The sequence below is a fragment of the Kitasatospora sp. NPDC048407 genome, assembly GCF_043200475.1.
In the GTDB taxonomy this organism is placed as follows: Bacteria; Actinomycetota; Actinomycetes; order Streptomycetales; family Streptomycetaceae; genus Kitasatospora.
In genome coordinates this window covers 167,269-220,319 of the sequence record NZ_JBICXW010000013.1, presented here as the reverse complement: position 1 = coordinate 220,319, position 53,051 = coordinate 167,269, and the positions used below count along the sequence as shown (strand labels likewise).

At 72.4% G+C, this 53,051-nt stretch carries 51 protein-coding genes and 1 rRNA gene (1 of these 52 running past the window's edge); 29 read left to right on the top strand and 23 right to left on the bottom strand.

The features are described from left to right. Positions 1–982, bottom strand: a 16S ribosomal RNA gene (locus ACGFWJ_RS23955); the annotation flags it as partial. Between the two features lie 654 nt (positions 983–1,636). On the opposite strand from ACGFWJ_RS23955, the gene ACGFWJ_RS23950 reads away from it, so the two are divergent. Further along, complete coding sequence (locus ACGFWJ_RS23950; RefSeq protein WP_392952946.1) at positions 1,637–2,026, top strand: hypothetical protein; 390 nt, start codon at positions 1,637–1,639, stop codon at positions 2,024–2,026. Positions 2,027–2,065: 39 nt separating this feature from the next. Here ACGFWJ_RS23950 and ACGFWJ_RS23945 read toward each other — a convergent pair whose 3' ends face one another. Then, entirely contained in the window at positions 2,066–2,509 is a 444-nt protein-coding gene (locus ACGFWJ_RS23945) for a hypothetical protein (protein WP_392952944.1), read from the bottom strand. 783 nt (positions 2,510–3,292) lie between these two features. Between ACGFWJ_RS23945 and ACGFWJ_RS23940 the strand changes: the two genes are divergently transcribed. From ACGFWJ_RS23940 to ACGFWJ_RS23925, 4 genes are all read left to right on the top strand, one after another. Continuing rightward, positions 3,293–3,625 carry a hypothetical protein gene (locus ACGFWJ_RS23940; protein ID WP_392952941.1) on the top strand — a complete coding sequence of 111 codons (333 nt, stop codon included), beginning with the start codon at positions 3,293–3,295 and terminating at the stop codon, positions 3,623–3,625. Between the two features lie 334 nt (positions 3,626–3,959). Next, positions 3,960–5,141 carry a glycosyltransferase gene (locus ACGFWJ_RS23935; RefSeq protein ID WP_392952939.1) on the top strand — a complete coding sequence of 394 codons (1,182 nt, stop codon included), beginning with the start codon at positions 3,960–3,962 and terminating at the stop codon, positions 5,139–5,141. 358 nt (positions 5,142–5,499) lie between these two features. Continuing rightward, on the top strand, positions 5,500–6,183 hold the full coding sequence (locus tag ACGFWJ_RS23930; protein ID WP_392952936.1) for a DUF1707 domain-containing protein: 684 nt from the start codon (positions 5,500–5,502) through the stop codon (positions 6,181–6,183). Positions 6,184–6,252: 69 nt separating this feature from the next. Further along, entirely contained in the window at positions 6,253–6,621 is a 369-nt protein-coding gene (locus tag ACGFWJ_RS23925; protein ID WP_392952934.1) for a tetratricopeptide repeat protein, read from the top strand. A gap of 7 nt (positions 6,622–6,628) precedes the next feature. On the opposite strand, the gene ACGFWJ_RS23920 is transcribed toward ACGFWJ_RS23925, so the two are convergent. After that, positions 6,629–6,937: a MarR family transcriptional regulator gene (locus tag ACGFWJ_RS23920; RefSeq protein WP_392952931.1), complete on the bottom strand. Its 309-nt coding sequence runs from the start codon at positions 6,935–6,937 to the stop codon at positions 6,629–6,631. On the opposite strand from ACGFWJ_RS23920, the gene ACGFWJ_RS23915 reads away from it, so the two are divergent. After that, complete coding sequence (locus tag ACGFWJ_RS23915; protein ID WP_392952928.1) at positions 6,927–7,154, top strand: VOC family protein; 228 nt, start codon at positions 6,927–6,929, stop codon at positions 7,152–7,154. The genes ACGFWJ_RS23920 and ACGFWJ_RS23915 overlap by 11 nt on opposite strands. Before the next feature lie 29 nt (positions 7,155–7,183). Next, the gene (locus tag ACGFWJ_RS23910; protein ID WP_392952926.1) at positions 7,184–7,801 is read left to right on the top strand and encodes a DUF6629 family protein; all 618 of its coding nucleotides are present in this window, start codon (positions 7,184–7,186) and stop codon (positions 7,799–7,801) included. Positions 7,802–7,838: 37 nt separating this feature from the next. Here the strand turns inward: ACGFWJ_RS23910 and ACGFWJ_RS23905 are convergent, their stop codons facing one another. Further along, positions 7,839–8,705, bottom strand: a complete 867-nt coding sequence (locus ACGFWJ_RS23905; RefSeq protein WP_392952923.1) for a polysaccharide deacetylase family protein — start codon at positions 8,703–8,705, stop codon at positions 7,839–7,841. Positions 8,706–8,800: 95 nt separating this feature from the next. On the opposite strand from ACGFWJ_RS23905, the gene ACGFWJ_RS23900 reads away from it, so the two are divergent. Continuing rightward, positions 8,801–9,904 (top strand): calcium:proton antiporter, encoded by a 1,104-nt coding sequence (locus ACGFWJ_RS23900; RefSeq protein ID WP_392952920.1) that lies wholly within the window; start codon positions 8,801–8,803, stop codon positions 9,902–9,904. 109 nt (positions 9,905–10,013) lie between these two features. On the opposite strand, the gene glmS is transcribed toward ACGFWJ_RS23900, so the two are convergent. Next, entirely contained in the window at positions 10,014–11,855 is a 1,842-nt protein-coding gene (gene glmS / locus ACGFWJ_RS23895; protein ID WP_387863538.1) for a glutamine--fructose-6-phosphate transaminase (isomerizing), read from the bottom strand. A 48-nt stretch (positions 11,856–11,903) separates the two neighbouring features. Then, positions 11,904–12,209 (bottom strand): hypothetical protein, encoded by a 306-nt coding sequence (locus ACGFWJ_RS23890; protein WP_392952917.1) that lies wholly within the window; start codon positions 12,207–12,209, stop codon positions 11,904–11,906. Between the two features lie 68 nt (positions 12,210–12,277). On the opposite strand from ACGFWJ_RS23890, the gene ACGFWJ_RS23885 reads away from it, so the two are divergent. The 9 genes from ACGFWJ_RS23885 (at position 12,278) to ACGFWJ_RS23845 (ending at position 23,205) form a co-directional block, all read left to right on the top strand. Then, positions 12,278–13,360 carry a winged helix DNA-binding domain-containing protein gene (locus ACGFWJ_RS23885; protein WP_392952914.1) on the top strand — a complete coding sequence of 361 codons (1,083 nt, stop codon included), beginning with the start codon at positions 12,278–12,280 and terminating at the stop codon, positions 13,358–13,360. 85 nt (positions 13,361–13,445) lie between these two features. Then, complete coding sequence (locus ACGFWJ_RS23880; protein WP_392952911.1) at positions 13,446–14,063, top strand: hypothetical protein; 618 nt, start codon at positions 13,446–13,448, stop codon at positions 14,061–14,063. A gap of 199 nt (positions 14,064–14,262) precedes the next feature. After that, positions 14,263–15,369, top strand: a complete 1,107-nt coding sequence (locus tag ACGFWJ_RS23875) for a hypothetical protein (protein ID WP_392952908.1) — start codon at positions 14,263–14,265, stop codon at positions 15,367–15,369. An 85-nt stretch (positions 15,370–15,454) separates the two neighbouring features. Next, positions 15,455–16,894 (top strand): pyridoxal phosphate-dependent decarboxylase family protein, encoded by a 1,440-nt coding sequence (locus ACGFWJ_RS23870; protein WP_392952905.1) that lies wholly within the window; start codon positions 15,455–15,457, stop codon positions 16,892–16,894. A 106-nt stretch (positions 16,895–17,000) separates the two neighbouring features. Beyond that, positions 17,001–18,332: a GNAT family N-acetyltransferase gene (locus tag ACGFWJ_RS23865; protein ID WP_392952903.1), complete on the top strand. Its 1,332-nt coding sequence runs from the start codon at positions 17,001–17,003 to the stop codon at positions 18,330–18,332. A gap of 221 nt (positions 18,333–18,553) precedes the next feature. Beyond that, positions 18,554–19,810 carry a MurT ligase domain-containing protein gene (locus tag ACGFWJ_RS23860; RefSeq protein WP_392952900.1) on the top strand — a complete coding sequence of 419 codons (1,257 nt, stop codon included), beginning with the start codon at positions 18,554–18,556 and terminating at the stop codon, positions 19,808–19,810. Positions 19,811–20,103: 293 nt separating this feature from the next. Next, entirely contained in the window at positions 20,104–20,832 is a 729-nt protein-coding gene (locus ACGFWJ_RS23855) for a type 1 glutamine amidotransferase (RefSeq protein ID WP_392952951.1), read from the top strand. 278 nt (positions 20,833–21,110) lie between these two features. Then, positions 21,111–22,136: a 6-phosphofructokinase gene (locus tag ACGFWJ_RS23850; protein WP_387642254.1), complete on the top strand. Its 1,026-nt coding sequence runs from the start codon at positions 21,111–21,113 to the stop codon at positions 22,134–22,136. Positions 22,137–22,209: 73 nt separating this feature from the next. Next, positions 22,210–23,205, top strand: a complete 996-nt coding sequence (locus ACGFWJ_RS23845) for a 2-hydroxyacid dehydrogenase (RefSeq protein WP_392952897.1) — start codon at positions 22,210–22,212, stop codon at positions 23,203–23,205. Between the two features lie 34 nt (positions 23,206–23,239). On the opposite strand, the gene ACGFWJ_RS23840 is transcribed toward ACGFWJ_RS23845, so the two are convergent. Both ACGFWJ_RS23840 and ACGFWJ_RS23835 read right to left on the bottom strand, forming a co-directional pair. Continuing rightward, positions 23,240–23,845 carry an HAD-IA family hydrolase gene (locus ACGFWJ_RS23840; RefSeq protein WP_392952894.1) on the bottom strand — a complete coding sequence of 202 codons (606 nt, stop codon included), beginning with the start codon at positions 23,843–23,845 and terminating at the stop codon, positions 23,240–23,242. Beyond that, complete coding sequence (locus ACGFWJ_RS23835) at positions 23,842–24,273, bottom strand: hypothetical protein (protein ID WP_387863508.1); 432 nt, start codon at positions 24,271–24,273, stop codon at positions 23,842–23,844. The genes ACGFWJ_RS23840 and ACGFWJ_RS23835 overlap by 4 nt, the downstream gene beginning before the upstream one ends. Positions 24,274–24,593: 320 nt before the next feature. Here ACGFWJ_RS23835 and ACGFWJ_RS23830 point away from each other — a divergent pair, with 320 nt between their 5' ends. Both ACGFWJ_RS23830 and ACGFWJ_RS23825 read left to right on the top strand, forming a co-directional pair. Further along, positions 24,594–25,148 (top strand): TetR/AcrR family transcriptional regulator, encoded by a 555-nt coding sequence (locus ACGFWJ_RS23830; RefSeq protein ID WP_387863502.1) that lies wholly within the window; start codon positions 24,594–24,596, stop codon positions 25,146–25,148. Positions 25,149–25,286: 138 nt separating this feature from the next. Beyond that, positions 25,287–26,315 (top strand): agmatine/peptidylarginine deiminase, encoded by a 1,029-nt coding sequence (locus ACGFWJ_RS23825; RefSeq protein WP_392952891.1) that lies wholly within the window; start codon positions 25,287–25,289, stop codon positions 26,313–26,315. A gap of 45 nt (positions 26,316–26,360) precedes the next feature. Here the strand turns inward: ACGFWJ_RS23825 and ACGFWJ_RS23820 are convergent, their stop codons facing one another. Next, complete coding sequence (locus ACGFWJ_RS23820; protein ID WP_392952888.1) at positions 26,361–27,536, bottom strand: agmatine/peptidylarginine deiminase; 1,176 nt, start codon at positions 27,534–27,536, stop codon at positions 26,361–26,363. 142 nt (positions 27,537–27,678) lie between these two features. Between ACGFWJ_RS23820 and ACGFWJ_RS23815 the strand changes: the two genes are divergently transcribed. Then, entirely contained in the window at positions 27,679–28,314 is a 636-nt protein-coding gene (locus tag ACGFWJ_RS23815; RefSeq protein WP_392952886.1) for a TetR/AcrR family transcriptional regulator, read from the top strand. A gap of 51 nt (positions 28,315–28,365) precedes the next feature. Here the strand turns inward: ACGFWJ_RS23815 and ACGFWJ_RS23810 are convergent, their stop codons facing one another. The 6 genes from ACGFWJ_RS23810 to ACGFWJ_RS23785 form a co-directional block, all read right to left on the bottom strand. Next, positions 28,366–29,163: an ABC transporter ATP-binding protein gene (locus ACGFWJ_RS23810; protein WP_392952883.1), complete on the bottom strand. Its 798-nt coding sequence runs from the start codon at positions 29,161–29,163 to the stop codon at positions 28,366–28,368. Further along, positions 29,156–30,112, bottom strand: a complete 957-nt coding sequence (locus ACGFWJ_RS23805; RefSeq protein ID WP_387863491.1) for an ABC transporter ATP-binding protein — start codon at positions 30,110–30,112, stop codon at positions 29,156–29,158. Before ACGFWJ_RS23805 ends, ACGFWJ_RS23810 begins: the two co-directional genes overlap by 8 nt. 13 nt (positions 30,113–30,125) lie before the next feature. Continuing rightward, positions 30,126–30,983, bottom strand: coding sequence for an ABC transporter permease (locus tag ACGFWJ_RS23800; protein ID WP_392952880.1), 858 nt, complete (start codon positions 30,981–30,983; stop codon positions 30,126–30,128). Next, positions 30,980–31,942, bottom strand: a complete 963-nt coding sequence (locus ACGFWJ_RS23795; protein WP_392952878.1) for an ABC transporter permease — start codon at positions 31,940–31,942, stop codon at positions 30,980–30,982. Before ACGFWJ_RS23795 ends, ACGFWJ_RS23800 begins: the two co-directional genes overlap by 4 nt. Then, on the bottom strand, positions 31,939–33,591 hold the full coding sequence (locus ACGFWJ_RS23790; protein ID WP_392952875.1) for an ABC transporter substrate-binding protein: 1,653 nt from the start codon (positions 33,589–33,591) through the stop codon (positions 31,939–31,941). The genes ACGFWJ_RS23795 and ACGFWJ_RS23790 overlap by 4 nt, the downstream gene beginning before the upstream one ends. A 211-nt stretch (positions 33,592–33,802) precedes the next feature. Then, positions 33,803–34,813 carry an agmatine/peptidylarginine deiminase gene (locus tag ACGFWJ_RS23785; protein ID WP_387863480.1) on the bottom strand — a complete coding sequence of 337 codons (1,011 nt, stop codon included), beginning with the start codon at positions 34,811–34,813 and terminating at the stop codon, positions 33,803–33,805. Between the two features lie 282 nt (positions 34,814–35,095). On the opposite strand from ACGFWJ_RS23785, the gene ACGFWJ_RS23780 reads away from it, so the two are divergent. The 5 genes from ACGFWJ_RS23780 to ACGFWJ_RS23760 all read left to right on the top strand — a co-directional run bounded on the left by ACGFWJ_RS23780 (position 35,096) and on the right by ACGFWJ_RS23760 (position 40,638). Continuing rightward, the gene (locus ACGFWJ_RS23780) at positions 35,096–35,671 is read left to right on the top strand and encodes a TetR/AcrR family transcriptional regulator (RefSeq protein WP_392952872.1); all 576 of its coding nucleotides are present in this window, start codon (positions 35,096–35,098) and stop codon (positions 35,669–35,671) included. Between the two features lie 190 nt (positions 35,672–35,861). Beyond that, positions 35,862–37,025 carry an agmatine/peptidylarginine deiminase gene (locus ACGFWJ_RS23775; RefSeq protein ID WP_392952870.1) on the top strand — a complete coding sequence of 388 codons (1,164 nt, stop codon included), beginning with the start codon at positions 35,862–35,864 and terminating at the stop codon, positions 37,023–37,025. Positions 37,026–37,085: 60 nt separating this feature from the next. Further along, complete coding sequence (gene ureA / locus ACGFWJ_RS23770; RefSeq protein WP_392952868.1) at positions 37,086–37,799, top strand: urease subunit gamma; 714 nt, start codon at positions 37,086–37,088, stop codon at positions 37,797–37,799. Then, positions 37,796–39,505, top strand: coding sequence for an urease subunit alpha (locus tag ACGFWJ_RS23765; RefSeq protein ID WP_392952866.1), 1,710 nt, complete (start codon positions 37,796–37,798; stop codon positions 39,503–39,505). Before ureA ends, ACGFWJ_RS23765 begins: the two co-directional genes overlap by 4 nt. 179 nt (positions 39,506–39,684) lie before the next feature. Next, complete coding sequence (locus ACGFWJ_RS23760; protein WP_387643027.1) at positions 39,685–40,638, top strand: cytochrome c oxidase assembly protein; 954 nt, start codon at positions 39,685–39,687, stop codon at positions 40,636–40,638. 68 nt (positions 40,639–40,706) lie between these two features. Here the strand turns inward: ACGFWJ_RS23760 and ACGFWJ_RS23755 are convergent, their stop codons facing one another. The 5 genes from ACGFWJ_RS23755 to ACGFWJ_RS23735 all read right to left on the bottom strand — a co-directional run bounded on the left by ACGFWJ_RS23755 (position 40,707) and on the right by ACGFWJ_RS23735 (position 46,146). Beyond that, positions 40,707–42,023, bottom strand: coding sequence for a DUF2254 domain-containing protein (locus tag ACGFWJ_RS23755; RefSeq protein WP_392952864.1), 1,317 nt, complete (start codon positions 42,021–42,023; stop codon positions 40,707–40,709). Positions 42,024–42,092: 69 nt separating this feature from the next. After that, the gene (locus tag ACGFWJ_RS23750) at positions 42,093–43,121 is read right to left on the bottom strand and encodes a TIGR03617 family F420-dependent LLM class oxidoreductase (RefSeq protein WP_392952862.1); all 1,029 of its coding nucleotides are present in this window, start codon (positions 43,119–43,121) and stop codon (positions 42,093–42,095) included. Between the two features lie 82 nt (positions 43,122–43,203). Continuing rightward, entirely contained in the window at positions 43,204–43,818 is a 615-nt protein-coding gene (locus tag ACGFWJ_RS23745; RefSeq protein WP_392952859.1) for a hypothetical protein, read from the bottom strand. A gap of 161 nt (positions 43,819–43,979) precedes the next feature. After that, on the bottom strand, positions 43,980–44,570 hold the full coding sequence (locus tag ACGFWJ_RS23740; protein ID WP_392952856.1) for a hypothetical protein: 591 nt from the start codon (positions 44,568–44,570) through the stop codon (positions 43,980–43,982). A gap of 361 nt (positions 44,571–44,931) precedes the next feature. Then, positions 44,932–46,146, bottom strand: coding sequence for a serine hydrolase domain-containing protein (locus tag ACGFWJ_RS23735; protein WP_392952854.1), 1,215 nt, complete (start codon positions 46,144–46,146; stop codon positions 44,932–44,934). A 131-nt stretch (positions 46,147–46,277) separates the two neighbouring features. Between ACGFWJ_RS23735 and ACGFWJ_RS23730 the strand changes: the two genes are divergently transcribed. Continuing rightward, a complete protein-coding gene (locus ACGFWJ_RS23730; RefSeq protein ID WP_392952851.1) occupies positions 46,278–47,432 on the top strand; it encodes a histidine kinase in 1,155 nt (384 codons plus the stop codon). After that, positions 47,420–48,064, top strand: coding sequence for a LuxR C-terminal-related transcriptional regulator (locus ACGFWJ_RS23725; protein WP_387642281.1), 645 nt, complete (start codon positions 47,420–47,422; stop codon positions 48,062–48,064). The genes ACGFWJ_RS23730 and ACGFWJ_RS23725 overlap by 13 nt, the downstream gene beginning before the upstream one ends. A gap of 193 nt (positions 48,065–48,257) precedes the next feature. On the opposite strand, the gene ACGFWJ_RS23720 is transcribed toward ACGFWJ_RS23725, so the two are convergent. Next, complete coding sequence (locus ACGFWJ_RS23720) at positions 48,258–48,749, bottom strand: YbaK/EbsC family protein (protein WP_392952848.1); 492 nt, start codon at positions 48,747–48,749, stop codon at positions 48,258–48,260. Positions 48,750–48,979: 230 nt separating this feature from the next. On the opposite strand from ACGFWJ_RS23720, the gene ACGFWJ_RS23715 reads away from it, so the two are divergent. After that, complete coding sequence (locus ACGFWJ_RS23715) at positions 48,980–49,801, top strand: alpha/beta fold hydrolase (RefSeq protein WP_392952845.1); 822 nt, start codon at positions 48,980–48,982, stop codon at positions 49,799–49,801. Positions 49,802–49,815: 14 nt separating this feature from the next. On the opposite strand, the gene ACGFWJ_RS23710 is transcribed toward ACGFWJ_RS23715, so the two are convergent. Next, a complete protein-coding gene (locus ACGFWJ_RS23710) occupies positions 49,816–50,589 on the bottom strand; it encodes a DeoR/GlpR family DNA-binding transcription regulator (RefSeq protein WP_392952843.1) in 774 nt (257 codons plus the stop codon). Positions 50,590–50,678: 89 nt separating this feature from the next. Between ACGFWJ_RS23710 and ACGFWJ_RS23705 the strand changes: the two genes are divergently transcribed. After that, entirely contained in the window at positions 50,679–51,914 is a 1,236-nt protein-coding gene (locus ACGFWJ_RS23705) for an MFS transporter (protein WP_392952840.1), read from the top strand. A gap of 71 nt (positions 51,915–51,985) precedes the next feature. Here the strand turns inward: ACGFWJ_RS23705 and ACGFWJ_RS23700 are convergent, their stop codons facing one another. Continuing rightward, positions 51,986–53,051: the end of a S8 family serine peptidase gene (locus ACGFWJ_RS23700; protein ID WP_392952838.1), read on the bottom strand. The gene runs 2,711 nt beyond the window's last position; only the last 1,066 of its 3,777 coding nucleotides appear in the window; its start codon lies beyond the right edge, outside the window — the gene reads right to left on this strand; it ends in the stop codon at positions 51,986–51,988.

Here is a 53,051-nt window from a genome sequence, read left to right as displayed (position 1 = left end):
GTTTCCGGTGTATGTCAAGCCTTGGTAAGGTTCTTCGCGTTGCGTCGAATTAAGCCACATGCTCCGCTGCTTGTGCGGGCCCCCGTCAATTCCTTTGAGTTTTAGCCTTGCGGCCGTACTCCCCAGGCGGGGAACTTAATGCGTTAGCTGCGGCACCGACGACGTGGAATGTCGCCAACACCTAGTTCCCAACGTTTACGGCGTGGACTACCAGGGTATCTAATCCTGTTCGCTCCCCACGCTTTCGCTCCTCAGCGTCAGTAATGGCCCAGAGATCCGCCTTCGCCACCGGTGTTCCTCCTGATATCTGCGCATTTCACCGCTACACCAGGAATTCCGATCTCCCCTACCACACTCTAGCCTGCCCGTATCGAATGCAGACCCGGGGTTAAGCCCCGGGCTTTCACATCCGACGCGACAGGCCGCCTACGAGCTCTTTACGCCCAATAATTCCGGACAACGCTCGCACCCTACGTATTACCGCGGCTGCTGGCACGTAGTTAGCCGGTGCTTCTTCTGCAGGTACCGTCACTTGCGCTTCTTCCCTGCTGAAAGAGGTTTACAACCCGAAGGCCGTCATCCCTCACGCGGCGTCGCTGCATCAGGCTTTCGCCCATTGTGCAATATTCCCCACTGCTGCCTCCCGTAGGAGTCTGGGCCGTGTCTCAGTCCCAGTGTGGCCGGTCGCCCTCTCAGGCCGGCTACCCGTCGTCGCCTTGGTAGGCCATTACCCCACCAACAAGCTGATAGGCCGCGGGATCATCCTGCACCGCCGGAGCTTTCCACCCACTCCCATGCAGGAGCAGGTCATATCCGGTATTAGACCTCGTTTCCAAGGCTTGTCCCAGAGTGCAGGGCAGATTTCCCACGTGTTACTCACCCGTTCGCCACTGATCCACCCCGAAGGGCTTCACCGTTCGACTTGCATGTGTTAAGCACGCCGCCAGCGTTCGTCCTGAGCCAGGATCAAACTCTCCGTGAATGCTTTCACGAAAGAGCGGCACAGCAACCACCGGAATAGGGCGGTCCTGCGCACTGCGTCCTCGCTAGTGTTACTTCATAAAGGAATCTCCAACCGATCCAGTAGGACCGGCCGGGGATGTCAACATATCTGGCGTTGACTTTTGGCACGCTGTTGAGTTCTCAAGGAACGGACACTTCCTTCGAGCCGCATTCCTGCGGGCCCTCCGGGCATTCGTTTCAGTGTTACTGCGTTCTTTCGTGTTTCCAGCTTATCAGACGTTTTCCGCTCCGTCTTCCGGAGTTTCATTCGATCTGACTCGCTTTCGTCTTCCCGACCTGACGGCCCGTCCGACGTTTCAAACTCTAGCCGATCCCCGCTCCGAAAAGCGAATCCGCCGCAATCTCCGAAAACGCGCACAGCAAATACGAACGGAGACGCGAAAAGGACGCGACCCGTCACGGATCAACTGGGTGGTTCTCAGGGATTGGCCGCCCCGGGACCGTCCACACAAGCTGCGTGTCCGGTGCTCCCTGTCAAGCGGCTGGTGAACAGTACTCCAACTCCGCGCCCAAGACAAACGCCCACGACAGACGCCCCGGCCAGGATGGCAGCTGGACCTCAGCGGGCACCGCCACGCTGACGGCGGAACTCAACGAGGAATGCGAGCTGCTCGTGACGAACGGCGTCCTGCCCACCGACCTGGTCACCCGCAACCGCCAGGTCGCCGAGGCCGCACTCCGCCCATGGGCCCCGGCGTTCACCCACGGCGACGTACAGCTCGCGCACGTCTCCCTCGACGGCGACGGCGACGGGGCCACGGGCACCGTCGACCGATCGGAGGCGGGCCAGGGCCACCCACCTGTACGACCCCGCCACCTTCACCCTCGGACATCGGGACGACCTCGCCAACGTCCGGCCGGCTACGGCACCGACGTCGACTTCAACCTGATCCACACCTGGTGGTCACTGCGAAGCCTGCTCGCAGTCCGCGGGCTGGTCGACCCAACTTCGACCCTCTACGCGCCGGGCTGCGAGGTCGACGTACCGCGATCCCGAATGTGAGACCGGGATGTGAGACCGCGCGGAGCGACCCCCGGCCGCTCACCAGGACGCAGGGAGCCTCCGACGCCGACACATCGCTTTCTGCCACCGCCGGGCACACCGCAGCGCCAGCCCGGCCCCCACTCCGACGACCACCGGAGCTTCGACCAACACCACAATCGTCGCCCCCGTACGAGCCCCGTCCGGAAACACCGGAACGAAACCCCCGGCCGCGGCGGCAAACATCGCCTCCCCCATCAGGAAGACCGCCGCCGCACTCCCCGCACTCACCAGCGGCAGCCACGCCTTGAGATACCCGAGCTGAACACCGAGCAGGAACCCACTGCCCACAACCACCACGAGCAGAGCCGGCGGCGCCCCCATGACACCGGCGATCGCCGGAACCAGGTAGGCCAACGCCGTGAACACAGCCCAGGCCGTCGACCAGCAGTGCAGGTGATCGCGACTGCGAGGCCGCCCGCTCCCGCCCTCCGACTCCACCATCGGTCCCCCTGCCGCTCCCGGGCGCGCCGGCTGCCCACCCTTCGCCCGCGCCAATCGTCGCACACTATTTGAACGCGTTCATTCCTGCGCCAAACCCCTACAGGCTGCCACCGAACTCGCCACCCGACACCAGGAGTTGCACCGAGCCGTCGGGGCAGCCAAACAGACCCGGCGGCCAGGCCTCGGCCGAAACACCGGCCATCCGAGCAAGACACTCGAGCAACCCGCAGCTCGGCATGGACCCCCACCATCAGGCTCCGACGAAGGCCAGGCCCAGCCTCCGCCGATCCAGTACCTGCATCAACCTCACCGAATCCGGACGCAGCAACTTGTGGGTAGCGGCCAGGAGTTCGGCGACCCGATCAGGCGATCCCTACGCGATCGGACTGCCGGTCGGCAGTCGCGCCGTCGGACTGGAACTGGTCACCGCCTGACACAACGCCACTCTCAACCTCGCCAGGTCCACGCCGGCGGACGTGAGGGCCATCCTGGTCCGGTCGGAGAGGGGCCGCGCCCCCACAGCCGCGCAGTCTCCGTTCACCGGCGGGCCGGCAAGCCCGGCGACCGGGCTCGGCCGGCGGGTACCGTACGCGGCCGCCGAGAGGATCCCGAGACAGCCACGGCACCTCAAGCCCCCTGGCCGACCTCCCTCGCCCCGCTGCACCCCTTTGCCCTTCGCGTACGACGCTATCGAGTGACAACAGCAGAGCGCCGTCAAATCTAGGCCCGGGCCGGACTGACCCTGGTGGCTCACATCCCTACTCGACGATGGTGAGACACCCCATGACCGCCCTGAAGAACCCAGTCCGACTTGTTCTTGCCGCCTGCACAGCACTCACGCTGGTGACCGGAATCGCCACGGATGCCCACGCCGCCACCGGCGACTTCACCTACACCGACATCGACGGAGAGGACCACACACTCGTCGACCCGCCGAGCGGCGAGTGCATCAGCTTCGGCCTCCCCGTGACCGGCGCGGACAACGAAACAAACGTCACGGCGACCGTCTACGAGAACACCGACTGCAGGGGCGTGCCCCTGGACATGCTTCCGCCCAAGACCGGAATGTCCTGGGGAGGCACCCTCCCCAATGCCGTCCGGTTCAACTTCTTCTGAAACCCCCACCATTGAGCAAGCCTCGCACCCGCCGCCTTCAGCGGTGACGGTCGGGCGGCCGCACGCCCCGCAGCCGCCCGACCGTCCCCACCCCCGAACTCGGCCGGGCCGCAGGCAACCTGCCACCGAACGCGACAACGTCGAACGGGCGACGGGACTCCGCCCCGGCGTCCCGCACCGACCTGCACCCGGGTGACTCGGTCGCAGTGATCGACCCGGTCGGAAAGCACGCAGCCACCCGCCCGACCAAGCCACGGGCTCCACGGACGCAGGGTCGGGGCGCAGGTCGAAAAACCGGTCCCGCCCGACGCCCCGGCTTCCCTACGCTCGGGCCATGCGCGTACTTTTCACCTCACCTGCGGGAACGGGCCACTTCACCCCACTGACACCCTTCGTCGACGCCTGCACGGCCCGCGGCGACGAGGTCCTCGCCGTGGTCCCGCCGCCACTGGCGCAGCTGCTCACGGAGCGGGGCATACCGTTCCGAACGGGCGCAGCGCCGGATCCGACCGCGACGGCGGCGATCCGTGACCGCCTGCCGCGCGCGTCCCGCGAAGAGGCGGCGGTGCTGGTCAACTGCGAGCTGTTCGGCCGGCTGAACACCGAGGCGATGCTCCCCGCCCTCGAGGAGGCATGCCGCGACTGGCAGCCGGACCTGGTGCTGCACGACCCGTGCGAGTACGCCTCTGCGGTGGTCGCCGAACGGCTCGGCATCCCGCACGCCCAGGTGGCGACCTCACCGGCCCGGATCGAGGCGTACTCACTCGACCTCGCGGCGCCAGTACTGGCGTGCTACGAACCGCAGTTGGTGGACCGGCTGAAGGCGACGCCCTACCTGACACGCTTCCCGGCCTCGCTGGACCCGTCCCCATACGCCGCCACCCGCCGCTTCCGCGATACGCCCCGACCGGCCACCGCACCGGCGGCCCTGCCCAATGAATGGCGCACGGACGACCGCCCTCTTGTCTACGTCACCTTCGGCACCGTGTCGGGAGGCATGCCGGCCGGCGCCGCCGCCTGCCGAACCGCGGTGGAGGCCCTGTCGGGACTCCCGGTGCACGTCCTGCTCTCCGGCGGCCGGGCCACCGATCTGTCCGACCTCGGCCCGCTGCCGGACAACGTCCACGTGGAGGAGTGGGTCCCCGGCCCGGACGTGCTGGCCGCCGCATCGGTGGTGGTTTGCCACGGGGGCTCCGGCACCACCTACGGCGCACTGGCGGCAGGCACGCCGCTGGTCGTCATGCCACTCTTCGCCGACCAGCCCACCAACGCCCGACTCGTCGAGGACTCCGGCGCCGGCCTGGCCGTCTTCCCCACCGGCGGCCCGGCAGACACCATGGGCCTGCCCGGCCCCGCCGACGTCCCCCGCCTGCGCGCGGCCGTCGAGACCCTCCTCGCCGAACCGTCCTACCGGGAGGCGGCGGGCCGGATCGCCACCGAAATGCGGACCGCGCCCACGGTCCACGAGACGCTCGCCGCGCTCACGGCCGATGCCGGCGCCAACCTCTGGGGCTGACGGGCGAGATCATCTCCCATCGATGACCCCACCGATCAACATCGATCACAGTCGATCACCGCCACGAGATCATCTATGCAGAGACAATCCCCGCATAGATGATCGCGCCCGGCAACCCGGAGAACACCCCCACCCTCCCACCCACCCCCGACACGACATAACGCGACACCCAGCACCCGCCCCACCCGGCGCTCGCCCCACACCCACAACACCCGCACCCCCAAATCCACTTGGCCACCACACCCGCCCCCCCACCCCCGACCACCCTGGCGGAAACACCTATCGCGATATATCGTGTCTCTACCCGCGCCCCCGGCCCCACCGCGGGAAGACCTTCGCCAAACCCAGGACGGGAAGCATGCCCGGAGAGATCTCGCCCGCCGGAAAGCCCACCGGCTCCACCACCACACAGCCCGAGTTGCGGGCCTCGCACGCGGACCGGGACCGGGTGGCCGACATCCTGCGGGTCTCGGCGGGCGATGGTCGGCTGACCGCCGAGGAGCTGGACGAGCGCCTGGAGGTCGCCCTGTCGGCCCGAACGGTCGGCGAACTGGCTGCACTCACGGCCGACTTGCCGCCCATCTCGCTCTCTGCCCACGGGGTGGCGGCGGAGGTCAAGGATGTCCTGCGGATCGAGCAGAAGTGGAGTCGGGTCGAGCGGGTGGGGCGCTGGGTGGTGCCGCGCCGACTGGAACTCGACCTGGAGTGGTGCGACGTGACGCTCGACTTCACGCAGGCGGTGATCACGCAGGACACCCTGCGGATCGACCTCGACATGCGCGGCAAGACCCTGACGCTGATCGTCGCACCGGGCATGGTGGTCGACACCGACGCCCTGATGCTGGAGCACAGCAGAGTCAGGAACCGCCAGACCCCGGACCCGACCGCACTCACCGCACCGACCACGCTGCGCGTGGAGCTGGTCGGCCGGAAGAACTTCGGCCGCGTCGTGGTGCGCCGCCCCCGCCGGACGACCGGCCGCTGGTCGCTGCGGAGGCACTCGGCCCTGCCCACCTCCGACTCGACAAGGTCCTTGAATTAAGCGGACCTTGACCTTCCATCAGCCGGAATCCCAAGCCCGCCGCACCACGTGCCACTACGCTCGGACGCGGTGCACGCCGGCCCCGAACTCCGGCCCCAGGCCTCCGGCCCCGGCCAGCGGATCGGTTCCGCCGGGCGTGCAGGGCATGGGTGCCGTGACGGCGCGTACGTATGGTCCTGTTCGGTCGCACGACAGCCGCGGGGTTTCGGTGAGGACACGTATCTGCGCACCCGGCACCCCGACCACACCGACGTCTACCAGGCACGCAGCCGCCTGGCCCACGCCCACGGACGGGCCGGACAGCACGCTGAGGCCGCCGCGCTCCTCGAACGTCTCCTCGCCGACGTGCTGCGCCTCAACGGCCCCGACCACCCGGCAGTCCCCCACCTGCGCGCCGAAGCCGAACGGGCCCGGGCGGAGGCCGACAACACGCGATGACGACGGCTCAGGGCACACGCAACCGCAGCAACAGCCCGTGCAGGGTGGCGCGTTCGGCAGCGCTCAGCGGCGCGAGGACGGCGTCCTGAACCTCCCTGGCCAGCGCGTCGAATTCGGCGCGGCGGGCGGCCCCGGCAGGCGCGAGGGTCAGAACCAGGCGGCGACGGTCGGCGGCGTCGCGGGTGCGGTCGAGCCAGCCTGCGGCCGCGAGTTGGTAGGCGGCCTTGGCGAGATCGCTCGGGTCGAGGCGCAGCCAGGTGGCGAGGTCGCGCTGGGTGTGCGGGCCGAAGTCGGCGAGGGCGGCGATGGCCGCCACTCTCGGCACCGCCCCGGCGCCCGCCGGCGCTCCCCATGCCGACACCGGCATGTTCGTCTGCCGGGTGGCGGACGTGGACGCGGCGTACGCGTTCTGCCTGGCCAACGGCGCGGCGTCCGTGCTGCCGCCGATCGACCGGCCGGAGTGGGGGCCGACGCTGCGCAGCGCCCATCTGCGCGACCCGCAGGGCACGCTGATCGCGCTTCAGTCGTACTGATCGCGGCGGCCGCTCAGTAGGCTGGCGGGGTGTGCTGGAGCGCCGGAGCCGATCTGCTCGTCGGCAGCGCCGTCTCGGCGGTCGGAGTCGCCACGGTGCTGCACGCAAGGACGAGGAGTCAACTACCTCTGGCCGCACTGCCGTTGTTACTCGGGGTGCACCAGCTGGTGGAGGCGGGCGTCTGGTCGGGCTGGGCGTGGGCACGCACGGTGTGGGCGGTGATCGCGCTGCCGCTGCTGCCGGTGTACGTGCCGGCGGCGGTGTGGTGCGCGACCGGCCGCCGCTCGGCGGCCTGGTTCACCGCCCTGGGCGCGGCCGTCGCCGTCCCGCTGGCCGTTGCCCTGGCCCGCCACCCGGTGTCGGCGCACCCGCACGGCCACACCCTCGACTACGCGATCGGCGTCCCGGCCGCCGCCCTGCTGCTGGCGGGCTACCTGGCCGCCACCGTGGGCTCGCTGCTCTGCTCGGGCGACCACCGGCTGCGCCGCCTCGGCGCGGTCCTCGGCGCGGGCGCGCTCGTCTGCGGCCTGCTGTGGCGGCTGGCGTTCGTCTCGACCTGGTGCGCGCTGGCCGCCGTCGCCTCCGTCCTGCTCTACGACTGGGCCCGCCGCACCCGCGCCAACTCCGCTCCCCCGCAGCGTCGATGAGCGCCGGCCGGACGAGCTCGACGCACGTGACACCCGGTCAGTCCGACAGCCGGACGAACCGTCGGCCCGCGTCCACCAGCCGGGGCAGCGCCTGCGCGTAGCCGGGGCCGGTGCCCGCGTCGGGGTGGTTGAAGTGGCTGATCACCACCGCCCCGGCGGGAGCCGCGGCCACCGTCTGCGCCACCTGCGAGGCGTTGAACGTCGCCCCGCCGTCGCCGTTGACCGCGAACCCGGCCACCCGCTCGCCCAGTTCGCCGACGATCCGCACCGCGATGTCGTCGTAGTGCGCCGTCCCGGAACGGAACCAGCGCGGCGGCTTCCCCAGCAGCCCGGCCAGTTTCGCCTCGTTGTCCGCGACCTCCCGGTAGGCGGCCTCGGCGTCGGCGGTGCCGGTGATGCCGTACGCCGAGCGGCCGGTGACGGACAGCGGGCGGTGCGCGGTGCCGTGGTTGCCGAGTTCGAACAGCGGGTCGGCGGCCAGTTCGCCGAACGGGCCGGGGTTGGCGTCGATCCAGCGGGCGTTCAGGAACAGCGTGGCCGGCACCCGGTGCCGGCGCAGGGTGTCGATCAGCGCCGCGTCGTAGCCGTCCCCGCCGGGGCCGCCGCAGGCGTCGAAGGTCAGCGCCAGCGCTCCGTCCGGCACCTGGGCCACCACCCCGGGCAGGTCGGTCCCCCACTGGGTGGGCCGCTGCCCGGCGTACCGGGCGACCACCTCCTCCCGACTCGGCGGCGCCACCCCACCGGACGGGCTCGGCGGCGCCACCGCAGCCGACCCGGCAACGGACGGGGACGCCGGCGCGACCGCCGGCGCGACCGCCGCCGGGACCGCCGGCTCCGAGCGGGCATGGGCGCACCCCGTCGCGAGTCCGAGGGCCGCTGCCAGTACCGTCCGCCGTCCGACCATCGCGCCGCTCCTCACTGTTCGTCACCATCCGTCGTGGCCACCGCCACGAGTGTCACTTCCGGGCCGGGCAGGTGCCATCTGCGAAGCTCGGCCGTATGGCTGCTCCCACTCGACCGCTCTATCTCCAGTGGACGACTATCGCCCCGGTGATGGCGTTCCTGCTGCTCCTGGCGACCTGGCACCGAGAACTTCCGTGGCCGGTGGTGGCGCTGGTGGCGATCTTCCTCGCGGTGTCGGTGGTGGCGGCCGTGCACCACGCGGAGCTGATCGCCCATCGGGTCGGCGAGCCGTACGGGTCACTGGTGCTGGCGGTCGCGGTCACGATCATCGAGGTGGCGCTGATCGTGACGTTGATGGCGGACGGTGGCGACAAGAGCGCCGGCCTGGCGCGGGACACCGTGTTCGCCGCCGTGATGATCACCTGCAACGGGATCCTCGGACTGTCGATCCTGGTCGGCGCGTTGAAGTACCGGAAGGCAGTGTTCAACGCCGAGGGCACCGGCGCGGCGCTCGGCGCGATCGCGACGCTGGCGACGCTGAGCCTGGTGCTGCCGACGTTCACCACCTCCACGCCGGGCCCGCAGTTCAACCCCACGCAGCTGGCGTTCGCGGCGACCGCGTCGATCGTCATCTACGGCCTGTTCGTGTCGACCCTGACGATCCGTCACCGGGACTTCTTCCTGCCGGTCAACCCGGCGGGCGAGGTGATCGACCCGTCGGACGAGCACGCGGAGCCGCCGTCCAGGAAGCAGACGCTGATCAGTGTCGCGCTGCTCTCGCTGGCGCTGGTGTCGGTGGTGGGCCTGGCCAAGGGCGTGTCGCCGACCATCGAGCGCGGGGTGGAGTCCGCGGGGCTGCCGAACGCGGTGGTCGGTGTGGTGATCGCGCTGCTGGTGCTGCTGCCGGAGTCGATCGCGGCGGTCCGGGCGGCGGTCCGCAACCGGGTGCAGATCAGCCTCAATCTGGCGCTCGGCTCGGCCCTGGCATCGATCGGGCTGACCATTCCGGCGGTCGCGGTGGCCTCCACCTGGCTGAGCGGCCCGCTCGAACTCGGCCTCAACGCGTCCCACATGATCCTGCTGGCGCTGACCATCGCGGTCGGCACCCTCACCGTCATCCCCAAGCGCGCCACCCCGCTCCAGGGCGGCGTCCACCTGGCGATCCTCGGCGCCTACCTGGTCCTCGCCGTCAGCCCGTGAGGCGGAGAAGAGACGGCGGCGGGTGCACCACGCACCCGCCGCCGTTGCCGTTGCCGTTTCCGTTTCCGTTTCCCGACTGCTTACCGACGGCTTCCCGACTGCCGAAACGTCACTCCACAGTGACGCTCTTGGCCAGGTTTCGGGGCTTGTCCACGTCCCGGCCGAGGGCCACCGCGGCGTGGTAGGCCAGCAGCTGGAGCGGGATGTTGAGCAGCAGCGGGTCGAGTTCCGGCTCGCTCTTCGGGACCACCACGCAGTGGTCGGCGAGCTTCGCCTCGATGGGCCGGTGCGCGACGGCCAGCACCCGCCCGGAGCGGGCCTTGATCTCGCCGAGCGTGGTCAGGTTCTTGTCGAGCAGCTCGTCGTCCGGCACCAGCGCGACGGTCGGCAGTTCGGGGCTGATCAGCGCCAGCGGTCCGTGCTTCAACTCGGAGGCGGGGTACGCCTCGGCGTGCACGTAGGAGATCTCCTTGAGCTTCTGCGCGCCCTCCCGCGCCACGGGGTAGCCGCGCACCCGGCCGATGAACATCATGCCCTGGCTCTCGGCGTACTCGGCGGCGAGCTTCTCGATCTCCGCCTGCTGTTCGAGCACCTCCCGGATCTGCTCGGGCAGCGCCTTCAGCCCGGCGACGATCCGCCGACCGTCGGCGGGCGACAGGTCGTGGATCCGGCCGAAGTGCAGCGCCAGCAGCGCGAACGCCACCACGGTGGAGGTGAACGCCTTGGTGGAGGCGACGGAGATCTCGGGTCCGGCGTGCAGGTAGATGCCGCCGTCGCACTCGCGGGCGATCGCCGAGCCGACGGTGTTCACCACGCCGAGCACCCGGCCGCCCTTGCGCTTGATCTCCTGCACCGCGGCCAGCGTGTCGTAGGTCTCGCCGGACTGGCTGACCGCCACGTACAGGGTGTCCGCCTCGATCACCGGGTTGCGGTAGCGGAACTCGGAGGCCGGCTCGGAGTGCGCGGGGATCCGGGCCAGCTCCTCGATCAGCTGCGCGCCCATCTCGCCCGCGTAGTACGCCGAACCGCAGCCGAGGATCTTCACCCGGCGGATCTCCCGCAGCTCCCGGGCGTCCAGGTTCAGCCCGCCCAGGTGCGCGGTGGAGAACCGCTCGTCGAGCCGGCCGGACAGCGTGCGCTCGACGGCGCCGGGCTGCTCGTGGATCTCCTTCAGCAGGTAGTGCGCGTAGCCGCCGGTGTCGTACGAGCCGATCTCCCAGTCAACGGTGGACGGCTGCCGGGTGACGGTCCGGGCATCCTCGGTGAAGGTCCGGAAGCCGTCGGCGCGCACCGTCGCCAGCTCGCCGTCCTCCAGGTGCACCACCTGCCGGGTGTAGCGGACCAGCGCGGAGACGTCGGACGCGGCGAACATCTCCTTCTCGCCGATGCCGAGCACGATCGGACTGCCGTTGCGCGCGACCACGATCCGGTCGGCCTGCTCGGCGTCCAGCACCGCGATGCCGTACGTGCCGACCACCAGCTTCAGCGCGGCCCGGACCGCGTCCTCCAGCTCGCCGCCGTCCGCGCGGTGCGCGGCGATCAGGTGGGCCAGCACCTCGGTGTCGGTCTCCGAGCGGAACACGGCGCCGTCCGCCGCCAGCTTGGCGCGCAGCTCGTCGGCGTTCTCGATGATGCCGTTGTGCACCACCGCGATCCGGCCCTCGTTGTCGGTGTGCGGGTGAGCGTTCTCGTCCGAGGGCACGCCGTGGGTCGCCCAACGGGTGTGGCCGATGCCGACGCCGCCCTTGAACCGGGCCGGCACCGCCGCCGCCAGGTCGGCGACCCGGCCCTTGACCTTGCACACCTTCAACTTCGCCGGGACGGACTTGGTGGCGGGGGCGACGACCGCCACGCCCGCCGAGTCGTACCCGCGGTACTCCAGTCGCTGCAGGCCCTCCAGCAGGAACGGGGACGCGTCCTTGGGGCCGATGTAGGCCACGATTCCGCACATGACGTGGACTCCTGGTGGTTCGAGGGTTGTCTGTGGAGTGGGGCCCGGTCAGCCGTAGACCATCCGCCGGAGCTGGCGCACCGACAGCTGCGGCGCGGCCACCCGGCGGGCGGTCAGCTCCGCGCCGACGCGGGCGAAGATCCGATCGTTGGTCAGGCCCCTGGCCTGCAACTCACCGTGGCGGCGGCGGACGTACTCCTCCGTGGTCTCGGAGAAGTACGCCAGCACCTCCGCGACGACCCGCGACGCCTCTCCGGGGCCCAGCGCAGTGGTCCGGGCGAGGTGGGCGAGCAGGTCCTCATGAGGGTGTGGTGAGGCAGGCACGTTCGGTGAGCCTAGGCGTGAAGTGTCCATTTGCCAAAGATCTTGCCCGATTTCGGGCAGGACAGCGAGCTGACGCACCCCGCGTATACGGTGACGGCATGCGCGCACTGGACGACGAACAGGTACGGGCCCTGCGCACCAGGGGGCAGGGCATCGGCGGCGGCGTCACGTTCCGCACCGCCGTCGAGGCCGTCGAACGGGTCGTCGGCGTCCAGGCCCAGGACGCCCGGGCCGGCACGATCGGCATCGGCGTCAGGACCCGCGACCTCACCGCCGCCGACGTCCGGCTCGCCCTGGAGCAGGACCGCACGCTGCTGCGGAGCTGGTTCCTGCGCGGCACCCTGCACACTGTCACCACCGCCGACCTGCGCTGGCTGCTCGCCCTGCTCGGCCCGCACTTCCTGCGCCTGAGTGCCCGCCGCCACCGCGAACTGGGCCTCGACGAGGGCCGCTGCGAGCGCGCCGAGGCGGTGATCATGGACACCCTGGCCACCCACGGCCCGTCCACCCGCGCCGAACTGACGGACCGCCTCGCCGCGGCCGGCCTCCCGTCCGACGGCCAGGCGCCGTTCCACCTGATCCGCCGGACGGCGCTGCGCGGCCTGATCTGCTACGGCCCGGTCCGGAACGGCACCGACACCTTCGTCCCGCTCGCCGACTGGGTCCCCGACGCCCCCGAGGGCCCCACCGGCGACGCCGCCGTCACCGAGCTGACCCGCCGCTACCTGCGCGCCCACGGGCCGGCCACGCCCGAGGACTTCGCGGGCTGGTCCGGCCTCCCCGTCACCGCCGCCCGACGCGCCTGGCGGACCCTCGACACGTCCGGCGAACTCCTGCGCGTCCGGGTAGGCGACCAGGACTGCGCGCTCCCCGCCGACCGCGCCGCCGAACTCGGCCTCGCCCCGCTGCCCGCCCCCGACGTCCGGCTGCTGCCCGCCTACGACAACTACCTGGTCGGCTACCGCTCCACCGCCCTCTCCGTACCCGCCGCCCACGAGAAGCGGATCCGCCCCGGCGGCGGCCTGATCCGCGCCGCCGTCCTCGCCGACGGACTCGCCCACGGCACCTGGACCTTGAGCCGTGGCCAGGCCGACATCGCCCTCTTCGCCCCCTCCCCCCACCTCGCCGAGGGCATCGCGACCGCGTCCGCCGCCCTCGCCCGCTTCCTGCACCGGAAATGACCGAACGGACGCCCCCACCACCGTTGCCGTACAGTGCGCGTCCAATCCGTCCGATGTTCCGACTCCGCGTCAGAGGACCTTCCCCATGCGCACGTTGGACACCTCCTCCCGCCTCCCCGTCCGGGTCACGCTCGCGGTGATCACCCCGATCGCCCTGCTGGGCCTGGGGGCGCTGTCCGCCGACCCCGACTACGCGCGGCTCGGCGATCCCGCCCGCCTGGCGGTGCTGGCGGGCTCGGTACTCGCGCTGGTCCTGCTCCGGGCCGGCTGGCGGCGGACCGTCGGCGGCGCGCTGCTCGGCCTCGTCCTGCTCGCCCTCTCCGGCAGCATCTTCTCGGACGAGCTCCTGCAACTGCGCGGTGAGCGCACCGAGCTCGTGGTGACGGCGGCGCAGCGCGGCGACGACCTGGTCTGCGTGCTGCGCCGGGCGGACGGGACGCCGCTGCCGCACGACGTGCTCCACGACTGCGTGCCCCCGGCGCAGCCCGGCCCGGCCACGCCGTACCTGGTGGACCCGGCCGGTTGGGTGCCGCCCGCGTACGCGGACGACAGCCGCCTCGCGGGGCCGTGGTTCGGCCCGGCCGTGCTGACGGCGTTCGCCGGGCTCTGGGTCCGGGTGGCGCTCGGCGCCGGTCGTCGGCGCCCGGACGAGGACGGCGTGCGGCGGTACGCGGGCGCAACCGATCGGCTCCGCGGCGCGTAGTCGGATGCGACGGCCGAACGGGTGAGTGGGGACGCACCCGGGGTGGGGGGCCGTCGTTGAGGGACGGTGCGCAGCGCGCGTCCGGGTGATGGTGGCCGGGCGCTTGCATCCATTGGCGGTGTCCGGTCGGGGTTTCCGGTGGTCACCGCGCAGGATGGGCCGCGTACTGTCCGTGTCGATTCCAGGGGGACCGTCCGTCATGCAACCGCGTGTGTTCGCCGTCGTCACCGCCGTCCTGCTGGCCGCGCTCGGCCTCGGGTCGGTCCTGGTCATTGATTGGGCGCCCAAGCCCGCCAACGCGGCCGCCTCGCCCTCCGGACCGGGCGGCGGCACCGCCGCCGGGCCCGGCACCGCGTCGTCCTCCCCCACCGGCGACCCGGCGGTGTGGACCCGGTCCACGCTGCGCAACAAGCTGATGGCCGAGATGGACGCGGGCGACCCCGGCGTCGCCCTCGCCGACCTGGACAGGATCACCAAGGACAAGCCGTACACCGTGCGGTTCTGCCACCCCGTGGCGCACGAGCTCGGGCACGCCGCCGTGAAGCGCTACCACCAGGACTTCCAGAAGGTCATCTCGTTCCCGCACGAGACCTGCGCGGCCGGCTACCTGCACGGCGCGGTCGAGGAGATGCTCGCCAACTCCCAGGACCCGCAGAGCGACATCCTCACCCTGTGCGCCCCCGCCAACAAAGGCCCCTGCATCCACGGCGTCGGCCACGGCATCATGTTCGTCACCAAGCAGGACATCCCCGCCGCCCGCGCCCTGTGCGACAAGTTCCCCTCCCAGAACCGCCGCATCACCTGCTCGGAGGGCGTCTTCATGCAGCTCTTCGCCCCGGACGAGGAGGACGAGAAGGCCAAGGCCAACCTCCCCGCGGACAAGCTCGCCGCCGACCCGCTCTACCCCTGCCCCGAGCAGCCCTCCCTCTACCAGTCCGCGTGCTTCTTCTACGCCCCCACCTACTTCCTCTCCTCGCACGACTACGCCAATCACCCCGAAACCTTCGCCCAGGCCCTCCAGTGGTGCCTGAACGCGAAGGCCAGTGGCGGCGAGAACGACTGCTCCCGCGGCGTGGGCTCGCGCACCATGAAGTACAACCTGGACCGCGAGGACTGGGCCGCCCAGCAGTGCGCCACTGCGAAGGACGCCTGGCAGCGCAAGGCCTGCGCGCAGGGGCTGGTCAGCTACTACACCGTCAACTACACGGACGACGGCGCAGCCGGGCGCCTCTGCGCGAAGATCACCGACAAGGAGATCCAGGGCTACTGCCGCTCGGCAGGTGGGCTCTCCAGCACGCTTGACTGAAACGGTGCGACGCGCAGGTGGGCGCGAAACCAGGTGCCCCCACGCGCCCCTGGCGGTGCTTCCCTTCCCCTTACCATTCCGCCTCATGAACGACGACTTCAGAAGTGCCGCTCAGGCCGCCGCGCAGCTGGTGGCCGACTACCTCGACGAACTGCCCTCGCGCCCGGTGTGGCAGCCGATGGACCCGGCGGAGCGGTCCGCGTTGCTGGAGTTGGAGCTGCCGGAGGACGGGGCGGGGTTCGCGGAGCTGCTGGAGACCGTTGAGCGGAAGATCATGCCGCACCCGATGGGCAACGGGAACCCGCGGTTCTTCGGGTGGGTGAACTCCTCGCCGCAGCCCGCAGGGATTCTCGCCACGCTGGCCGCGTCCGCGATGAACCCGAGTTCCGCGGGCGGCGACCACGCCGATGTGCACCTGGAGCGGGCCGTGGTGCGGTGGATAGCCGAGCTGGTGGGGTTTCCGCACCCGGCCGGTGGCGGTCTGCTGACCTCGGGGACCTCGATGGCGACCATCGTCTGTCTGGCGGCGGCCCGTAACCGTGCGGCGCGGAACGCCGGCTGGGACGTCCGGGAGGACGGTCTCGCGGGGATGCCGCCGCTGGTGGGGTACGTCACGGGCGAGGCGCACAGCTGTGTGCGCAAGGCGGCCGAGCTGCTCGGTCTCGGGTCGAAGCACCTGCGGGTGGTGGAGTCGGACGCCGACGGCCACCTGCGCCTGGACAGCCTCGAGGAGGCCGTCGCCGAGGACCGTGCGGCGGGCCGGCTGCCGTTCCTGGTGGTGGCGTCCGCGGGGACGGTCGGCACCGGCGCCGTCGATCCGTTCGAGCCGATCGCGGACCTGGCCGCCCGCGAGGGCCTGTGGTTCCACATCGACGGCGCGTACGGCGCGTTCGGGGTGCTGGACCCGCAGATCTCGCACCGCTACGCGGGACTCGAGCGGGCCGATTCGCTCGCGCTGGACCCGCACAAGTGGCTGGGGGTGCCGGTGGACTGCGGGTGCGCGCTGGTGCGGGACGCGCAGGAGTTGCGGGGCACGTTCAGCCTGGTGCCGTCGTACTTGCGGGACGAGGAGGCGGGCGGTCTCGGCTGGTTCTCGGAGTACGGCACGGAGCAGACCCGGCCGTTCCGTTCGCTGAAGGTGTGGGCGTCGATCGCGCTTCGCGGCCGCTCGGGGGTGGCCCGGGACATCGCGCACTGCACGGGGCAGGCCCGGCGGCTGGGCGAGTGGGTGGAGCAGGACCCGGAGTTGGAGCTGCTGGCGCCCGTCGAGACGTCGATCGTGGCGTTCCGCCTCCGTCCGGCCGGTCTCGGCGAGAAGGAGGTCCAGCAGCTCAACTCCGTTCTGCCGGTGGCGATCCAGCAGCGCGGCCGGGTGTTCGTGACCGGCGCGGTGTACCGGGGGCAGGAGATGCTGCGGGCGTGCCTGCTGAACTCCGCGACCACGGACGCGGATCTGCGGCTGCTGCTGGACGAGGTGAAATCGGCCGGCGCGGAACTCCTGGACCGGGGCCGCACGTCCAAGTGATCGCGGGAGCGGATCAGCGCCGATCCGACGGGGGCCCGCGCAGACATTAACCGTCGGGTCACGGGGGGTTCGTGATCGTGAAACAGCGGAGCGCCACCATTCAGGCATGGATGACAAGGCGTACACCCACAGAACCGGTAAATCGCACCGTTGGCGCCGGGAGACGGTCGAGCTCGCGGCGGTCTTCGCCGCGGTCGCGGCCGCCGACCTGGTCGCCAATGTGGTGGTGCACGGGCACGACGGGCCGGTGCTGCTGCTCGCCTCCGCGGCGGCGATGCTCGGCACCGCGCTGTTCCGGGGCTGGCTCGCGCACCGGCATCCGCCCGGTCCAGCGGCCCTCGCACCACCGGGCGGACCCGAAGTGAGTTCAACGGATGAGCCGACCGCGCTGTGGCGGCTGCGGACCAGCGTCGCCGACGAGCCGGGCAGTCTGGCCCGGGTGTGCGCGGCGCTGGCGGAGCGGCGGGTGAACATCCTCTCGATGCAGGCGCACCCGCTGCCGGACTGCACGGTGGACGAGTTCATCGTCCGCGCGCCGGCCTCGCTGGCCCGGGCGGAGCTGGTGGCGGCGGTCGCGGCGGGCGGCGGCCGGGAGATCTGGACCGACCGGGCGGACGCCCACGAGCTGGTGGACGTGCCCCGGCAGGTGCTGGCGCTGGCCACCCGGACCGCGCTGGACGCGGCGGAACTGCCGCTCGCGCTGCGGCAGTTGTTCGGGCGGGCGGCGATCCGCCAGTACCCGGGCCGGGGCCGGGCGGTGCAGCCCGGCGTGGACGGGCACCTGATGCGGCTGCCGCTGCCGAACGGGGACCTGTTGGAGCTGTCCCGGCCGAATCTACCGTTCACGCCGACCGAGTTCGCCCGGGCCCGGGCCCTGGTGGAGCTGGACGCCGTACTGGGCCCGCGGGTCCCGCAGGTCGAGGCGCGGATCAGCCGCCCGGCGGGGGACGACCTGACGGTGCGCCGGGCCACGCCGTCCGACAAGGACGCGGCGGTGGCGATGCATGCCCGGTGCTCGCCGGAGTCGCTGCGCCGGCGCTACCACGGGCCGGTGAAGGACGCCGACCGCTACCTGGACCACCTGCTGGACCCGCGGCACGGGCAGACCCTCGCGGTGGAGACCGCGCAGGGCCGGCTGGTGGCGCTGGCGCACCTGATGTGGGACGACGAGGGCGCGGAGATCGCGCTGCTGGTGGAGGACGCCTGGCAGCGCCGGGGCCTGGGCGTGGATCTGGTGCGGCGGATGGCGGCGCTGGCGCTGGAGGCGGGCGTGGGCACGGTGTACGCGGTGACCACGGCGGCGAACACCGGGCTGATCTCGACCATGCGCCGGCTGTCGGCGCCGCTGGACTTCCAGGTGGAGGACGGCACGGTGGTGATCACCGCGCACCTGCTGGAGGCGGCGGAGAAACTGCCCGCGCCGTGGGCGGCCCGCTGACGGTTCGTCGGGCCCGGTGGTGGAGCGTCGCCTTCCGCCGCCGGGCCGCTCGCGGCCGTCCCCGGGCCGGTTGTGGCACGGTCCTGTCCGGGCGCGGCGCGGGCCGGTAAGTTGCCCCTGCTCAAGTGTGCGGGCGGGAGTCGGTAGGCTGAGTGCGTCCCTGCCGCCCGTGGGTCGTCGAACGGCCCGGGCGGTGCCGCTGCAAGGAGGAACCCCTGAGCATGCCAGGCACCGATTCGGAAGCCGCGCGCGACGCCTCGCTGCCCGCCCGCGCAAAGATCGCCGTGACGGCCGGCAAGATGGCGGCCGCGCTGTCCCAGAAGGCCGGACGCGGCAGCGGGTCGGTGATCGGCGGCAAGGTGGCACTCAAGCTCGACCCGGATCTGTTGAAGACCCTGGCCGAGCACCTGGACGTGGTCCTGGTCAGCGCCACCAACGGCAAGACCACCACGACCCGGCTGATCGCCGAGGCCCTCAAGGCGGCCGGCCCGGTGGTCTCCAACGCCCTGGGCGCGAACATGCCGGCCGGTATCACCGCGGCGCTCGCGGGCGGTACCGACGCCAAGTTCGGCGTCATCGAGGTGGACGAGAAGTACCTGCCGATGGTCGCCCGGGACACCCGGCCGAAGGCCATAGCGCTGCTGAACCTCTCCCGCGACCAGCTCGACCGGGCCGCCGAGACCCGCATGATGGCCGAGAAGTGGCGCGAGGGCCTGAAGGACACCGAGGCCGTGATCATCGCCAACGCGGACGACCCGCTGGTGACCTGGGCCGCCTCGTCCTGCAAGAAGGTGGTCTGGGTGGCCGCCGGGCAGGCGTGGAAGGAGGACGCCTGGTCGTGCCCGTCGTGCGGCGGTGTGATGCAGCGTCCGGGCGACGACTGGTTCTGCGGCGAGTGCGGTTTCCGCCGCCCGAACCCGCACTGGGCGCTGCAGGGCACCCACGTGATCGACCCGCACCGCGGTGCCTGGCCGATCCAGCTCCAGCTGCCGGGCCGCGCCAACCTGGCCAACGCCACCAGCTCGGCGGCGGTCGCCGCGGTGTTCGGCGTGGCCCCGCAGGTCGCGCTGCAGCGCATGGAGTCGGTGGCCGCGGTGGCCGGCCGCTACGACGTGGTGCAGTACCGCGGCCGGGACATCCGGCTGCTGCTGGCGAAGAACCCGGCCGGCTGGCTGGAGACCTTCTCGCTGATCGACGGTCCGCCCGCGCCGGTGATCCTGTCGGTGAACGCGATGGACGCCGACGGCACCGACACCTCCTGGCTGTGGGACGTCGACTACGAGCGCCTGGCCGGTCACCCGATCTTCGTGATGGGCCAGCGCAAGCTCGACCTGGCGGTCCGCCTCGAGGTCGCCGGCCTGCAGTTCCAGGTCGTCGACTCGCTCGCCCAGGCGGTGGACGCCGCCCCCGAGGGCCGTATCGAGGCGATCGCCAACTACACGGCGTTCCAGCAGCTCCGCAAGGCCGTGGTGGCCTGATGAGCGACCAGTCCTACCAGCAGTACGGCCAGCAGCCGTACGGCGAGCAGCAGTTCGGCGAGCAGCAGTTCGCCGAGCACCAGCAGCAGTACGGGCAGCAGCACTACGGCGAGCAGCAGCAGTACGGCGGGCAGTCGTACGGCGAGCCGCAGTACGACCAGCAGCAGCAGTACGACCAGCAGCCGTACGGCGAGCAGCAGTTCACCGGCCGGCAGCAGGGGTTCGACGAGCCGCAGCAGCAGTACGGGGGCGATGCGCCGGAGGCGGCGCCGAGGTACGGGAGGTCTTCGAGGATGAGTGAGAGCAGCCTGCGGGTGGTCTGGGTGTACCCGGACCTGCTGTCCACGTACGGCGACCGCGGCAACGCGCTGGTGGTGGAGCGGCGGGCGCAGCAGCGCGGTCTCGGGGTGCAGCGGATCGACGTGCGCTCCGACCAGTCGGTGCCGACCAGTGGTGACATCTACCTGATCGGTGGCGGTGAGGACCGTCCGCAGCGCCTCGCGGCGGAGCGGCTGCGCAACGACGGCGGGCTGGTCCGGGCGGCCGAGAACGGTGCGATCATCTTCTCGGTCTGTGCGGGTTTCCAGATCCTCGGCCACGAGTTCGTGAACGACCTCGGCGAGCGCGAGGCGGGCCTGGGCCTGCTGGACGTGTGGACCACCCGCGGCGAGGGCGCGCGCTGCGTCGGCGACGTGCTGGCGGAGGTGGACCCGGCGCTGGGTCTGCCGCAGCTGACCGGGTTCGAGAACCACCAGGGCGTCACGCACCTCGGTGAGGGCGTCAAGCCGTTCGCCAACGTGCAGGTCGGCCGGGGCAACGGCACCGGCGACGGCACCGAGGGTGCCTGGCGCGACACGGTGTTCGGCACCTACCTGCACGGTCCGGTGATGGCCCGCAACCCCGGCGTCGCCGACATGCTGATCAAGCTGGCGCTGGACGTCAACGCGCTGCCGGCGGCCGACACCACCTGGTACGACGCGCTGCGCACCGAACGGATCGCCGCGGCGGCCCGCCCGGCGTAGCCGCCGGCTGTTGACTCGGTGGACGGCTGACCGCCATGTGGTCAGCCGTCCCCGGCGGAACAACTTCATAGGAGAATAAGGAGAGCCCGGGCGCAACACCCTCCTCGGCGGTCGGGTCGCAGTTACGTGTGGTGCGTCGAGGAAGCCGCCCCCGCGTCGGTTTCGGCCCGGCCGGACGCAGGAACCGTATGCTGTGCAGCAGGTCCGATTCGGGCGCTATGCCCGATTCTCAACCACCAGTCCGGCCGTCCGAATCCTGCTCGGGAGTTGGCAAAGCAATGCGTATTGGTGTCCTGACCAGTGGCGGTGACTGCCCCGGCCTGAACGCCGTCATTCGTTCCGTGGTCCACCGGGGGGTGGTCGATCACGGCGACGAGATCATCGGGTTCGAGGACGGCTGGCGCGGTCTTCTGGAGGGCGTGCACCGCCCGCTGACGCTGGACTCGGTGAGCGGAATCCTCGCCCAGGGCGGCACGATCCTCGGCTCCTCCCGGGTCCAGCCGAGCCACCTGCGCGACGGCGTGGAGCGCGCCAAGCGGTACTGCGCGGACCTCGGCATCGACGCGGTGATCCCGATCGGCGGCGAGGGAACCCTGAAGGCCGCGAAGCTGATGAGCGACGCGGGCCTGCCGGTGGTCGGCGTGCCGAAGACCATCGACAACGACATCGCCTGCACCGACGTCACCTTCGGCTTCGACACCGCCGTGTCGGTGGCCACCGAGGCGCTCGACCGGCTGAAGACCACCGCCGAGTCGCACCAGCGCGTCATGGTGGTCGAGGTGATGGGCCGCCACACCGGCTGGATCGCCCTGAACGCGGGCATGGCGGCCGGCGCGCACGCCATCGTCGTCCCCGAACGCCCCTTCCACATCGACAAGTTGACCGATGTGGTGCGCGAACGCTTCGACCGCCAGAAGAAGTTCGCGATCGTGGTGTGCGCCGAGGGCGCCAAGCCCGAACCCGGCACCATGGCCTGGGAGGAGGGCACCAAGGACATGTACGGCCACGAGCGGTTCACCGGCATCGCCACCCAGCTCTCCCGCGAACTGGAGTACCGCCTCGGCAAGGAGGCCCGCCCGGTGATCCTCGGCCACACCCAGCGCGGCGGCACCCCGACCGCCTACGACCGCGTCCTCGCCACCCGCTTCGGCTGGCACGCCGTCGAGGCCGCCCACAAGGGCGCGTTCGGCCACATCACCGCACTCCAGGGCACCGACATCCGCCTGGTGCCGCTCGGCGAGGCCGTCGCCGAGCTGAAGACGGTGCCGTCCGACCGCTACCTGGAGGCCGAGACCGTCATCTGACGGTCCGTCAACTGCCGTTCCGGGGGCGCGTCGTGGTTCACCACGGCGCGCCCCCGGCGATAGCCTTCGCCGCATGGAGATCCTCGCCTACGGCGTCCAAGCAGACGAACAGCCGCTCCTGGAACAGGCCTTCGCGGGCCGGCACTCCCTGCGCACCCTCGCCGTGTTCCTCAACCGCGACACCGCCCCGCTCGCCGCCGGCTACCCGGCCGTCAGCAGCAGCGTCAACGACGTCCTCGACGCCGAGACCCTCTCCGTCCTCGCCGCCGGCGGCACCCGACTGGTCGCCCAGCGCTCCACCGGCTTCAACAACATCGACCTCGACGCCGCCGCCGAACTCGGCCTCACCGTCGCCCGGGTCTCCCACTACAGCCCCTACGCCGTCGCCGAACACGCCTGGGCACTCGCCCTCGCCGTCAACCGCCGCCTCGCCCGCGCCGCCAACCGCTCCCGCGAGTTCGACTTCCGCCTCGACGGCCTGATGGGCCGCGACATCCACGGCATGACCGTCGGCGTCATCGGCACCGGCAAGATCGGCGAATGCTTCGCCCGCATCGCGGCCGGCTTCGGCACCCACCTCCTCGGCTGGGACATCGCCCCCAACCCCGCCTGCCTCGACCTCGGCATGCACTACACCGAACTCCCCGAACTCCTCACCCAGGCCGACCTGATCAGCCTCCACGTCCCCCTCCTCCCCGCCACCCACCACCTCATCGACGCCGCCGCCCTCGCCCGCATGAAGCACGACGCCATCCTCGTCAACTCCAGCCGCGGCGGCCTGGTCGACGCCGTCGCCCTCGTCGAAACCCTCCGCGCCGGACGCCTCGCCGGCGTCGGCCTCGACGTCTACGAGGAAGAGACCGGCGTCTTCTTCACCGACCGCTCCATCCACGGCATCACCGACGACACCCTCGCCCGCCTCATCACCTTCCCCCAGGTCCTCGTCACCAGCCACCAGGCCTACTTCACCCACACCGCCGTCGGCCAGATCATCGACGCCACCGCCCGCAACATCGACGACTTCGCCGCCGGCCGCACCAACGAGAACACCCTCGTGCCCAGGGCCTGACCCGCGAGAGCCCGGGTCTGCGGGCGCGGCAGACTCAATCACCGAAGAGGCGCCGCAGTTCGGCGACGGTCCGCCCCGGTTCCGTGGCATGCACCGTGGTGAGGCCCAGCGCGGCGGCAGGCGCCAGATGCCGCTCGGTGTCGTCGACGAACACGCACTGGTCGCCGGGCAGATCGAGCAGGTCGAGGACGACCCGGAAGATCTCGGGCTCCGGTTTGCGCAGACCGTGGTCCTCGGAGATCACCACGGCGTCGTACTCCAGGTCGTACCCGGCGTAGAGGTCCCAGGGCGCCCTGCCGACCGAATTCGACAGGATGCCGATCTTCACCCCGGCGCGGCGCACTTCGGCGACCACGGCGATCAGGGACGCCTCCGGGCGCAGGTCGGCGAAGATGCGGCCCATCAGGTTCTCGGCCGGGACGCCGAGTCGCGCCGCGGCCTCGGTGTTCCACTCCGCCTGGGTCAGCGCGCCTCTCTCCAGCTCCTCGGTGTGACGGACCATCTCCTGGTCCAGGTAGAGGGAGTTGATCAGGGCGCCCTCCGGTAGCCCCGCACGCTTCTCGAAGGCAAGTGCGGCGGCGGCCGGCGGAGTCGTCAGCACCCCGCCGAAGTCGAGGACGAGGCCCTTGAAGGAGGTCATGAACGGGCCTTCAGTGGGCCGGCGAACGACTTGCGCAGCGAGGACGGCGCCGCGACGGGGAGCAGGGAAGCCAGCAGCTTTCCCTTCAAGGTGGCGGGCTCCCTGGTCAGTTGAACGTCGACACGCGTTCCGTCGCCCTCGGGAGTCATGCGGAAGATCCACCCGCCTCCCGGCCCGAAGAGCTTGGAGTCGAGAGTGCGGATGGTGACCGTGTCCCCTCCGGGCTCCCACTCGTAGCGGGCGCGTTCCCAGGCGGCGGCGGTGCCCTCGGTCACCTCGGCCCAGCCCTCTCCCGTGCCGTGGACCTCGAAGTGTTCCGCGTCGATGGTGGGCCACGCAGCGGAGCGGGCGGGGCTGAAGTCGGTGAGGACGGTCAGCACCTCGGAAGGCGTCAGTGAGGAGACGAGATGGAAGTTCACAACGGTCATGGATCATCCTCCACGTACGTGGACAGGGCGGGTCGTGCCGCAGTCAGGGGTCGGTGGCGGGCTGTGCGGGCAGCGCTACCTGGTCGGGCTCCACTCTGGCGGCCCTGGAAGGTCGGTGTCGTCCGTCAGTTGACGGCCTGATGTGGCGTAGGTCGTGGTACCCAACGGCCTGCCGCCTGCTCGGGCGGACTCCCCCGCCGGGCTGCCCGCTCGGGCGGACTCCCCTGTCGGGCTGACCAATGTTTCGGACAGCCCGGCCGGATTTCCTTCGGGGCGCCCCGGTAGGGTGGTGGGTCGTGGCCAGTCGTAAAACGTCGATCATGGAAGCAGCGGCGCGGGTGATCGCGCGGCGCGGGGTGCGTGGGCTGCGGGTGGAGGAGCTCGCGGCCGAGGCGGGTGTGTCCACCGCGCTGATCTACTACCACTTCAAGGACCGGACGGGGATTCTCCGGCAGACGCTGGAGTTCATCAACGACCGGGCGGAGCGGTACACGACCGAACGCGCCGCGGACGCCCCGCCGTTGACGGCCCGCGAGGAGCTGGAGCAGACGCTGCTGCTGGAGCTCCAGGACACCGCGGTGGTGCGGGAGAACAGCACCGCCTGGGGCGAGCTGCGGGCGAGCGCGGTGTTCGACGAGACGCTGCGGGAGGACCTGGCCCGGGCCACCCGGATCTGGGTGCAGGAGATCGCCGAACTGCTCGGCGCCGTCCGGCCGATGGCCTCGGCGGTGGCGCTGGCCGGTGCGGCCGAGCGGTTGACGGCGCTGCTGGAGGGGCTGAGCACGCGCTGGCTCAGCGGCAGCCTCCCGCTGACGCACGCCCGGACGCTGATGGCCGAGGCCGTCGACGTCGAGGTGGCCCGGCTCGGTTCCTGATCCACCGGGTTCGGCGCGCGCCGGATGTCGAGGGCACGCCGGGGCACGCTCATGTTTGACTGATTTTTCAGTCAGTGCGAACCTGGACCCGCAGGAGAGGTGCACCGTCGGCACCGTCACACGATCCGGAGACCCTCGATGGCCCACCACCACCACCCCGACGCCCGCCCCCGGGTGCCCGCGGACGACGTTCCGCACGCGCGGACCTGGATGTCCTGGCCCTCCCGCCGGGGCGTGTGGGGACTGCGGCTGGGGGGCGTCCAGGACGACATCGCGCTGATCGCCCGCACGGTCGCCGAGTTCGAACCGGTGGTCTTGTGCGCCCCCGACGAGTGGACGGCGGGCAAGGCCCGGGCCCGGTGCGGTTCCGGGGTGGAGGTGATCAGCTCGGTTCCCACCGACGACCTGTGGATGCGCGACACCGCGCCGGTGTTCCGCCGGAACGGCCACGGCGGCCTGGATGCCGTGCTCCTCAACTTCAACGGCTGGGGCAACAAGCAGGTCCACCACGACGACGCCCGGGTCGCCGGACTGATCGCCGCCCGCCGGGGCCTGCGGCACGTCCACGCGGACTTCGTCGGCGAGGGCGGCGCGATCGAGACGGACGGCGACGGCACCGTGATGGCCACCGAGAGCAGCCTGGTCAACAAGAACCGCAACCGCGGCATGAGCCGGGACGAGGTCGAGGCGGCCGTCCTGGCGGCCTACGGCGCGGACACCATGATCTGGCTGCCCGGGATCAAGGGCCGGGACATCACCGACGACCACGTGGACGTCACCTCCCGGTTCGTCCGGCCCGGCGTGGTGATGGTCCAGCTGCCGCCCCCGGACCGCGACGACGAATGGGCCCGGGACGCCCGCGAGCAGTTCGCGATCCTCTCCACCGCCACCGATGCCCGGGGCCGCCGCCTCCAGGTCGTTCCCGTGCACGGGCCGGACACCGTCCGCTCGCGCAGCTCGAAGTTCGTCGACTCCTATCTCAACTTCCACCTCGTCAACGGCGGCGTCATCACCACCCAGTTCGGCGACCCGTACAAGGACGCCGCCGCGAAGGAGGCGCTCGCCGCCGCCTTTCCCGGCCGTACGGTGGTGCAGCTCGACGTCGACCGGCTGATGGCCGGGGGCGGCGGGATCCACTGCTCGACGATGCACGAGCCGCTGCCGTAGCCGTCGGCCCCGACGTTGATTTCGGCGCCGGGGCCGACGGCCGGTTCAGGCGGCGGGCTGCTGCTGGGTGACGCAGTGGATGCCGCCGCCGCCCGCCCCGAGGTAGTCGATGTTGAGCTGCTCGACCGTACGGCCGGGGAACAGCCGGGCGAGGGTGGCTCTGGCGGCGCTGTCGGCCCGGCTGTCGCCGAACTGTGCGGAGATCACCGCGTTGTTGCACAGGTAGTAATTGGCGTAGGACCCGACGAAGTTGGGGTCGGTGGAGCGGATCAGGTTGTAGTCGGGGCCCTGGATCCGGCTGACCGTGAACGGGGTTCCCTGGGCGCTGGTGGCGGAGGTCAGGATCGCGTACTGGCGGCGCTGGTCCTCGGACCAGACGTCGGTGTCGGTCGCCAGTGGCTGCTGGACCACGGCCTCGGCGGCGCCGAGGAAGCGCGAGGTGGCGTCCACGTGGTCGTCGGTGATGTCCTGGCCCGCGATGCCGGGGACCCAGATCACCGCGGTGGCGCCGTAGGCGGCGCACATCGCCTTCTCGACCGCGGCCTGGGACATGCCGGGGTTGCGGTTGGCGTTGAGGATGCTGCTGCGGGTGGCCATCAGTGTCCCGGCGCCGTCGGTCTCGATGGCGCCGCCCTCGGCGACCAGTCCGGCGGCGGTGAACGGCAGGCCGAGATAGGCGGCGAGGCGGCCGGCGACCAGGGCGTCGTTGCCGTGCGGGTTCTGGTGGTTGCCCCAGCCGTTGAAGTTGAGGCCGACGGTGTCGCGGCCGCCCGCGCCGTCGGTGCGGAAGACCGGGCCGGTGTCGCGCATCCAGCAGTCGTCGACGGGGATGTCCCCGATGACGGTGACGGTCGGCCCGCAGAGCGAGCGCGCCTTGGCGACACTGGCCGGGTTGGCGCACATGGTGACCGGCTCGTACTTCGCGATGGTCCGCGCGATCAGGGCGATGTTCGACTGGACGCCGCTGAGCTTGCTGCGCCAGATGGTGCTGCTGTCCGGCCAGGCCATCCAGGTCCGGGCGTGCGGGACGGTGTCCACCGGCACCCGGAAGCCGGCCGCGAGGCCCGCTCCGGCGGTGGCGGCGCGTTGCGACGCCCGGGCCGGTCCGCCGGCCGCGGTGGTCAGCGCGGTGCCGGCGACGGCGAGCCCGGCGGCCGTCAGGAACCTGCGCCGGCCGAGTCGAAGGCCGGTCGGGGGGTGGGGCTCGGAACCTTTCGCCATCACTTCCTCCATGTCAAAGTCCGCTACTCACAGGCGAGTTGACCGAAAAGATAAAACTGACCAAGCGCTCGGTCAATACTTTGCGCGGGCATCGGTACCGATCCGCCCCTGGCGCGCCCGCGGAGTCGTTACAGTGGCCGCCATGGCGACACGGGTGACGGGCGAGGCCCCGCGAACGGAATCGGGGCCGGGCCGCGCCGGCGGGGCGCGCGCCGCCAAGGGCGAGCAGACCCGGACCCGGCTGATCGCGGCGGCCCGCACCCTGCTCGCCGGCGACGGCGCCGGACGGTTCACCACCCGCAACGTGGCCACGCTGTGCGGGGTCTCGCACGGGATGTGCCACTACCACTTCGCGGACCGCACCGATCTGATCGTCGCGGTGGTGCAGGACATCCGCCCCGAGTGGATCACCCCGCTGGAGGAGGCCGTCGCCACCCCGGGCGGCTACGCCGCGCGCGCCGACCGGGTCCTCGCCCTGCTCACCAGCCCCGAGAGCCCCGACCTGGCGCGGCTGCACGCGGCCCTGCACTGGCTCGCCCTCTCCGACGAACGCGTCCGTACCAGCCTGGAGGCCGAGTACGCGCGCTGGCGGTCCTCCTTCGTGCTGCTGTTCCGGTGTCTGGCCGAGGAGCGCGGCAGCACCGCCGACCCGGTTCCGCTCGGCGAGGCCTTCGCCGCCGCCGTGGACGGGCTCGCCGCCATCGGGTCGCTCGACGGGACGGTGGACGCCGAACGGGTGCTCCGGACGCTGCTGGAGGCGCTGTCCGCCGCGGTCTGACCTGCCGCCGGGCGACACTCCCGGCCGGATCCGGCAGGTCCCGGAACGGCTCTACAGTGCGCGGCGCGCGGCGGCGATCCGCTCGGGGTCCCAGCCCGGCCGGGGGACGGACTCCAGCAGCAGCCTGGTGTAGGCGTGCTGCGGGGTGTCGAGGACCTGGGCGGTGGGGCCGGACTCGACGATCCGCCCGTGGCGCATCACGACCACCTCGTCGGTGACGCAGCGGACGACGCCGAGGTCGTGGGTGATGAACAGGTAGCCGATGCCGGTCTGTTCGCGGATGTCGGCGAGCAGGTTGAGCACCTGGGCCTGCACCGAGACGTCCAGCGCGGCGACCGCCTCGTCCAGCACCAGCACGGCCGGTCGGACGGCCAGCGCCCGGGCGATGGCGACGCGCTGGCGCTGCCCGCCGGAGAGCTGCCGGGGCAGTGCCTCGGCGGCCCGGGTGCCGAGGCCGACCTGGTCGAGGAGTTCCGCGATCCGGGCGGGGTGGTCGGTGCCGGGGTAGTGCAGCCGCAGCGTCTCGGCCAGCACGGCCCGGACGCTGGTGCGCGGGTCGAGCGAGAGGTAGGGGTCCTGGAAGACCATCTGGACCTCCCGGGCCCGGGCCAGCCGCTCGGCCCTCCCCCGCGCCCGGCCGGTCCGGGACCGGCCGTGGACCAGCACCTCGCCCGCGTCGGCCTCCTCCAGGCCGGTCACGATGCGGGCGGTGGTGGTCTTGCCGGAGCCGGACTCGCCCACGATGCCGAGCGATCCGCCGGCCGCGAGGGTGAAGGAGACCTCGTCCACGGCCCGGACCGCGCCGAAGGAGCGGCACAGCCCGCCGACGCGCAGTACTGCCTCAGCCATCGGTGCGGCTCCCTTCGATCGGATGGTGGCAGGCCGCCGGGTGCTCCCCCTGCGGAGCGGGCACCTGCTCGTGGCACAGCCCGGTCGCGAGGCCGCACCGTGCGGCGAACGCGCAGCCGGTCAACTCCTGCCGCAGGTCGGGCGGTTGGCCGTCGATGGCGGCGAGCCGGCCGGCCGGGCCGACCGGGCCCGGGGTGGCGGCGAGGAGGGCGGCGGTGTACGGGTGGCGGGGCCGCTCGAACAGTGCGGCGGCGGGACCGTGTTCGGCGATCCGCCCGGCGTACATCACGTAGACCCGGTCGCTGATCGCGGCGGCGAGCCCGAGGTCGTGGGTGACGAACAGCAGGCCGGTGCCGAAGCGTGCGCGCAGCTGCCCGAGCAGGGCCACCACCTCCGCCTGGCTGGTGACGTCCAGGGCCGTGGTCGGCTCGTCGGCGAGCAGCAGGGCCGGGTCGCCCATCAGGGCGGCGGCGATCATGACGCGCTGCAGCATGCCGCCGGACAGCTGCCCGGGGTGGCGGCGCAGGAGTTCCGGCCGGAGGCCGACGGCGTCGAGGAGTTCGGCGGCGCGGCGGTCGGCGTCGGCGGTGGTCATGACGCCGTTCAGGCGGACGCTCTCGGTGAGGAAGTCGCCGATGCGGCGCAGCGGGTTGATGGCGGCCCTGGGGTCCTGGAAGATCATCGCGGCCCGGCCGGTGCGCAGGGCGCGGAGCCGTCCGGGGTCCATGGTCAGGACGTCCTGGCCGTCGACCAGGACCTGGCCTTCCGCCGTCGCGCCGGGTGGCAGCAGGCCGAGGGCGCTGCGGGAGGTGAGTGTCTTGCCGGAGCCGGACTCGCCGACCAGGGCGACGGTCTCGCCAGGGGCGACGGTGAGGTCCACGCCGTCGAGGACGGGGCGGGCGGTGCCCGGCAGTCGGAGTGTCAGGCCCCGGATGTCGAGGGCGTTCATGCGGTGCTCCGAGTCATGAGGTTCTCCCGGCGACCCGGTCGGCCCAGCGTTCGCCGACGACGTTGAAGGTGACCACCGTGAGCACGATGAGCGCGCAGGGCAGGATCGCGGAGAGCGGGTAGCCGTGCTGGATCGCGGTCTGGCCGTCGAAGACCATCCGGCCCCAGCCGGGGGTGAGGGCGGGGACGGCGAGGCCGAGGAAGGACAGGCCGGCGAGGTCCATCAGGGCGTAGCCGAAGTTGACGGCGGACTGCGCGAGGACGACCGGCGCGATGTTGGGCAGGACGTGCCGCAGGCAGATCTGCGCAGCCGAGTGGCCCTGGACCCGGTAGGCGCTGACGTAGGGGCGGGTCCGTTCGGCCAGGACCAGTGACCGGGTGAGGCGGGACACGTAGGGCAGGTAGGCGATCGCGAGGGCGAGGACCGGGGCGAGCAGGCCCTCGCCGTACACCGACACGATCAGGATGGCGAGCAGCATGCCGGGGAAGGCGAAGACCAGTTCGGTGCTGCGGGACAGGACGGAGTCGAGCCAGCCGCCCCGCCAGCCGGCGGCGAGGCCGATGGCGATGCCGGCGGCCGTGGAGAAGGCGACCACGCCGAGCGGGCCGAGCAGGGAGGTGCGGGCGCCGAGCAGGAGCCGGGAGAGGGTGTCGCGGCCGGCGGCGTCGACGCCGAGCAGGTGGTCGGGCGAGGGCCCGGCGAGGGCGTTGCCGAGGTCGACGCCGTTCGGGTCGTACGGTGCCAGCCAGGGGGCGAGCAGGGCGGCGAGCACCACCAGGGCGGCGAAGCCGAGGCAGAGCAGTTGGAGCGGGCCGCCGGCGGCGGGCCGGAGCCGGGCGAGGCCGGGCCGGCGGGTGAGGGCGACGGTCATGCGCCGGACCTCCTGGGTCCCAGGGTGACCCGGGGGTCGACCAGTGGGTGGAGCAGGTCGACGATCAGGTTCACGGTCATGAACAGGGCGACGATGATCAGGGAGATGGCCTGGACGGTCGGGAAGTCCTTGGTGGTGGTGGACAGTTCGAGCAGCTGGCCGAGTCCGCCGACGCTGAACGCGGACTCCACCAGGATCGTGCAGACCAGCAGGGTGGAGACGATCAGGCCGCCGGTGGTCAGCACGGTGCCCAGCGAGTTGCGCAGGACGTGCCGGCGGATCACCTCGCGTTCCGGGACGCCGCGGCTGCGGGCGACGGTGACGTGTTCGCCGTCCAGGGCCTCCAGCATCGCCGAGCGGGTGACCCGGGCGAGCATGCCGATCAGGTACAGCGCGAGGGCGATCGCCGGGAGGGTGAGGTGCCACAGCATGTCGCCGAAGCCGTCGCCGGCGCCGCTGGTCGGGAACCAGCCGAGCTTCACCGAGAACACTCCCTGGAGCAGGACGGCCGCGACGAACGAGGGCGTGCCGAGGGCGAGCGCGGTGGTGACCAGGATCGTGGAGTCGGTCGCGCCGCCGCGCACCGCGCCGAGCCGGCCGAGCAGCAGGCCGGTCACAACGACCAGGAGCAGTGCCATGGCGACCAGGAGCAGAGTGGCGGGCAGCCGGTCGGCGAGCAGCCGGGACACGTCGGTGCGGTAGGTGAGGGAGCGTCCGAAGTCGCCCCGGAGCACGTCGCCGAGCCAGCGGAGGTACCGGACCAGGAAGGGGTCGTCCAGGTGGTACTGCTCGTTGATCGCGCGGAGGGCCTCGGGGGAGGCGGACCGGCCGGACAGCAGGAAGCTCGCCGGGTTGCCCGGTGCCAGGTACATCGCGCCGAAGACCACGAAGGAGGCGCCGAGCAGGGTGACCGCCATCTCCAGCAGGCGCCGGGCGGCGAAGCGCAGGAAGCCGCTCACTGGGCGGCTCCCACGTCCGCGGCCCACGGGTAGTACATGTACGCGATGGTGGTCGGGGCGCCGGTGATCCGGTGGTTGAGGAACAGGGCGGTGGGCCACTCGGCGACCGGGATCCACAGCAGCTGTTCGGAGGCGGTCCGCTGGAGTTCGGCCTCGATCGCGCCGCGCTCGGCCGGGTCGTACTCGGCGGTGGCCCGGTCGACGAGGGAGTCGTAGGCCTGGTCGCTGTATCCGCCGAAGTTCTGGTAGGCGCCGGTTTTGAAGTTGGCGAGCAGGTCGAGCGGGTCGGTGACGGAGTCGTAGTACGTCTCGGGGAACAGGTCCAGGCCCTCGCGGGCCTCCGGGTCGGTGAACAGCGCGGTGAAGGCGTTCGGCGCGATCGACTTCAGCCGGACGTTCAGGCCGATCCGCGCGCCGGCGGCCTGGACGGCGGTGGCGAGCAGGGAGACGTCCTGGCCGATGGCGCTGGTGGCGACGGTGAGTGTGCTGCCCTCGGCGCCGGCGTCCTTCACCAGTGCCTTGGCCCGGTCGATGTCCTGGACGGTCGGGGTGAGGTTCGCGAAGGCCGCCGTCCGGACGTCCTCGGGGGCGCCGGCCCAGGCGGCGCGGGTGGTGAGTGAGCCGGTGACGGTGCCGGCCCCGGCGAGGCCGGCCTTGACGAAGCCGGACCGGTCGAGCGCCAGGGACAGCGCCTGCCGGACCCGGACGTCGCCGAGCGGGCCCTTCAGGCTGGTGACGTTGAGGTTGACGGTGCTCAGGCCCTCGCCGAAGTACAGCGTGCCGACGCCGCTCTTCTCCAGCCGCTGGTAGCTCTCGGTGGGGATCAGGTAGCCGCCGTCGACCTCGCCGCTGCGCATCGCGTTGGTGCGGGCCGACGGGTCGGTGAGGAAACGGAAGACGGCCTTCTTGGCCTTGGCCCTGGTACCCCAGTAGTCGTCGAAGCGCTGGAGCTCGATCGACTGGCCCTTGTTCCAGGTGCCCAGCTTGAACGGGCCGGTGCAGTCCAGGCTGCCGCCGGTGCCGTAGTCCTTGCCCGCCGACTGCACGCCGGCCCTGGCGGCGACGACCCCGGCCGCCGTCGCCATGTACTGCGGGAATTGCGAGTCTGGGCGCTTGAGCTTGACGGTGACCTGGAGCGGTCCGGTCGCGGTGACGGAGTCGACGTTCTGGAACACCTGCGCCCAGGCGGCGGCGTTGTCGGGGTCCGTCTGGCGACCGAGGCTGTAGACCACGTCGTCGGCGGTCATCACCGAACCGTCGTGGAAGTGCACGCCGGGGCGCAGGTCGTAGACCCAGGTGAGCGGGTCGGGGTTGCCGGCCTTCTCGGCCAGGCCGGGGGCCATGGTGAGCTGGGGCGTCCAGCGCATCAGGCTCTCGCAGACGTTCGCCAGGATGGTGTTCTGCGGGTAGTCGAAGGCCTGGATCCAGTCCAGTGTGGGCGGCTCCGCGTAGGTCGCCCAGCTGAAGGAGTCGATCTCGCCCTTGGCGGGCGGGGTGCCGGCGGAGAGCCGGACGCCCGCCCCGTCGGTGCCGGCGCCGGGCGGCGGGCCGGAGCAGGCGGCGACCAGGGCCGCGGCGGAGACCAGGGCGGTGGCGGCGAGGGCGAGCCGGACGCTGGGGGCGGCGCGTCTGGTGGGAGCGAGGGGCATGAGGGTGGCCTTCGGTGGGTGCGGGAGAGGCGGGCGGGCCCCGGCGTTCGGGCGGGACTGGTGGCGTGGCCCGGGGGGCGTCGTGGGGCGGGGCCCGGCGGGCCCGGCGGGTCCGGCGGGTCCGGCGGGTCCGGCGGGTCCGGCGGTGCGGGTCGGCGCGCCGGGCGTCGTGGGGCGGGGCCCGGCGGGTCCGGCGGTGCGGGTCGGCGCGTCAGCCGCGGGCGGCCGGGACCTGCTGGGTGATGCAGTGGATGCCGCCGCCGCCCCAGGCCACCACCCGGGCACGGACCCCGACGACCTTGCGGCCCGGGTACGCCCCGGCGAGGACGGCCAGGGCGCCCTCGTCCTCGGGGTGGCCGGCGATCGGGACGACGACGGCGCCGTTGGCCAGGTAGTAGTTGAGGTAGCCGACCTCGACCTCGCGGCCGCCGACCTCGACGAACGCGGCCTGCGGGACGTCGACGATCTCGAAGCGGCGGCCCTGCGCGTCGGTGGAGTGCTCCAGCACGGCGCGGTTGGCGCGCATCCGGGCGTGGTCGGGGTGCGCGGGGTCGGCCGGGAGCTGGACGACGACCTTGCCGGGGGCGGCGAAGGCGCAGACGCCGTCCACGTGTCCGTCGGTCTCGGTGTCCAGCAGGCCGCCGTACGGCAGCCAGATCACCTTGGTGACGCCGAGTCGTTCCTTGAGTTCCGCCTCGATCTCCTCCCGGCTCATGCCGGGGTTGCGGTTGGGGTGCAGCAGGCACTGTTCGGTGGTGATCAGGGTGCCCTCGCCGTCGACGGTGATCGCGCCGCCCTCGAGGATCATCTCGGAGCGGATCGCCGGTACGCCGAGGTGGTCCAGCAGCAGCGCGGCGATCCGGTCGTCGGCCTCCCAGGGGTGGTGCTTGCGGCCCCAGGCGTTGAAGCGGAAGTCGACGCCCGCGCGGCGGCCCTCGGCGTCGAGCACGAAGATCGGGGCGGAGTCGCGGAACCACGAGTCGTCCGTCGGCAGCTCCACGACGGAGACGGCGTCGCCGCACATGGCGCGCGCCTCGTCGCCGTGGCCGGGCGGGGCGGCCATCGTCACAGGCTCGAACTGCGCGATGGTACGGGCGACTTCGGCGTACTCCTGCTTCGCCTCGGCGAGCGTGTCGCCCCACAGGTCCGGGCGGACGGGCCAGGCCATCAGGCAGCCCTCGTGTTCGGCCCATTCGGCGGGCATGCGGTGGGTGGCGGTCATGGGGAACCTCTTCGGGATCGGGTGTGCGGGTGGGGCGGAGGGCCCGGCGGCCTGCCCCGCGGTGCGTCGGCACGGGCGCCGCCGGGGGAGACGCGTCGCGGCTCCTGCGGCTCGGGCGTCTCGGCCGCCTCGGACGCCTCGACGGCCGGCCGGACGGTGCCCCCGCATCCTTCACCTCGCTGAAAATTCAGTCAACCCTCTGGACCGGGCTGGGCAGATTTTCCTGACGAAATAATCAGGATCCGGTCGAGGCACGGCCCCGAGAGGGTAAGGTCGGCTCCCATGTCGGACCGACGGACAGGGATACTCACGGCCGCCACCCGGGTCATCGCCCGACGCGGGGTGCGCGGCCTGCGGATGGGCGAGCTGGCCGCCGAGGCCGGGGTGTCCATCGCGCTGATCTACTACCACTTCACCGACCGGGCGGGTGTCCTGGGCAAGACGCTGGAGCACATCAGCGACCGCGCCGACCACTACACCACCGGGGACCGTCCGGACCGCCCCGGGGATCCGCTCGCCGAGCTCGAACAGGTCCTGCTGCTGGAGCTCCAGGACACCGCCGAGGTGCGCGAGAACAGCATCGCCTGGGGCGAGTTGCGGGCCACCGCCGTGTTCGAGCCGGACCTGCGCGAGGAGCTGGCCCGCAGCACCCACAGCTGGGTGCACGATGTCGCCGGACTGCTCGCCCGGGCCGATCCGGCCGGCACCGCCCCGGCCCACGCGGCGGCCGCGGAACGGCTCACCGCACTGGTCGAGGGCCTGAGTGTGCGCTGGCACAGCGGTTCACTGCCGGTCGAGCAGGCCCGCCGGCTGCTGCGCGGCGCCGTCCGGGCCGAACTGGGACGCGGGCCGGCCTGAGCCCCCCCCCCCCCCGGCAGCCGGGGCGCGGTCGAGTCGACCGTCCGAGCTTGACTGATTTTTCAGTCAGTGCGAGAGTTCAGCTCCGGCGATGCCGGGCAACCGTGCCCACCGCCGACCGGCGCCACCCGCGGCACCACCCGGAGCCCGCCCGCCGGACCGATCCACCCTCGCACCACCGGAGTCCCTCGTGTCCCACCCCTCCCCCACGCGCCGCACGGTGCTGCGTTCCCTCGCCGGCGCCGGCCTGATCGCAGCGGGCGCGACCGCCTGCGCGGCCCTCGACGACGCACCGGCGGAGCCGTCCGCGAGCGACCCCGCGTCCTCCGCCGCGCCCACCGGCCGCGCGCCCGGGCGCCGGCTCGGCGGCGAGTGGGAGAAGCACGAGCGGACCTTCATGGCCTGGCCCGCCTCCGAGGACGTCTGGGGCGGGCAGCTCGGCGCCGTGCGCAAGGACATCGCCTCGGTGGCCCGGGCCATCGGCGGGCGCGAGCCGCTGGTCCTGCTGGTCCGCCCCGGCCAGGAGGACTCGGCCCGGAGCGCCTGCGGCAGCGACGTCGAGCTGCGGTCCGTCCCGGTGGACGATCTGTGGGCCCGCGACACCGTGCCGGTGTTCGTCGAGGAGGGCGGGAAGGTCAAGGGCGTCGACTTCAACTTCAACGGCTGGGGCGGCAAACAGCAGCACGGCAACGACGCCCGGGTCGCCCGGGCCGTGCTGTCCGGGTACGGGATCGAGCGGATCGCGACCCCGCTCGTCGCCGAGGGCGGCTCCTTCGAGAGCGAGGGGCAGGGGACGCTGCTGCTCACCGAGAGCTCGGTGGTCAACGCCAACCGCAACCCGGGGCGCGACCGCGACCGGATCGAGGCCGAACTGAAGCAGGCGCTCGGCGTCACCAAGGTGATCTGGCTGGCGGGAGTCCGGGGCCAGGACATCACCGATGCCCACGTCGACTGTCTGGCCCGGTTCGCCGCCCCCGGGGTCGTCCTGCTGGACCGGCCCTTCCCCGGCACCCCGCCCGACGTCTGGTCCCGCTCCGCCGACCAGGCCCGCGCCGTACTCGCACAGGCCACCGACGCGGCCGGACGCAGGCTCAAGGTGATCGAAATCGGCCAGCCCGACCCCGACCGGATCACCGGGCGCGGCGACGCCTTCGTCTCCTCGTACCTGAACTTCTACCTCGGCAACAAGGCCGTCTACCTGCCGTCGTTCGGCGACTCCCGGGCCGACGGGCACGCCCGGGAGGTGTTCGGGGAGCTGTTCCCGGAGCGCGAGATCGTCCCGTTGCGGATCGACACCCTCGCCTCCGGCGGCGGCGGCATCCACTGCTCCACCCACGACCAGCCCGCCGTCTGACACCCGTACCGCCGGGAAGGACCGGCTGACACCCGTACCACCGGGAAAGAAGGGAACCCCGTGCAGCTGACCCCGACCGAACGCGACCGGCTGTTGATCTTCACGGCCGCCGAACTCGCCCGCGCCCGCCGCGCCCGCGGCCTGCGGCTGAACGTCCCCGAGGCCACCGCGCTCATCTCGGACACCGTCTGCGAAGCCGCCCGCGACGGCCTGCGCCTCGCCGAGGCAGTCGAACGCGGACGCACCGTCCTGTCCCCCGCCGAGGTCCTGCCCGGCGTCCCCGACCTGATCACCGAGATCCAGGTCGAAGCGGTGTTCGAGGACGGCACCCGGCTCGCGGTCGTCGCCGACCCGTTCGGCGGCGGCGGCCTCGGCGGGGCCGCGCCCGGCGCCGTGCTCCCGGGCCGCGGCGCCGAGCCCGCGCCGCGGCCGGTCCGCACGCTGACCGTCCGCAACACCGCGGACGTACCGGTCTCGGTGACCTCGCACTTCCACTTCTTCGAATCCAACCCGCGCCTGACCTTCGACCGCGCCGCCGCGTACGGGATGCACCTGGCGGTGCCGGCCGGCTCCTCGGTGCGCTTCGACCCGGGCACCGACGTCGAGGTCGGCCTGGTGCCGATCGGCGGCGAGCGGGTCGCGATCGGCTTCGCCGGGCTGGTGGACGGGCCGCTGGACGCACCCCAGGTCCGGCGGGCGGCCCTGCGCCGGGCGGCCGAGCAGGGCTACCTCGGCATCAACGGTGACGACGACACGGAGGAGACCGCGCAGTGAGCAGCAGCATCGAGGCGTCCGAGTACGCGGCCGTGCACGGCCCCCGCGCCGGGGACCGGGTCCGGCTCGGCGACAGCGGCCTGGTCGTCCGGGTCGAATCCGACTCGCAGCGGCCGGGCGACGAGTTCCTGACCGGCTTCGGCAAGACCGCCCGCGACGGCCTGCACCTGAAGGCCGCGGCGGTCCGCGACACCTGTGACCTCGTCATCAGCAACGTCCTGGTGATCGACGCGATCCAGGGCGTCCGCAAGACCTCGATCGGCATCCGGGACGGCCGGATCGCCTCGATCGGCCGGGCCGGCAACCCGGACACCCTGGACGGCGTGGACGTGGTCGTGGGCACCGGGACGGCGATCGTCTCCGGCGAGGGCCTGATCGCCACCGCGGGCGCCATCGACACCCACGTCCACCTGATGTCCCCCCGCATCATGGAGGCCTCGCTCGCCTCCGGCGTCACCACCATCATCGGCCAGGAGTTCGGCCCCGCCTGGGGCGTCGGCGTCAGCTCCCCCTGGGCGCTGCGCCACGCCTTCAACGCGTTCGACGCCTGGCCGGTCAACATCGGCTTCCTGGGCCGCGGTTCGTCCTCCCGTCCGGCGCCGCTGGTGGAAGCCCTCGCAGAGGGCGGCGCCTGCGGGTTCAAGGTGCACGAGGACATGGGCGCGCACACCCGGGCGCTGGACACCGCGCTGTCCGTCGCCGAGGAGTACGACGTCCAAGTGGCCCTGCACACCGACGGGTTGAACGAGTGCCTGTCCGTCGACGACACCCTGCGCGTCCTCGAAGGGCGGACCATCCACGCCTTCCACATCGAGGGCTGCGGCGGCGGCCACGTCCCCAACGTGCTGAAGATGGCGGGCGTGCCGAACGTCATCGGCTCCTCCACCAACCCGACCCTGCCGTTCGGCCGGGACGCGGTCGCCGAGCACTACGGCATGATCGTCTCCGTTCACGCCCTCAAGACCGACCTGCCCGGCGACGCCGCGATGGCCCGCGACCGGATCCGGGCCGGCACCATGGGCGCCGAGGACGTCCTGCACGACCTCGGCGCGATCGGCATCACCTCCTCCGACGCGCAGGGCATGGGCCGGGCCGGCGAGACCGTGCGCCGCACCTTCGCGATGGCCGGCAAGATGAAGGCCGAACGCGGCCCGATGGACGGCGACGGTCCGACCGACGACAACGAACGGGTGCTGCGCTACATCGCCAAGCTGACCATCAACCCGGCCATCGCCCACGGCCTCTCGCACGAGGTCGGCTCGATCGAGACCGGCAAGCTCGCCGACCTCGTGCTCTGGCACCCCGCCTCCTTCGGCGCCAAGCCGTACCTGGTCCTCAAGGCCGGATTCCCCGCCTACGGCGTCACCGGCGACCCCAACGCGGCCACCGAATCCTGCCAGCCCCTCGTCCTCGGGCCGCTGTTCGGCGCCCACGGCGCCACCCCCGCCGACCTCTCCGTCGCCTTCACCAGCGGCGCCGCCGCCGAGGCCGGCACCGCCGCCCGGCCGTACGACACGATGACCACCCGACGCCGCCGCGTCCCGGTCCGCCACACCCGCGGCATCGGGCCCGCCGACCTGGTCCGCAACAACCGCCTCGGGGAGATCCTCGTCGACGCCACCCGGGGCCTGGTCACCCTCGACGGCGCCCCGCTGCACTCCGACCCCGCCCAGGAGGTCTCGCTGAACCGCCTCTACTTCCTGTGAGACGGGCCACTGGCCGCCGCAGGAGGGACACCTCCGTGCCGGGGGCGCTGGTCGGCTCGCCGTAAGCGACGCCTAGGCTGGGTCCGAACGAAACCGACCAAACCGGACCCGCGGCACCGCGTGGCGCCGGACGGCATGGACGAAAGCGGGGCCGCCCGATGGGCGACGGCATGACCGGGATGCACCACCACGGCGGGGGCCCCCTGCCGCCGTTCAGTCTCTCCCGGGCGATGGAGTGGTCGCCGGACTGGCCGTACCTGGTCTTCTGCGCGCTCGCCCTCGGCCTGTACCTGGCCGGGGCGATCCGGCTGTGGCGGCGCGGCGACAAGTGGCCGGTGGGCCGGGCGCTGTTCTGGACCGCCGGTGTCGGCACCGTGTTCATGGTCACCAACACCAAGCTCAACGACTACGGCATGGTGCTGTTCAGCGCCCACATGATGCAGCACATGGTGCTGTCCATGCTGTCGCCGATCCTGCTGCTGCTCGGCGCGCCGATCACGCTCACGCTGCGTTCGCTGCGCCCGGCCCGCAAGGGCAGCGGGCGGGGGCCGCGCGAACTGCTGGTCGCGCTGCTGCACAGCCGGCTGGTCCGGATCGTCTCGCACCCCGCGTACACCATCCCGGTCTTCATCGCGAGCCTGTACGGGCTGTACTTCACGCCGCTGTTCGACTGGCTGATGCAGTACCAGCTCGGGCACCTGGCGATGATGCTGCACTTCCTCGCCGTCGGCATGCTGTTCTTCTGGCCGATCATGGGCGTCGACCCGGGCCCGCACCGTCCCGGCTTCGTGATGCGGATCCTCGAACTGTTCATGGGCATGCCCTTCCACGCGTTCTTCGGCGTGGCCGTGATGATGGCCTCTGGGCAGCTGGTCAACACCTTCACCGCCGAGATGGCCCCGATCGGCACCGACCTGCACGCCGACCAGCAGCTCGCCGGCGGCATCACCTGGGCGTTCGGTGAGATCCCCACCGCGATCGTGCTGATCGCCCTCACCCTCCAGTGGGCCAAGTCCGAGGAGCGCCAGGCCCGCCGCCGCGACCGGGCCGCCGACCGCGACGGTGACGCCGAGCTGGTGGCGTACAACAAGTACCTGGCCTCGCTGAACCGCAGCGCGGGGTCGGCCGGGTAGCCGCCTTCCTGTTTCTTGTGGATCCGCCCTGGAGCTCTTCCCGGGCGGATCCTTCGTTCGGAGGGTGTTCAGCCGATGCCCTGGCGGTCCGGGGTGAGCGCGAACGCCCGGTCCTGCTCGTCCGGGACGGCGGCGGTGACGGCCCGCTCCAGCAGGCGGCGCTGCGTCACCAGGGGCGCGAGGCGTGGCTCCGGGGTGATCCGCAGCAGGTCGTCCAGGGCGGCGGCGAGGCGGCGGGTGACCTGGGGCTGGCCGGCCCCGCAGATCCGGATCTCGGTGAACGCCAGGTCGACCGTCGCCTCCCACCCCGGCACCGGCTGCACCAGCCGCACCGCGCCGTCCCGGTCCCGGTGGCGCAGCTCGCCCACCTGGTAGGGGGCGAGGACGGCGAGCAGCTGGTGGATCCGGTCGACGGCCTGCACGGCGGTGGTGGGGTCGTTGACGGCCGGTGACAGGGCGCGGATGGCGATGTCGACGAGCTGGCGGAAGCCGAAGCTGAGGTCCTGGTGCATGGTGCGGTCCACGCCGACGTTCAGCGCGGTGGTGATCCACCCCGGCCGGGGCGGGCTGCCGCCCGCGACCAGGACGGTCGGGGTGCCGGGCGCGATGAAGTCGCCGATCCGCGGCACCATGTGCAGCACCGCCCCGTGTCGCCGGGCCACCCGCACCAGGCGGCGGATGTTGACGTCCCGCAGCACCCCGGCCCGGCCCTCGTGCAGCAGCGTCGGACCGTGCGGCTGCGGGCCGGCGTCCGTGGCGGAGTCCGGGGCGAGCCAGCGGTAGGCCGTCAGCACCTGGAGCGACTCCCGGGTGACCCGGTCGATCATGTGCGGCACCCGCAGCAGCCGCATCGTCGCCTGCACGTACAGCACGAACAGCGCCAGGCTGAGCATCACCAGGGCGACCGCGACGATCGTCGACACCACCGGGACGGAGACGGCGCGCGTCGGGTCGGTGGTGTCGTCGTAGCCGAGCTGCACCAGCAGCGTGAAGACGAACGTCGCCAGGCAGGTCGAGAACGTCGCCTTGGTCAGCCGGCTGCGCACGTACAGGCGCAGCACCCGGGGGCTCATCTGGCTGGCGCCCATCTGGAGCGCCACCAGGGAGATCGAGAACACCACGCCGATGAAGGTGAGCATCGCCGCGCTGACGGTGGACACCACGCTCTTGGCGGCCGAGGCGAACGACTGCAGGTTCTCGGTGCCGCTGGTGGCCGCGGCCTCGAAGAACAGCTCCTGGTCGATCAGGTCGGTCAGCCCCGCCAGCAGCACCGCCCCCAGGCAGGCCACCAGCGGCGCGACCCAGAACGACTCCCGCAGGTGCTCCCGCAACGGCGACAGGGCCCGATAGCGCGGCCGCCGCCGCCCGCTGTGCTGCTCGCTCATTCCGCCAGGCTAGCCACGGGCCGGGCGCGGCCCCGGCAAGGACGCGGGCGAGCCCGGGGCCGGGCTGATTCAGCGCCCGGCGACCGCTGCCGACAGCACGTCCAGCAGCGGCGCGGCGTCCGTCCCGTCGGGGCCGCTGAGGCAGAGGCGGTCGGCCAACTGGCCGTAGCGGTGGTGGAGTTCGCGGGCGACGGCGGTGGGCTCGCCGGTGATGGCGAAGGTGTTGAGGACGGTGTCGTCGATCAGGCGGCCCATCTCCTCCCAGCGGCCGCGGACCGACATGGGGTGGAGTTCGTCGTGCAGGGCGGCCCAGCCGTGGGTCTCGAGGACGGGGCGGTAGGTGGGGGTCGAGGCGTAGAAGGCGAGGCGTTCGCGGACCAGGCGGAGGTTGGTGCGGTACTCGTCCTCGTCGTGGCCGGTGGCGACCAGCACGTTGGCGACCACTTCGAACGGGCGGGTGGTCCAAGGGGCGTTCTCCGCCTCGGACTTGGCGCGGGCGGCGCGGACGGCGGGCAGGACGGCGGTGGCCAGGTGCTGCGGCGAGCCGAACGGGTGGGCGAGGAGGCCGTCCGCGACCGCGCCGGCGGTGGCCGTCATCAGCGGTCCGACGCCCGCCAGCAGCAGGGGCGGTGGCTGGTACGGGAGCGGCGCGGGTGCGAACACCGGTGTCATCAGGGTGTGTTGGTAGAACTCGCCGCGGAAGGCGAGGCGTTCGCCGGTCTGCCAGCTGTGCCAGATCGCACGCACGGCCGCCAGGTACTCGTGCATCCGGGCGGCCGGGCGGTCCCACGGCATGCCGAAGCGGCGTACGACGTGCGGCTTGATCTGGGTGCCGAGCCCGATCGCCGCTCGCCCGCCGGAGCTCTCGTGCAGGCCCCACGCCTCGTAGGCGAGCGTCATCGGGGTGCGGGCGAAGGCGATCGCCACGCCGGTGGCGAGGCCGATCCGCTCCGTCCGGTCGGCGGCCCGGGCCAGTTGCAGGAACGGGTTGTGCGAGGTCTCGGACAGCACGAACCGGCCTGCCCCGCGCTCCTCGGCGGCCCGCGCCAGGTCGGGCGCGGTGGCGGGCAACGGCGGTGCGGCGAGGTCGATCTGCATGGGCGGGCGCTCCTGCGGGCGGTGCGGGGCTGTGACAGCCCGATGCTATGCGCGGCCGCCCGCACCGCCCTTCGGCGGGCTGTCAGGACGGGAGGGCGAAGGGTGACGGGGTGACGAGGGAGGTGTGGCCTTGGGTGTCCACCATCTGCTTCACCTCGTCCGGGTCATCGGGGTTGACGGAGTAGACCACCGCGGTGTCGCTCGCCGGGTCGAGCCACACCGTCACCTCGCCGTCCGCCTTCACCAGCACCTTGTTGAGCTCCGGGGCGGCCACCCAGACGGCGTTCGCGGGCACGTACGGCGCGAGCGAGGCGGGCAGGCCGCCCGGCGGGCCGGTGAACACCGAGAGGCCGCCGGTCGGCAGGTCGTCGGCGGCGAAGGTGGGGGCGGCCATGGGGCTGCTGGTTCGGCCGTCGAGCAGGTGCTTGACCTGACCGGCCTTCAGGTGCAGCACCGCGTACAGCGGATACGGCTGGTCCGGGAACGGCACCATCTCCCGGGCATGGGCGCCGGGCGTGTGCATCACGAACTGCGCACTCTCCAGCTCACCGAAGCGGTGGAACCGCGTCACCATCGGCACCAGGTCGGTGCGCAGCCCGGTGGTCTGGGCGTCGTACTCGGCCTGGTCGGACGTGGTGCTCGCGAGATCCCAGGCCGTCAGGGCGCCGATGGGGGCGCCGAGAATGAGGAAAGCCATTGCCAACATCGTTCCTCGCCGCACTGTCCGTCCCCCTCGCCCCGGACGGCCCGGAAGCCACCCACGCCCGCTTGTCGGCACCATGCTGGCCGACGGCACTGCGGTGATCATCAGCTCGGAGGATGAGCCGTCCCGTCCGGGTACGCCTGAGGAACGAGATATCAGGTCGGCAGCACGAACGGCGACGGGGTGATGAGGAAGGTCTGCCCTTCCGCCGTCCGCTTCTGCACCTCGTCCGGGTCGAGCGCGTCGATGCACTGGATCACGACGGTGTCGCTCGCCGGGTCGAAGGACACCGACACCCCGCGGTGTGCCCGCACCAGCACCTCGTCGAGCTCGGGGACGGCCACCCAGGCGGCGTCGGCCGGCACGTACGGCGCGAGTGAGGCGGGCAGGCCGTCGCCGCCCGGCAGGTCGTCGGTGTCGAAGGCGGGCGCGTCCGCGGGCTTGCCGCGCCGGCCGTCGAGCAGGCGCTGGACCTGACCGGGCTTCAGGTGCAGGACCGCGAACATCGGGCGTTCCTGGGCCGACTGCGGCGTCCAGGGCAGGTCGCGCGGCCAGTGCATCACCCACTGCGCGCTCTCCAGCTCGCCGAAGCGGTGGAACCGCGTCACCACCGGTTCGAGGTCGGTGCGCAGCCCGGTGGTCGCGGCGGCGGCGTACTCGGCGGCCTCCTCGCCGGGCGTGCTCCCGTCGCCCCAGGCCGCCATGGCGCCGATGGCCGCGCCGGCCACCAGGAAAGCGCCTGCCACCTTGATTCCCCGTCGCACTGTCCGTCCCCCTTGCCCCCCGGCAGCCCGAGGCCGCCCCGCCCGTTTCCGGGCCCATGCTGATCGATGATACGTATGGCGATCATCAGCTCGGACGGTGACGCCTCCGGTCTGGTTGCGTCCGGGAACGAGATCGGGCTGCCGGTCGTCGATGGCCTGCTCCGGGCATGCTGGCCTGGGCAGGGTCCGACCGGTGAGGTGCTGGGCGCCACGCTCTCCCCCGCCGGGCCCGCCCGGCTCGCCGGGCTGCTCGACCGCCTCCTCAGCGACCGCTACGGGCGACTCGTTCGACGGTCCGCCACCAGCTTCGGCCGCCGCGCCGGCGGCTGTTCCGGCCGTCCCCTCACTTGTCCTTCGCGTCGCAGAGCGCGTCGTCCACCAGCTTGTTCTCGGCCGCGGCGATCCGCGCCACGTCCTCCGGGCCCGCGATCTGGACGCCCGACAGCGAGACGGCGACGGCCCGGCGGCCGTCGGCGGTGACGCCGGTGGCGGTGATCCAGCCGGAGTCGCCGCCCTCGTGGCCCCAGTACACGCCGCCGCAGGACAGCGGGCGGGAGAACAGGCCGAGTCCGTCGCGGGCGCCCGGCATCAGCTGCTCGAAGTCCTCGCCGACCGGCACGGTCTGCTGCATCAGCGCGAGTTGGGCCGGCGGCAGCAGGCGGCCGCCGAGCAGGGCTTGGAGGAAGCGGCCGAGGTCGGCGGTGGTGGAGATCAGGCCGGCCTCGCCGTTGGTGCCCGCGCCGACCTGTTCGGTGACGTCCACCAGCGGTCCGCCGTCCTGGAATCGCTGGTAGGTGGCGGCGTGCGGCTGCGGGAGGGCCGGGTTGGTGCCCGGCCAGGAGGTGTGGTCGAGGCCGAGGGGCCGGACGATCCGGTCCCGCACCTCCTGGTGCCACGGGTGTCCGGTGACCCGCTCGATCATCATGCCGAGCAGCACGTAACCGGTGTTGTCGTAGTTCCACTTGGTGCCGGGCTGGAAGTCCGGCTGGTGGGCCATCGCCCGCGCGACGGTCTGCTGGGGCGTGTAGGTGTCGTTGCGGTGCTGCTGGAAGTCGTCCGCCGAGGTGTAGTCCGGGTAGTCGTCGTGCAGGCCGCTGCGGTGCTGGAGCAGGTCCCGGACGGTGATCGCCCGCCCGTCGTTGCCGTTGCCGGACACCACGCCGGGCAGCCTGCTCTCCACCGTGTCGTCCAGCGAGAGCTTGCCGTCGGCGACGAGTTGCAGGACGACGGTGGCCACGAAGGCCTTGGTCACGCTGGCGATCCGGAAGTAGCCGTCGGCGGGGACGGCCTGGCGGGACGTGGTGTCGGCGACGCCGCCGACGGCGGTCGCGTCCGGGCCGTCGGGGCCGGTCAGGCGGGCCTGCACCCCGGTGACGCCGAGGGCGGTGAGCGCGTCGACGTCGCGTTGGAGCCGGGGGTTGGTGCGCGGGCCGTCGTGTCGCTGGACGGCGGCGTTCGCGCCCAGCAGGCCTGCGGTCAGGGCGCCGGCCGCGAGGACGGCCGGCAGCAGGATGCGGCGGCGGGAGCGGCGGGGGGTCTCGGTCGTTGTGCTCGTCATGGTCGTTGTGCTCGTCATGGTCGTTGACGCTAGGCCTGGCCGGGGTGCGCGGTCGGTACCCCGTACTGGTGGGAAAAGGGTGCAGCTGGCTGTAGTGCCGAACCCGGTGACGATGGCTCAGACTTTCCCGAATGAGTGATCAACGGGACGGCCGGCTGCGGGCGTTGTGGCGCGACCTGGGGTATCTGCTGGGCAGCCTCTGCACGGGCGCGGCCACGCCGGTCGCGCTGCCGGTGCTGCTGGTACCGCGGGCGGCGCGTGGCTGGGCGGCCTGGCACCGGCGGCGCGCGGACCGGCTGCTGTGCGACGCGCCCTCCGGGCCGGTCCGGGTCTCCTGGTGGCGGGTGCTGCTGTGGATCGTGGCGAACACCGTCGGCGGCCTGGCGTTCGGGTTGGTCGCCGTCCTGTGCGCGGGCAACACGCTGACCACGGCCGTCACCGTCCCGCTCTGGTGGGCGCTGCCGCCCGGCACCCGCGCGGGCGGCTTCGCGGCGGGCGTCCCGCTGACCGGTTGGGGCACCGCGTTGACGCTCGGGACGGCGCAGGCGGCCGTGTTCGCGGCACTGACGTACTTCGCCGTCCCGCCGCTGGCCCGGCTGCACGCCCGGCTGTGCGTCCTGCTGCTGTCGCCGTCGGCGGCCGAGCGGCTGGCCGTCCAGGTCGCGGCACTCACCGAGACCCGGGTCGGCGCGATGAACGCGCACGGTGCCGAACTGCGCCGCATCGAACGGGACTTGCACGACGGCACGCAGGCCCGGCTGGTGGCGATCGCGATGCGGCTCGGGGTCGCGCGCGACCTGCTCGGCGAGGAGCCGGAGGTCGTTTCGAAGCTGCTGGCGGAGGCGCAGCAGGGCACCGAGGACGCGATGGCGGAACTGCGCGCCGTGATCCGGACGATCTACCCGCCGATCCTCGCCGACCGCGGCCTCACCGGGGCACTGGCGGCACTGGCCGCCGGGGCGGCGATCCACACCGACCTCGACACCGGCCCCCTGGGTTCCGTCCCGGCGGCGGTGGAGGCCGTGGCATACTTCACCGTCGCCGAGTCGCTCACCAACGCCGCCAAACACAGCGGCGCGGCCCGGGCAGTCGTCCAAGTACGCCGGGACGGCGGCCGGTTGACGGTGCGGGTCTCCGACGACGGGTCGGGCGGCGCGGACGAATCGCGCGGCACCGGCCTCGCCGGGATCCGGCACCGCGCGCTGGCACTGGACGGCGCGGTGCACGTACACAGTCCGGTCGGCGGGCCGACCACGATCGAGGTGGAGCTGCCGTGCGGGTCGTGATCGCCGAGGACAACGTGCTGCTCTCCAGCGGGCTCGAACTCCTCCTCACCGCCAAGGGTTTCGACGTCGCCGCCATCGCCGAGGACGCGTCCGCCTTCCTCGCCGCCGTCGCCGAGCACCGGCCGGACGTCACCATCGTCGACGTCCGCCTCCCGCCCGGCTTCCGCGACGAGGGCATCCGCGCGGCCATCCGGGCCCGCCGCGACCACCCCGGCCTGCCCGTGCTGGTGCTCTCCCAGTACGTCGAACGCCAATACGCCGGCGAACTGGTCTCCGACGGGCGCGGCGGCGTCGGCTACCTGCTCAAGGACCGCGTCGGCCGGGTCAGCGAATTCGTCGACGCCCTGCGGCGGGTCGCCGCCGGCGGAACGGTCATGGACCCCGAGGTGATCGCCCAACTCCTCACCCGCCCCGCCCACGACCCCATCGCCACCCTCACCCCCCGCGAACGCGAAGTCCTCGCCCTGATGGCCGAAGGCAACGACAACACCACCATCGCCACCCGCCTGTTCATCACCGACAACGCCGTCCACAAACACATCGGCAACATCTTCACCAAGCTCGCCCTCTCCCCCTCCGACACCGGCCACCGCCGCGTCCGCGCCGTCCTCACCTACCTCAGCCACGACTGACCCTGCGGGGGCCGGCCGCCCTCCCGGCGGGGCGCCTCCGGCGAAGGAAACGGCGGGACGAGACTCGCCAGCGCCGGCCACCACCACGTCCGCGCCTCCCTCACCACGACTGACCCTGCGGGGGGCCGGCCGCCCGGCGCGGAGGCTGAGGCGGGACTCGCTGCGAGGGGGCGGAGTTCGTCGTGACGGGTTGTCAGGGGCCGACGGGGAGGAGGGTGCCGCCGGTGAGGTGGAGGAGTTCGGTGGCGGTGGTGGGGAAGACGGTGTGGGGGGTGCCGGCGGCGGCCCAGATCTGGGGGTAGTCGGTGAGGGCCTGGTCGACGATGGTGGGGAGGGGGCGGGGGTGGCCGGTGGGGGCGACGCCGCCGATGGCTTGGCCGGTGGCTTCGCGGACCTGTTCGGGGGTGGCGCGGCGCAGTGGTCCGCGGCCCCAGCGGGTGGCGAGGGCGGTGGTGTCGACGCGGCGGCGGCCGCTGGTGAGGACGAGTACGGCTTCGCCGTCGGAGTGGAAGACCAGGCTGTTGGCGATGGCGCCGACCTCGCAGCCGAGGGCGGCGGCGGCTTCGGCCGCGGTGCGCGCGGAGTCGTCGAGCACCCGGACGGTGCCGGGGAGGCCGGCGGCGGCGAGCGCGTCGGCGACCAGGGCGCTGCGGGCGGGCAGGGCGGGCGGGGCTGTCGGTTCCACCAAGGCTCCTGGGGGTGCAGGGAATTCGGTCGGGCGTTCCGGGCACGGAACGTTCGGCGTTCAGAACGATAGACCTCCGGCGGACACCCAAGTGACGGTCCGTCACGCCCGCGGCTGGTCACAGTCGTTCGCTACTGGCGAGTGTCATTGATCAACATCGCCTCCGCGTGGCATTGTCGCCCCACACCCCGCGGCCGACAACCGGCCCCGCAGCGTTGGGAGATGAGCGGATGAGCACGCAGAGCCCGTGGACGGCCCGGACGGTGGCCGGTGCCGGAGTCGAACTGCACTGCCGGGACTGGGCGGGTGCGGCCCAGGCGCGGCCGGTTCTGCTGCTGCACGGGCTGGCGGGGCACGCGGGCGAGTGGGACGCGCTGGCGGCGGCGCTCGCGCCGGCGCATCGGGTGGTGGCGGTCGATCAGCGTGGTCACGGCCGTTCGACCCGCCGTCCGGGGGATCTCGGGCGGGACGCGTACGTGGCGGACGTGATCGCGGTGGCGGACGCGCTCGGGCTGGAGCGTCCGCTGCTGGTGGGGCAGTCGCTGGGCGGGCACACCGCGCTGTTGGCGGCGGCCGCGCACCCGGGCCGGTTCGCGGGGGTGGTGCTGGTGGAGGCGGCCGCGGGGGTGTCGCCGGATGCGCCGGCCGAGATCGGGGAGATGCTGGCCGCCTGGCCGGTGCCGTTCGCGCAGCACGCGTCGGCGGTGCGGTTCTTCGGCGGCGGACCGCTGGGTGTGGCGTGGGCGGACGGTCTGGAGCAGCGCGCGGACGGCTGGTGGCCGCGGTTCGATCCGGAGGTGATGGTGGCTGCGCTGGCCGAGAACGCCGTCCGGGAGCGCTGGGACGACTGGGCGGGTGCGGCGCACTGCCCGGCGCTGCTGGTGCTCGGCCAGCACGGCATCATTCCGGCCGCGGATGCCGACCGGATGTTGACGCTGCGTCCGGACGTGCACGCGGTGAGCCTGCCGGGCGCCGGCCACGACGTCCACCTGGAGCACCCGGCCGAACTGCACCGTCTGGTGGCCGAGTTCCTGCACGGGCTGCCCGCCTGAGGGCGTGCGCCGCGTCAGACGCTGACGACGGTGGTGCCGGCGGCTTCGAACGCGGCGAGTTCGTCGGCGAGTTCGTCGGCGGGGGCGCCGGTGTCGGTGACGAGGGTGTGCAGGCTCGCGGCGGGGGCGACGTGGGCGAAGGCGGTGCGGCCGAGCTTGCCGGCGTCCGCGGCCACGACGGTGCGGCGGGCGGCGGCCATGGCGGCCTTCTTCATGGTGGCGTCGTCGAGGTCGTGGGCGGTCAGGCCGTCGGCGGCGCTGAGGGCGCAGCAGCCGAGGACGGCGGTGTCGAAGCGCAGGGCGTTGATCGAGGCGAGGGCGAGGGGGCCGGTGAGAGCGCCCTCGGCGGCGCGGGGGCGGCCGCCGGGGACGAGCAGGGTGGCCGGTCCGGGGGTGTCGCCGAGGACGTGGATGGCGGGCAGGGACAGGGGCATCACGGTGACGGGTCGTTCGCGCAGCAGGCGGGCGACTTCCAGGCAGGTGGTGCCGCTGTCGAGGAGGACGGTCTCGCCGTCGGCGATGAGTGCGGAGATGCCGGCGGCGATGCGGCGTTTGGCGTCGACGGCTTCGCGGGCGCGCAGTGCGAAGGGGGGTTCCTCGCCGCGCAGCAGCAGGGTGCGGGCGCCGCCGCGGAAGCGTTCGAGGGCGCCCTGGGTGGCGAGGGTGTCGAGGTCGCGGCGGATGGTCATCTCGGAGGCGCCGGTGAGTTCGGCGAGTTCGAGGACGGTGGCGCTGCCCGCGTCCCGGACGGTCTGGGCGATCAGGGTGTGGCGCGCCGCGGTGTTCATACCGGAATTGAACCGCACCCCGGAGCGAACAAGCAAGCTGTTCGATATCAGGGTTTCGCACATCAAGTATGTTCGTTATGGTCGGTGGCATGGAACGCTCGCTCCGGGTCGCCCGCGTGGCGACCTACGTCTACTTCGTCCTGTGCGGCACCCTGATGGGCGCCTGGGTCGTGCACATCCCCGCCGTCGAAGCCCGGGTCGGCATCAGCCACGCCGCCCTCGGCGGGCTGCTCGTCCTGCTGGGCCTGGGCGCCTTCGGCGGCATGCGGGCCGCGGGCCGCCTGACCGACCGCCTCGGCGCCCGCACCGTCGTCCCCGCCTCCGGCGCGCTGTGCGCCGCGTCCCTGGTGCTGCCCGCCCTGGCGCCGAACCCGTGGACGCTCGCCGGGGCGCTGCTGGTCTTCGGCTTCGCCAACGGCTGCCTGGACGTGAGCATGAACGCCCACGCCGTACACGTGGAGAAGGCCTACGGGCGCCCCGTCATGTCCGGCTTCCACGCCACCTTCTCGGTCGGCGGCGTGCTCGCCGCCGGCGCCGCCGCCGCGGCCACCGCCGTCGGGGCCGGGCCGGTGGCCACGCTCGCCGTCCTCGGTGCGCTCGGCCTCGCCACCGCCCTGCTCACCGCCCGCGCCCTGCTGCCCGATGCCTCGGCCGCCGAGGCCGCCGAGCCGGGCGGGGAAACCACCGAAGCACCCATGACCGCCGACAGCGGCAAGGTCCGCCGACAGATCCGGATCTTCGCCGTGCTGGCGCTGATGGTCATGCTGTGCGAGGGCGCCGCCAACGACTGGAGCGCCCTGCACCTCAAGGACGTGCTCGGCACGCCCGCGTCCACCGCCGCCTTCGCGTACGGCGCCTTCGCCGCCGCGATGACCACCGGCCGCCTGCTGGCCGACCGGGTCGTCACCCGCCACGGCCCGACGGCCGTCCTGCGCTACGGCGCGGCCACCGCCGCCGTCGGTATCACGATCGCCGCGCTCGCCCCGTGGGTGTGGGCCGCGTTCCTCGGCTGGGCACTGTTCGGCCTCGGACTGTCCGGCTGTGTCCCGCAGCTCTTCAGTGCCGCCGGTCATGCCGACCCCGCCGCCGCGGGCGCCAACGTCTCCCGCGTCGCCGGACTCGGCTACCTCGGCATGCTCGCCGGACCGGCCGTCATCGGCTGGCTCACCCACTTCACCGCCCTCAACCGCACCTTCCTGCTGCTCACCCTGATGTGCGCCACCACGGCCGCCGCCGCCGGGATCCTGCGCACCACCGCCAGCCCGGGCGGCCCCGCGGCCGGCCTCGCACCCACCGACGACCGGCTCCCGGCCGACGCGGCCTGACCCCCCGGCACCTCGGACAGGCTCGGCAGGGAATCCCTGCCGAGCCTGTGGCGTGGACTGCTACCGGTACGTCAGCGCACGGCGTACGCGTCGGTGACGGTCTGGGTGACCTTGGTGCCGTTCGCCGTGGCCAGGGTGATCCGCAGGCTGACCTTCTTGCCGGCGGCGCCCGCGTGGTCGAGGGTGGCGACCTTGTCGGCGCCGACGGCGGCGTCCGTCCAGGTGGTGCCGCCGTCGTAGGAGTAGGCGAGCTGGGCGGTGGTGAGCGGGCCGGGGGTGAAGCCGTTCTGGCCGGTGGCGGAGAGCGCGATCCGCAGTGGTCCGGCGGCGGCGGTGTTGTTGCCGTCCAGGTCGATCCGGTAGTCGGGGAACAGCAGCGGCAGCGCCTGCGAGTACGCGGCCGGGTCGGTGGCCGAGCGGAAGCCGAACTCGGTGCGGACGGCGGTGGAGCGCTGCCACAGGTCGCGGTGGTAGAACCGGGCCTGGTCGAGCACCAGGGTGTAGTCCTTGGCCTCGTTCGGGAGCTGCCAGACGAACGACGGGCCGAACCAGGAACGTCCCAACGAGGTTCCGTCGCTGAACAGTTCGACGCCGGCGGCGTCGCCGAAGTAGGACTGGCTGCCGGTGTGGTCGGCGTTGCCGTCGCCCCACAGGGTGCGGGTGAAGTCGACCCCGATCAGGTCGGCCTGGCGTTCGCCGACCAGCAGCGCGGTGCCGTCGGCGGCGCGTCCGGCGGTGGGGCGCAGCACGCCCTGGTACCACTCCTCGGTGCGCTGCTGTCCGGCCTGGTAGCGGCGCGGCAGGTCCTGCATGAACTCGGTGAACGGCCAGCTGCTCTGTCCGTCGTGCAGCCAGGTGGTGTCGTCGGCGGTGTAGTGGGCGGTGCGGGTGAACGGGGTGGCGACCAGGCCCTGGCCGACGGCGCTGCCCGCGTACGGGTTCCACGGGCGTTCGATGCTGAGGTAGTCGCTCATCCGGACGGGCGTGCCGGTGGAGTGCCAGTTCTCGGTGACGGTGCCGAGGTCGCGGTCGCGGACGGTGTGGCGCTGCTTGGCGCCGATCGAACCGGCGTCGTGGAACGCCAGGTTGTAGACGTAGGGGCTGTCGGCGGTGGAGGTCCATGCCAGGGTGACGGCG

Bases quoted from the DNA above. Each gene is read 5' to 3' on its own strand.
- ACGFWJ_RS23870 (WP_392952905.1), top strand. From the start codon at position 15,455: ATGAACGACGACTTCAGAAGTGCCGCTCAGGCCGCCGCGCAGCTGGTG.
- ACGFWJ_RS23880 (WP_392952911.1), top strand. From the start codon at position 13,446: ATGCGCACGTTGGACACCTCCTCCCGCCTCCCCGTCCGGGTCACGCTC.
- ACGFWJ_RS23825 (WP_392952891.1), top strand. From the start codon at position 25,287: ATGGCCCACCACCACCACCCCGACGCCCGCCCCCGGGTGCCCGCGGAC.
- ACGFWJ_RS23810 (WP_392952883.1), bottom strand. From the start codon at position 29,163: ATGGCTGAGGCAGTACTGCGCGTCGGCGGGCTGTGCCGCTCCTTCGGC.
- ACGFWJ_RS23860 (WP_392952900.1), top strand. From the start codon at position 18,554: ATGCCAGGCACCGATTCGGAAGCCGCGCGCGACGCCTCGCTGCCCGCC.
- ACGFWJ_RS23735 (WP_392952854.1), bottom strand. From the start codon at position 46,146: ATGACGAGCACAACGACCGAGACCCCCCGCCGCTCCCGCCGCCGCATC.
- ACGFWJ_RS23840 (WP_392952894.1), bottom strand. From the start codon at position 23,845: ATGACCTCCTTCAAGGGCCTCGTCCTCGACTTCGGCGGGGTGCTGACG.
- ACGFWJ_RS23905 (WP_392952923.1), bottom strand. From the start codon at position 8,705: ATGGTCGGACGGCGGACGGTACTGGCAGCGGCCCTCGGACTCGCGACG.
- ACGFWJ_RS23855 (WP_392952951.1), top strand. From the start codon at position 20,104: ATGAGTGAGAGCAGCCTGCGGGTGGTCTGGGTGTACCCGGACCTGCTG.
- ACGFWJ_RS23805 (WP_387863491.1), bottom strand. From the start codon at position 30,112: ATGAACGCCCTCGACATCCGGGGCCTGACACTCCGACTGCCGGGCACC.
- ACGFWJ_RS23705 (WP_392952840.1), top strand. From the start codon at position 50,679: ATGGAACGCTCGCTCCGGGTCGCCCGCGTGGCGACCTACGTCTACTTC.
- ACGFWJ_RS23820 (WP_392952888.1), bottom strand. From the start codon at position 27,536: ATGGCGAAAGGTTCCGAGCCCCACCCCCCGACCGGCCTTCGACTCGGC.
- glmS (WP_387863538.1), bottom strand. From the start codon at position 11,855: ATGTGCGGAATCGTGGCCTACATCGGCCCCAAGGACGCGTCCCCGTTC.
- ACGFWJ_RS23875 (WP_392952908.1), top strand. From the start codon at position 14,263: ATGCAACCGCGTGTGTTCGCCGTCGTCACCGCCGTCCTGCTGGCCGCG.
- ACGFWJ_RS23750 (WP_392952862.1), bottom strand. From the start codon at position 43,121: ATGCAGATCGACCTCGCCGCACCGCCGTTGCCCGCCACCGCGCCCGAC.
- ACGFWJ_RS23815 (WP_392952886.1), top strand. From the start codon at position 27,679: ATGGCGACACGGGTGACGGGCGAGGCCCCGCGAACGGAATCGGGGCCG.
- ACGFWJ_RS23930 (WP_392952936.1), top strand. From the start codon at position 5,500: ATGCCCGGAGAGATCTCGCCCGCCGGAAAGCCCACCGGCTCCACCACC.
- ACGFWJ_RS23945 (WP_392952944.1), bottom strand. From the start codon at position 2,509: ATGGTGGAGTCGGAGGGCGGGAGCGGGCGGCCTCGCAGTCGCGATCAC.
- ACGFWJ_RS23730 (WP_392952851.1), top strand. From the start codon at position 46,278: ATGAGTGATCAACGGGACGGCCGGCTGCGGGCGTTGTGGCGCGACCTG.
- ACGFWJ_RS23890 (WP_392952917.1), bottom strand. From the start codon at position 12,209: ATGGACACTTCACGCCTAGGCTCACCGAACGTGCCTGCCTCACCACAC.
- ACGFWJ_RS23830 (WP_387863502.1), top strand. From the start codon at position 24,594: ATGGAAGCAGCGGCGCGGGTGATCGCGCGGCGCGGGGTGCGTGGGCTG.
- ACGFWJ_RS23835 (WP_387863508.1), bottom strand. From the start codon at position 24,273: ATGACCGTTGTGAACTTCCATCTCGTCTCCTCACTGACGCCTTCCGAG.
- ACGFWJ_RS23790 (WP_392952875.1), bottom strand. From the start codon at position 33,591: ATGCCCCTCGCTCCCACCAGACGCGCCGCCCCCAGCGTCCGGCTCGCC.
- ACGFWJ_RS23745 (WP_392952859.1), bottom strand. From the start codon at position 43,818: ATGGCTTTCCTCATTCTCGGCGCCCCCATCGGCGCCCTGACGGCCTGG.
- ACGFWJ_RS23885 (WP_392952914.1), top strand. From the start codon at position 12,278: ATGCGCGCACTGGACGACGAACAGGTACGGGCCCTGCGCACCAGGGGG.
- ACGFWJ_RS23710 (WP_392952843.1), bottom strand. From the start codon at position 50,589: ATGAACACCGCGGCGCGCCACACCCTGATCGCCCAGACCGTCCGGGAC.
- ACGFWJ_RS23850 (WP_387642254.1), top strand. From the start codon at position 21,111: ATGCGTATTGGTGTCCTGACCAGTGGCGGTGACTGCCCCGGCCTGAAC.
- ACGFWJ_RS23800 (WP_392952880.1), bottom strand. From the start codon at position 30,983: ATGACCGTCGCCCTCACCCGCCGGCCCGGCCTCGCCCGGCTCCGGCCC.
- ACGFWJ_RS23785 (WP_387863480.1), bottom strand. From the start codon at position 34,813: ATGACCGCCACCCACCGCATGCCCGCCGAATGGGCCGAACACGAGGGC.
- ACGFWJ_RS23845 (WP_392952897.1), top strand. From the start codon at position 22,210: ATGGAGATCCTCGCCTACGGCGTCCAAGCAGACGAACAGCCGCTCCTG.
- ACGFWJ_RS23760 (WP_387643027.1), top strand. From the start codon at position 39,685: ATGCACCACCACGGCGGGGGCCCCCTGCCGCCGTTCAGTCTCTCCCGG.
- ACGFWJ_RS23915 (WP_392952928.1), top strand. From the start codon at position 6,927: ATGGCCGCCACTCTCGGCACCGCCCCGGCGCCCGCCGGCGCTCCCCAT.
- ACGFWJ_RS23900 (WP_392952920.1), top strand. From the start codon at position 8,801: ATGGCTGCTCCCACTCGACCGCTCTATCTCCAGTGGACGACTATCGCC.
- ACGFWJ_RS23935 (WP_392952939.1), top strand. From the start codon at position 3,960: ATGCGCGTACTTTTCACCTCACCTGCGGGAACGGGCCACTTCACCCCA.
- ACGFWJ_RS23940 (WP_392952941.1), top strand. From the start codon at position 3,293: ATGACCGCCCTGAAGAACCCAGTCCGACTTGTTCTTGCCGCCTGCACA.
- ACGFWJ_RS23715 (WP_392952845.1), top strand. From the start codon at position 48,980: ATGAGCACGCAGAGCCCGTGGACGGCCCGGACGGTGGCCGGTGCCGGA.
- ACGFWJ_RS23780 (WP_392952872.1), top strand. From the start codon at position 35,096: ATGTCGGACCGACGGACAGGGATACTCACGGCCGCCACCCGGGTCATC.
- ACGFWJ_RS23865 (WP_392952903.1), top strand. From the start codon at position 17,001: ATGGATGACAAGGCGTACACCCACAGAACCGGTAAATCGCACCGTTGG.
- ACGFWJ_RS23755 (WP_392952864.1), bottom strand. From the start codon at position 42,023: ATGAGCGAGCAGCACAGCGGGCGGCGGCGGCCGCGCTATCGGGCCCTG.